This window comes from Mesorhizobium sp. P2_A12, from assembly GCF_056405075.1.
In genome coordinates this window covers 55,611-111,831 of the sequence record NZ_JBFUCU010000013.1, presented here as the reverse complement: position 1 = coordinate 111,831, position 56,221 = coordinate 55,611, and the positions used below count along the sequence as shown (strand labels likewise).

Below are 56,221 nucleotides of genomic sequence, written 5' to 3'. Positions count from 1 at the left end.
CGGCAGCCTGGCGCGGGTGACCCCATGCGAAACCATCTCGGCGTCGCAGAAGATTGGCGCCCCAGCCGAAAGTGCCGTGCGCGCGGCGGCAACGAAATCCGTCGAAAAAACAAAATGGCTGGCAGCTTCGACCTGGCCGCAGGCATGGATCATTCGGATGGCGACATCGGCCTCTGCTTCGGAGAAGCGCGACAGGTCGGCCTCGGCGCGAATGATGGCGAAGGAGCGCTCGTAGATCGCCGTGCCGTCGTGGATGTAGTCGTAGGCGGCCATGCTCATTCCTGTCGGTAAGCCTCGGCGATGCCGGCCGCGCCTAGCCTTGTCAGGCAAGCGGCGGCTGTTTCGCCGGGAAGTCGTGCGCTGCGGATCGCCGCCGCGACGCGGCTGATGCCGCGCGCGGCGTCATAGCCCGGCCTGTAGCCGGCAGGAAGGCCCTTTGCCGTCGCGTTCACGACAAGTCCGGCTCCGTTTTCGCCGCCGACCAGGGTAAGCGCTGCTTTGCCCGGATGGGCGCAGCCCTTGGCGCAGCCGGAAATGTGCAAGGTGAAGTCGAGGATGTCGGCATTTTCAGCGGCAATCGCCTCGGCAATGTCGCGCGTGGCGATCCGGCCGGAAGCGCAGGCCGGTGTACCGGGGCAAGCGGCGATGCGTGTGCGCGGATCGGCGGCGTCGATGACGAATCCGAGGGTGGCGGCGTTGTCTTGAAGGGGCTTGTTGGCGGCCGCCGGCTGACCGAGGAACAGCAAGGCGCGGCCGGGCGCCAGGCGGATTTCGGTTGCGCCGAGGGCGAGGGCGCTCTGGGCGAGGCCGATGATCTTGTCCGCCGGCATGCTGCCATAGGGCAGGCCGATGCCGAGGGCGACGCCAGAGGCGGCGAGGTCGAAAGTTCCGATGGGAGAGCGAGTCGATGGCGCAGGATAGCGATCCTGCCCACCCCTCTCTGTCCTGCCGGACATCTCCCCCGCAAGGAGGGAGATCGGCAGTTCTGCCGCCGGCTCTCCTTTTGGACGCTGAGTGATTGCTGCAACGCCTACGACTAGCGAAAGCGGAGATGAGAGCGCAATCTCCCCCCTACCGGAGGAGATGTCCGGCAGGACAGAGGGGGGTGGGACGGAGTGCCAACTTGCAAGAGAAGCCAGCTGCCTCTCGATCAAATCCCTTGCATGGGCTTCGCGACCCTTCTCGGCAATCATCCTGAGCACGGCAACGGCAATATCGCGTGCAGCATTGTCTTCCACCGTAGCCAGCGGTCTCGCATTCGGCCCATCACCCGCGACAGAAACCAGCCACCGAACTCCCGTACCGGTTCGCGTTGCGGCAAGCCGCACATCGGCCGTCACCGGATCCAGTCGAAGCTGCCCGCCGCCGTCGACAACTACCGAAACCTTCGGGCCAAGCCGTTGAACGAGCCCGGCTTCTTCGACCGCTGCCCTGATCCGTTCAGCCAGCGGCCGGGGATCGGCGACTTCCAGCGGATCGATGCCGGCCAGCGGCCCGGTCTCGACCGGCACGCCGGTGCGCACCGCGATATCAAGCGCATCGACCTCTGTCGCCAGCAGCGGCGCGCTTTCCGGTGTCAGGCCGCGTATCTGCAAACTGCCGCGCGCGGTGACTTCCATGATGCCGTTGCCGTGCCGCAGGGCGGATTCGGCGAGTGCGATCAAAAGCTTTGGCGACAATCCTCCAGAAGATGGGCCTCCAGCAACCGGGTTGAGCCGCACCAACAGGCCGTCGCCGGTCTGCATGGGGGCTGCCAGGGCCGGGCAGGCGCCGCGACGCGAGAAGGCGTTCATGCCGCAACTCCAAGCGCTTCAGCCTCGGCAATCAGCGCGGTGAGATCATCGTCGATGGAGTTGCGCAAGGGATGCCAGAGCCCGCGCCGCCGCGCCGACAGGAAGCGTTCGGCGATGACTTTGGCGGCGGCAGGGTTCTCGCGCAGGATGAAGGCGCGCACCAGGGGATCGCCGAGATAGGCATCGTGCACGGTCTCGATCAGCGTGCCTGATATTGCGAGGGTGGTTTCGGCAAAGCCGACCAGCCGGTCAACGGTTTCGGCGAATTCGGAGGCGCCGCGCGGGCCGTGGCGCATCTGCCCTGATATGAAGCGGGCATTGACGGCGCGGGCCCGTACGACGCGGGCCACCGCCTCGCCCACCGAACGCGGCTTCGGCTTTTGCGGATCGGTAGTGTCGAGCACGATGACATCGGCATTCCTGCCAAGCGCCGCAAGCGCTGCCGAAAATCCGCCGATGAAGGCAACGTCGGCGGAGCCTTCGAGGATATCGCGGCCGGGATCGTCGCCGGTGTGGACGAGAAGATCGGCTTCGGCGATGCGGCCCTCGAAGGCGCCGGGTGCCAAGACGCCTTCGCCCCCGGCGCCGCCATACGCATGCGAGGTGGCGTCGAGATAGGCGCGGCCGATCTCTTCGCGCGCCGCCCAGTCGCCGCTCGACAGCAAGTCCTCGACGCCGGCGCCGTAGGTACCGGGCGAAGTGCCGAAGATGCGCGGGCTGATCTTGCCATCCGCGCGGGTCTTGGCCGCCAGCGGGTTTTCCGAATCCTCCTCGTCGCGGGCGGCAACGGCGTTGGCCGCGGCATCGATCAGCGCGATCTGGGTTGGGAACATGTCTCGAAACAGGCCGGAAATGCGCCAGGTGATGTCGACGCGTGGTCGGCCGACGGTTGCCGGCGGCAGCACCTCGATGCCGGTGATGCGGCCGGTCGCGGCATCCCATTGCGGCCGGCAGCCCATCAGCGCCAGGCCTTGTGCAATCTCCTCGCCGCCGGTGCGCAGCGAGGCCGAGCCCCAGAGATCGATGACCAGCGAACGCGGCCAGTCGCCATGCGACTGCATATAGCCACGCACCACTTCTTCCGCCGCCGCCTTGCCGAGGTCATAGGCGGTCGGCGTCGGCATGGTGCGCGGATCCGACGTGAACAGGTTGCGGCCGGTGGGCAAAACGTCGGAGCGGCCGCGCGCCGGCGCTCCTGCCGGGCCGGCCTTGACGTGACGGCCATCGAGCGCTGCGAGCAGCGCCGCCTTCTCGGCTGCCGCGCTTTGACGTCGCATAGTGTCAGGCTCGTCCTCGGAGGCGCGGCCGTAGATATGCAACCCATCCTTGATGGCGAAATCCTTGAGGTCGCAAAGCCACGCGTCGATGCGGCGCAACGCCTCGTCGGGCGCGTCGGTATTGGCGACGCCCGCTTCGGAGGCGAGGCCGGTCTTCTGCGCGGTGTCGACGATCAGCTTTGCCAGACGGTCGCGGCGGCGGCGGTCGAGCCCATCGGCCTGGGCATATTCGTCGACCAGCCGTTCGAGCTTGTGCTGGTCCTCATCGAGGCCAGCGCCGGTCAGCGGCGGCGGCAGATGGCCCAGGGTGACGGCGGCGATGCGCCGCTTGGCCTGTGCCGCCTCACCGGGATTGGAGACGATAAAGGGATAGACGACGGGCAAGGGGCCGGCGACGATCTCGGGAAAGCAGTTTTGGCTGAGCGCAACGGTCTTGCCGGGCAGCCATTCCAGCGTGCCGTGGGCGCCGACATGGACAAGCGCATGAACGCCAAGCGACTTGCGCAGCCACAGGCCGAAGGCGATCAGCGCATGGCGCGGCGGCAGCGTCGGGTCGTGATAATCGGCGCGCCGATCCACTGACCGGCCGCGGTCGGGAGCAAGCGCCACGGTGACGTTGCCGAACGTGGCGGCGCGGAAGGGGAATTTTGCGGAGGTTAGCGCCTCGCGCAAACCTGTTTCATCTTTCGCCTTACCCCAGGCGCCTTCTACGGCAGCTATCGCCGCCCTCGGCAGTTCGGTTGAGAAGGACAGATAGTCGTCAAGCTTCAGCCCGTGGTTTGAACTTTCCAGCAAATCCAGCAACTCACGCGGCGTTTGCGGAATCCCGTCAACGGCATAGCCCTGTCCCTTGAGGTCATGCAGCATCGCCAGCACGCTGGACGGCACGTCGAGGCCGACGGCATAGCCGGTGCGGCCGGGAGCACTTGGGTAGTCGGGGATCAGGATGGCCAGCTTGCGTTGGGCGCGCGGCGTTTCTTGCAACCTGATGAAGGCTGCGACACGGTCCGCGACTTGCGCCACACGATCGGGCTCCGGCCGGTTGGCGAAGGCGCGGTGACCAAGTGCTGGATCGACCTCGCTTTCGCCCTTGAAGGAAATGGCGCCGGCCAGGATGCGGCCGTCGAGTTCGGGCAGCACGACATGTATTGCGAGGTCGGCGGGCGCCAGCCCACGCTGGTTGTTTTCCCAGATGTCGCGGCGGGTGGTGGCGACGATGACCTGGAAGACCGGCACGCCGGCACGATCGAACAGGGTTTCGACGCCGGGTTCGGCGCCGGACGCGAAGGCGGTCGCGGTGACGATGGCGGCAGGTTTCAACGAGGCCAGCGCGGTTTCGACGAACGCCAGCGATACCGGGTCCTTGAGGCTGGAGACGAAGATGGGGACCGGCGTCATACGGCGCTGCCGCAGCGCTTCAAAAAGGGCGTCGATCGGTGCGACATCGGCGGCCAGCAGCATCGAGCGGTAGAACAGGATGGGGATCACAGCGTTTACCTGCCCCTCGAGGGGGAAGGGGACGACGCCGCGGCCCGGCTCAAAGTAGCCAGCCTTCGGTACGGCGAACGGCATCGAAATTGTTGCTTCAGACCCTGCCAGCCGTGCCAGATTCTGCACCAGTGCGCTCATATTGGCCGGACCGCCCTCGCGAAAATAGTCGAGCAGGCCGTCGAGTTCCTCACGCGGTAGCGTCGAGGCTTCGATCAGGCGCAGATCCTCCTCGCGGCATTCGCCGGGCAGCAGCGCCAGTTTTATGCCGCGTGCGCGGGCGGTCGAGGCAAGCTGGTCGCAGCCGTAGCGCCACCAGTCATAGCCGCCGAGAATGCGCACGAGAATGACCTTGGCGTGGCGGGCGACGCTGTCGACCCAGAGGTCGACGGACATGGGATGGCGCAGGTCACGCAGGGCCGCCAGCCGCATCGAGGGTAGGCGGCTGGCATCGGCCTTCCACGCCGCCGCCAGTCCGGCAAGATCGCTGTCGGTGAAGGACAGGGCCACGATATCCGCCGGCGTCTGCCGCAGATCGACCGGCTCGGCGAGATCGTCGAGCGAGGCGGAGGTCGTGGTGAGGATGTGCATCGCGGCCCGTGGTTTGCGTCAGCCGGCGAGTATACGCTCGATCGCCGGGCGGTTCAGCCCCTTGAGGCCGATGACGACGAGACGCGAGCGGCGGTCATCGCCGGCCGTCCAGGCGCGGTCATAGTAGTGATTGACGCGCGGTCCCACGGCTTGCAGCAAGAGCCGCATCGGCTTGCCGCCGACCTCGACGAAGCCTTTCACGCGCAGCACGTTTTCTTCCTCGGCGGCGGTGGCGACGCGCTTTGCCAGCTCGTCCGGATTGGCGATCGAGGCAATGTCGATGACGAAAGAGTCGAAGTCGTCGTGCTCGTGGTCGAGTTCGTCGTCGTGGTGGGTCTTGCGGTTCTCGATATCGTCCTCAACGGCAAGGCCAAGACCGAGCAGCACCGAGGGATCGACCTTGCCCTGTGACGTCGGCACGATCTTCACAGCGCGAGCGATGTGCTCGTTGATGATGGCGTTGGCGCGGGCGGAGCCGGCGGCGTCCATCAGGTCGCTCTTCGACAGGATGATCAGGTCGGCGCAAGCGATCTGATCCTCGAACACTTCCTCGACCGGATCGTCGTGATCGAGCGTCTGGTCCTGCGCGCGCTGTGCCTGAAGGGCGTCCATGTCGTCGGCGACGCGGCCCTCGGCGAGTGCGGGACCGTCGACCACGGCGATGACGCCATCGACCGTTACGCGGCTCTTCACCGTCGGCCACTGAAAAGCCTGGACCAGCGGCTTGGGCAGAGCAAGGCCGGAGGTCTCGATCAGGATATGGTCGACCTTCGGCGACAGCGATAGGATCTGGTCGAGCGCCGGCACGAAATCGTCGGCAACGGTGCAGCAGATGCAGCCATTGGCCAGTTCGACGATGTTTTCCTCAGGGCACGTGTCGATGCCGCAGCCCTTCAGGATCTCGCCGTCGATGCCAATGTCGCCGAACTCATTGACGATGATGGCGATCCGCTTGCCACCGGCGTTTTCCAGGAGATGGCGGATCAGCGTCGTCTTACCGGCGCCGAGGAAGCCGGTGACGACGGTGCAGGGGACGCGGGAGACGGAAGCAGTCATGATCAGTCCTTCAGCAGGTCGAGGGGAGGGATGCGGGCCACGAGGCCGCGCTTGAGGCTGTCGGGACGGCCGCGCCATGGGATCAGGCCGTCCACCGAGGTGGCGAAGAGTTTTGCGCCGGTGACGAGGTCGGCACCGCTGGTTGCGGTCAAGTCGCCGAAGACGTAGCTCCAGCAGCCATCGCGCAGGATGGCGGCACTGAGCCGGCGCTTGCAATTGCCGAGGCATTCGACGCTGCGGACGCGGATGTCTTCGCCAGAGGCGGCGCGGCGCGTGTCGTCCGCCAGAAGTTCGCCGGCGCGGGGATGGGCATCGGAACCGGTTTCATCACGACAGGAGGCACAGACGATGACGGTCACGCCGGCAAGGGCATCACTCTCGCCGGACGAATTGTCCGCTGTGCCAGCGGAATAACTGCTGTCGTGGTCCAAAAATCGGGCTCCTTGCCCGGAAACCCGCCGGGCGATCGGATTCTATAGTCGCAGACGGCAGGTCTCCTGGCTCGCGGGTCATCGCCTTGGGTAGCCGCCTTCCCGGGATCATCCCAGTGGCTTTCGGCCTCGGCTCTTCGCTTACAGTTGCGGGGACAGCCGCGGATTTGAAATCGGAATTTCGCACCGCATTCCCTCTTGGCTCCTCTCGTTGAAGAGAGGAGACCGTCTGGAGCGGATTTAGGCTTTTGCGGACGGCGGTGTCAACGTGGGCTTACGACACGGTCAAGTCGGCCAGCGCCGGACCCAAATCACCGGCCGATGTCACTTCTATATGTTCGAGGCCTAGCCAGCCCTGCATCTGCTTCAGTTCCTCGAAGAGTTCTGCGGCGGTTTCAGGCGGCGCGCCCGGCTCGGCATAGGCCGCATGGACGCGCAAGACACCGGCCGGCCGGTCGGCCTTGAGGTCGACGCGCGCCACGATCCGGTCGCCGAGCAGGAACGGCAGGACGTAGTAGCCGTATTGGCGCTTTTCGGCCGGGGTGTAGATCTCGATGCGGTAGTGGAAATCGAACAGCCGCTCGGTGCGCGACCGTTCGAAGACGACTGGATCGAACGGCGCCAGCAGGGCGCGGGCCTCGATCTTGCGTGGCAGACGGGCGTCCTTGTGAAGATAAGCCGGCTTGTCCCAACCTTCGACACGCACTGGCAACAGCTCGCCGAGTTCGACCAGTTCCTCCAGCCGGCCCTTCATGTCGGCCGGGGACAGGCGAAAATAGTCGCGCAGGTCGCCTGATGTCGCGATGCCGTGGGCGCGGGCCGAGATGCGCAGCAATTCGCGGTGCGCGTCCTCGGCCGCCGGGACTGGCAGGTCGAGGATCGCCTGCGGCAGCACGCGCTCCGGCAGATCGTAGAACCGCTCGAAACCGCGACGGTGGGCCGTGGTGATGCGTCCAGCCCAGAACAGCCATTCGAAGGCGTGCTTGGCATGGCTCCAGCCCCACCAGCCGCCCGAGCCTTTCTGGCCCTGGAGCGCGGAAGCGGCGATCGGACCGCGATCGGCGACTTCCCTATAGATTTCCTCGATGTAGCCAGCGTGTTCGCGGCCCCATTTGGCCAGGCCGAGATACATTTCATCGCCGCGCTCGGCCCGCTGCATGCGCCAGCGCATCAGCGGATATGTCTCGACCGGCAGGAAGGAGGCCTCGTGCGCCCAGTATTCGAACACCGTGCGCTTGCGCGTCACGGCCGCGTTGTCGAGCAAGGCGAGCGGGTAGGGGCCAAGGCGCGAATAGAGCGGCATATAGTGGGCGCGGACCACCGCACTGACGGAATCGATCTGCAGCAGGCCGGTCCGGGCCAGCACGCGAGCGAAATGGCGGCGGTCGGGGGTACCTGCGGGGCGGGGATCGAGAAACCCCTGGGCGGCGAGCGCGATGCGCCGGGCCATGGCGAGCGAGATCTTTTCCTTCATTCGGATGGGACTCTAAGGGTGTTAGCTGACGTTTTGGCTGGTGATTCCGGCCATGCTAGCAGGGTTTTGGCGGCAACCATGTCAGGAGACAAAAGTGGAGTAAAAAACGAAGGAAATCAAACAGGAGCGGATCGGACCAGTTTCCTCGGATATGCCGTCCAGCACCGCGTTTTGAACAAGGTTTGACTTGCTTCGCTGGAAGTGCTGCGCTAACCCTCGCCGCGTTGCAGCATAGGCCCTTAAAACGGTTCAGCGGTTAAACTGTCACGCTTCCGCATTAGGGTCCGGTGCTGTAATCAACGTGGATTGGCGCCAACGGAAAGCCGAGCATGAACGCACTTCTAGGTTCATACCTGCCCATCGTCCTGTTTATCGGCGTGGCACTGGTCGTCGGGCTGGCGCTGCTGGCCGCCCCCTTCCTGGTCGCCTACCGCAATCCCGATCCCGAAAAGCTTTCCGCCTACGAGTGCGGTTTCAACTCGTTCGACGACGCCCGCATGAAATTCGACATCCGTTTCTACCTGGTGTCGATCCTGTTCATCATCTTCGATCTGGAAGTGGCTTTCCTGTTTCCGTGGGCGGTGTCCTTTTCGAAGATCGGCATGCTCGGCTTCTGGTCGATGATGGTCTTTTTGGCGGTGCTGACCATCGGCTTTGCCTATGAATGGAAAAAAGGAGCGCTGGAATGGGATTGAACGACAGTTCCGGCACGCTCGTCGCGCCGAAGCCCAAGGGCCTGATCGATCCCAACACCGGCAAACCGGTGGGGTCCGACGATCCGTTCTTCCTCGAGATCAACAACGAATTGGCCGACAAGGGCTTTCTCGTCACCTCGACTGAGGCGCTGATCACCTGGGCGCGCAGCGGTTCGCTGATGTTCATGACGTTCGGCCTCGCCTGCTGCGCGGTCGAGATGATCCACACTTCGATGCCGCGCTACGATTCGGAGCGGTTCGGCGTTGCTCCTCGCGCGTCTCCGCGCCAGTCCGACATCATGATCGTTGCCGGCACGCTGACCAACAAAATGGCGCCGGCGCTGCGCAAGGTCTACGACCAGATGCCGGAGCCGCGCTACGTCATCTCGATGGGCTCCTGCGCCAATGGCGGCGGCTACTACCACTATTCCTATTCGGTGGTGCGTGGCTGCGACCGCATCGTGCCGGTCGACATCTATGTGCCTGGCTGCCCGCCGAGCGCCGAGGCGCTGCTTTACGGCATTCTTCTCTTGCAGAAGAAAATCCGCCGCACCGGCACGATCGAACGGTAAATCCATGACCGCATCCCTGAGCGAACTGTCGACCTATCTCGGCGAGAAGCTGATCGGCCGCGTGAATGACGCGGCGATCGCTTACGGCGAACTCACCGTCCATGTCGAGCCGCGCAATCTGGTCGAGGTGATGACCTTCCTGCGCGATGATGCGCGCTGCCTGTTCATCTCGATCATCGACGTCTGCGGCGCCGATTATCCGTCGCGGGCCAAGCGCTTCGACGTCGTCTATCACCTGCTGTCGCCGAAGCAGAACGTGCGCATCCGCGTCAAGGTCCAGGCCGACGAGGAAACGATGGTGCCGTCGATCACCGGCGTCTATCCCGGCGCCGACTGGTTCGAGCGCGAGACCTACGATCTTTATGGGGTGCTGTTCTCGGGCCATCCCGACCTGCGGCGCCTGTTGACCGATTACGGTTTCGAAGGCCATCCACTGCGCAAGGATTTCCCGCTGACCGGCTTCGTCGAGGTGCGCTACGACGACGAGGCCAAGCGCGTCATCTATGAGCCGGTCGAGCTCAAGCAGGAATTCCGCAATTTCGATTTTCTCTCGCCATGGGAAGGGACGGATTACGTCCTGCCAGGCGATGAAAAAGCCAAGACGAATTGAGGCGCCAGAATGGCTGAAACCTCCGTCCGCAACTTCAACATCAATTTCGGCCCGCAACACCCTGCGGCGCATGGTGTTTTGAGGTTGGTTCTCGAGCTCGATGGCGAAGTCGTCGATCGCGTCGATCCGCATATCGGGCTGCTGCATCGCGGCACCGAAAAGCTGATGGAGGCCAAGACCTATCTGCAGGCGATCCCCTATCTCGACCGGCTCGACTATTGCGCGCCGATGAACCAGGAGCACGCATTTGCGCTGGCTGCCGAGCGCCTGCTCGGCATCGACGTGCCGAAGCGCGGCCAGTTGATCCGCGTGCTCTACTGCGAGATTGGTCGCATCATGTCGCACATCCTCAATGTGACGACGCAAGCGATGGACGTCGGCGCGCTGACGCCGCCACTTTGGGGCTTCGTCGAGCGCGAAAAGCTGATGGTGTTCTATGAGCGCGCCTCCGGCTCGCGCATGCATGCGGCCTATTTCCGCCCCGGCGGCGTCCACCAGGACCTGCCGCAGAAGCTGGTCGAGGATATCGGCAAGTGGATCGATCCATTCCTGAAGTCGATCGACGACCTCGATCAGTTGCTCACCGGCAACCGCATCTTCAAGCAGCGCAATGTCGACATCGGCGTCGTCTCCCTGGCCGATGCCTGGGCCTGGGGCTTTTCGGGCGTGATGATACGTGGTTCGGGCGCACCGTGGGACCTGCGCAAGTCGCAGCCCTATGAATGCTATTCGGAAATGGATTTCGACATTCCGATCGGCAAGAACGGCGACTGTTTCGACCGCTACCTCGTGCGCATGGAAGAAATGCGCCAGTCGGCAAAGATCATGCGCCAGTGCGTCGACCTTTTGCTCGGCAAGGAAAGCACCGGCCCGGTGTCGAACCTCGACGGCAAGGTGGTGCCACCGAAGCGCCAGGCGATGAAGCGCTCGATGGAAGCGCTGATCCATCACTTCAAGCTCTACACCGAGGGCTACCGCGTGCCGGCCGGCGAGGTCTATGCGGCGGTCGAAGCGCCAAAGGGCGAGTTCGGCGTCTATCTCGTGTCCGACGGCTCCAACAAACCCTACCGCTGCAAGCTGCGCGCGCCCGGTTTCGCGCATCTGCAGGCGATGGATTTCCTCTGCCGCGGCCACATGCTGGCCGACGTCACCGCCGTTCTCGGCTCCCTCGACATCGTGTTTGGTGAGGTCGATCGCTAAATGTCAGTCCGCCGTCTCGCAGAAGCCAGCGTCCAGCCAGCATCCTTCGCCTTCAACCGGGCGAACGCGGCGGCGGCGAAGCAATGGCTCAAGAAATACCCCAAGGGCCGCGAGCAGTCGGCCATCATTCCGCTTTTGATGCTGGCGCAGGAGCAGGAAGGCTGGGTGACGAAGGCGGCGATCGAGACGATTTCGGACATGCTCGGCATGCCCCGTATCAGGGGGCTGGAAGTAGCCACCTTCTATACGCAATACCAGCTGAGCCCAGTCGGCACCCGCGCCCATATCCAGGTCTGCGGCACCACGCCCTGCATGCTGCGCGGCTCGGAAGCACTGATGGATGTGTGCCGCTCCAGGATCCATCACGACCAGTTCCACACCAACGACAAGGGCACCTTGTCGTGGGAAGAGGTCGAGTGCCTTGGCGCGTGCGTCAACGCGCCGATGGTGATGATCTTCAAGGATACGTTTGAGGATTTGACGCCCGAGCGGCTGGCCGAAATCATCGATCTCTATGACGCCGGCAAGGGCGCCTCGGTGACGCCAGGGCCGCAGGACGGCCGCACCGGTTCGGAGCCAGCCTCCGGCCTCACGACCCTGAAGAGCGAAAAGGCGATCCTCAAGTCGACCCGCGACAGGGAAGCCAGGGAGGCGGCCAAGGCCGCGAAGGCGGTGCCCGACGCGATAATCGCCACGGTCGCGCCCGCTGCCGCCCCTGTCGCGCCATCCAACGCCAGCAAGCCGAAGACCGATGCCCCTGAAACCAGCCCGGCATTGAAGACGCCTTCAAAGACCAAGGTCGCGCCGGCAGCTGAAAAGGCGGCAAGCGTTTCGGCCCCATTGCATTCGGCCGCCAATGCCAACAAGGCGGCCCCCGAAGTCGAGCAGGTTTCCAAGCAGCGCAATGGTCCGAGGACCAAGGCCGAGCCGGCAGCCGCCTTCAAGGCGCCGGAGGTCAAGGTGCCAGCCGCGAAGGCTGACAAGCCGGCCAAGCCGTCGCTCGAGGACAAGAACCGTCCGGCCGGCATCGACAGGCCGGCGCTGGTCGACGACCTCAAGCTGATTTCCGGCGTCGGCCCGAAGATCGAAGGCGTCCTGCATTCGCTGGGGATCTTCACCTTTGCCCAGGTTGCCTCCTGGAAGAAGGCCGAGCGCGAGTGGGTGGACGGTTATCTCGCTTTCCACGGCCGCATCGATCGCGACGACTGGGTCAAGCAGGCCAAGGCGCTCGCCAAGGGTGGCGTCGCCGAATACATCCGCGTCTTCGGCAAGAAGCCGGTCTGAGGGACGAAAAATGCTTCAGGACAAAGACCGCATCTTCAACAACATCTACGGCCTCTTCGACAAGTCACTGGCCGGCGCGATGGCGCGCGGCGCCTGGGACAACACGCCCGGCATCGTCGCCAAGGGGCGCGAGTGGATCGTCAACGAGATGAAGGCATCCGGCCTGCGCGGGCGCGGCGGCGCCGGCTTCCCGACCGGCCTGAAATGGTCGTTCATGCCCAAGCAGAGCGACGGCCGGCCGAGCTACCTTGTCATCAATGCCGACGAATCCGAGCCCGGCACCTGCAAGGATCGCGACATCCTGCGCAATGACCCGCACACGCTGGTCGAAGGCGCGCTGCTCGCCGGCTTCGCCATGGGTGCGATTGCCGCCTACATCTATGTTCGCGGCGAGTTCATCCGCGAGCGCGAGGCGCTGCAGCGGGCCATCGACGAGGCCTACGAAGCCAAGCTGATCGGCAAGAACAACACGTCCGGCTACGACTTCGACATCTACATGCACCATGGCGCCGGCGCCTATATCTGCGGCGAGGAGACGGCGCTGCTCGAAAGCCTCGAAGGCAAGAAGGGCCAGCCGCGGCTGAAGCCGCCATTTCCGGCCAATGTCGGCTTGTATGGTTGCCCGACAACCGTGAACAATGTCGAATCCATCGCTGTTGCGCCGACCATCCTGCGCCGCGGTGCGGCCTGGTTCTCGTCCTTCGGCCGGCCCAACAATGTCGGCACCAAGCTTTTTTGCGTCTCAGGCCACGTCAACAACCCGTGCACGGTCGAAGAGGCGATGTCGATCCCGTTCCGCGAGCTGATCGAGACGCATTGCGGCGGCATTCGCGGCGGCTGGGACAATCTCCTGGCGGTCATACCGGGCGGCGCCTCGGTGCCGCTGGTGCCGGCAGAGCAGATCATCGACACGCCGATGGATTTCGACGCGTTGCGCGACCTCAAATCCGGCCTCGGCACGGCGGCTGTCATCGTCATGGACAAGTCGACCGATATCGTGAAGGCGATCGCGCGGCTTTCCTACTTCTACAAGCACGAGAGCTGCGGCCAGTGCACGCCGTGCCGTGAAGGCACCGGCTGGATGTGGCGGGTGATGGAGCGGCTGGTGCGCGGCGAAGCGCAGAAGCGCGAGATCGACATGCTGCTCGACGTCACCAAGCAGGTCGAGGGCCACACGATCTGCGCGCTGGGCGATGCGGCGGCATGGCCGATCCAGGGCCTGATGCGGCATTTCCGCGGCGAGGTGGAACGCCGCATCGACGAGTTTTCGCGCAATGCGCACCGGGCCGAGCCGGTGATGGTGGCGGCGGAATAGAGACTTTGTGAATTCGGGCGAAAGCCCGGAGCGGAATGCGGGCAAGTGCCCGATTTGAGACAACCGGGGCGGGCGAACGAAGAAACGACCAGGAGATATCTATGGCGCCGTATTCGACACCCTACTCATTGATGCCCAATTTGGACCAGTTCGAGAAGATGAACCAGGATCTGACCAGGATGATGCCGAAGGAGATGGCGAGCGCCGTCAACCTTCTCGCGCATCCTGTTGCTGGTGCCGCGGCGATGTCGGCGCTCGGTATCGGGCTGGCGAACCACGCCTTCGGCGTCTGGCTGGGCGCACTCTCGGGGGCTGCCGAAGCCTCGCAACGACTGCTGCAGCCGATCGTCGATGATTTCGAGGCGCGCACCGAGCGCTTCGTGGAGACGGAAAAGAGCGCTTCCAAGGCCGCCCGCGCGGCGACCAAGACCTTGATCGCCGAGGCGCAATCCTTCGCACAGGACGTGACTGACATGGTTGCGAGGGAGGCGGCCGACGCAGTCCCGGTCGCCGATGCCGGCCCGGCCGCAGGCCCGGCTCCGGCCGGGTTGATGCCGGAGGATTTCAGGCAGCCGAAGGCTATGGACAGGCCGGAGCAGCCTTCGGACCTCAAGGCGATATCGGGCATCGGTCCGAAGCTGGAGAAGGTTCTCAACGGCTTGGGCATCTGGACATATGACCAGATCGCGGCCTGGGCGCCGGAAGAGGTTGCCTGGGTCGAGGACTATTTGTCGCTCGCCGGCCGCATCGTCCGTGACGATTGGACTGCCCAGGCGGCGGCACTCGCCGTCGGGAAATGATTGAAATGCCGGGTACGGTTTCGACCGTGCCCGGGACAAGAGATTGCGGGAAATCCGCAGGGGTTTGAGGCGAATGGCAAAGCTCAAGGTCGACGGGAAAGAGATCACTGTACCCGACCACTACACACTGCTGCAGGCGGCGGAAGACGCTGGCGCGGAAGTGCCGCGTTTCTGCTTCCATGAGCGGCTGTCGATCGCCGGCAATTGCCGCATGTGCCTGATCGAGGTGAAGGGCGGGCCGCCCAAGCCGCAGGCCTCCTGCGCCATGGGCGTGCGCGACCTGCGCCCCGGCCCGAATGGCGAGGCGCCGGAAATCTTCACCAACACGCCGATGGTCAAGAAGGCCCGCGAGGGCGTGATGGAATTCCTGCTGATCAACCATCCGCTGGATTGCCCGATCTGCGACCAGGGCGGCGAATGCGACCTGCAGGACCAGGCGATGGCCTTTGGTGTCGATTCCTCGCGCTATCACGAGAACAAGCGCGCAGTCGAAGACAAGTATATCGGCCCGCTGGTCAAGACGGTGATGAACCGCTGCATCCATTGCACGCGCTGCGTCCGCTTCACCACCGAAGTCGCCGGCATTTCCGAACTCGGCCTGATCGGCCGTGGCGAGGACGCCGAGATCACCACCTATCTCGAACAGGCGATGACCTCGGAGCTGCAGGGCAATGTCATCGACCTTTGCCCGGTCGGCGCGCTGACCTCGAAGCCGTTCGCCTTCCAGGCGCGGCCGTGGGAACTGACCAAAACCGAATCCATCGATGTGATGGACGCCGTCGGCTCGGCGATCCGCGTCGATAGCCGCGGCCGCGAAGTGATGCGCATCCTGCCGCGCGTCAACGAGCAGGTGAACGAGGAGTGGATCTCCGACAAGACCCGCTTCATCTGGGACGGTCTGCGCACGCAGCGCCTCGACCGCCCCTATGTGCGCAAGGATGGCAGACTGGCACCGGCCAGCTGGGCCGAGGCCTTTGCCGCCATCAAGGATGCGGTGTCGAAGGCGGCACCCGAAAAGATCGGCGCCATTGCAGGCGATCTGGCCGCGGTCGAGGAAATCTACGCGCTGAAGCTGCTGATGGCTTCGCTCGGCTCGAAGAACACCGATTGCCGTCAGGACGGCGCGGCACTCGATCCGGCGCTCGGCCGGGCGAGCTATATCTTCAACCCGACCATCGAGGGCATCGAGCAGGCCGACGCGGTGCTGATCATCGGCGCCAACCCGCGCTATGAAGCCTCGGTGCTCAACGCCCGCATCCGCAAGCGCTGGCGGATCGGCAATCTGCCGGTCGGCGTCATCGGCGATGTCGGTGACACACGCTACGACTATGAACAACTGGGCGCCGGACCGGATTCACTGAAGGATCTGGCCGACGGCAACGGCAAGTTCTTCCAGACGCTGAAGAAGGCGACGCATCCGCTGATCATCGTCGGCCAGGGCGCGCTGGCGCGCGCCGATGGTGCGGCCGTGCTCGGCCAGGCGGCAAAGCTCGCCGCCGCCGTCAACGCCGCTAGGGCGGACTGGAACGGCTTTGCAGTGCTGCACAATGCGGCCGGTCGCGTCGGCGGCCTCGATCTCGGCTTCGTGCCGGACGAGGGCGGCAAGAACGTCGCCGGGATGCTGGGTGAGATGGAACTGCTGTTCCTGCTTGGCGCCGACGAGATCGAGATGGCCAAGACCGGCGGCGCCTTCGTCGTCTATATCGGCACGCATGGCGACCAGGGTGCGCACCGCGCCAATGTCATCCTGCCGGCGGCAGCCTACACCGAAAAGTCGGCCACCTATGTCAACACCGAAGGCCGCGTGCAGCAGACCAACCGCGCCGGCTTCGCGCCGGGCGATGCGCGTGAAGACTGGGCGATCCTGCGGGCGCTGTCGGACGTGCTGGGCAAGAAGCTGCCGTTCGATTCGCTGCAGCAGCTGCGTGCGAAGCTCTATGGCGAATTCCCGCATCTGGCCCGCATCGATCAGGTCGCGGCCGGCAATGCCGAGGACATCGCCAAGGTGGCGAAGCTCGGCGGGCGGCTGAACAAGGGCACCTTCACCTCGCCGGTCACGGACTTCTACCTGACCAACCCGATCGCGCGGGCATCGGCAGTGATGGCGGAATGCTCGGCACTGGCCAAGAGCGGCTTCAAGCAGGCGGCGGAATAAGCATGGACACTTTCTTCTCCTTCTACGTGCTGCCGGCGCTGCTGATCCTTCTCAAGTCGGTCGTGCTGATCGTCGTGCTTTTGATCTTCGTCGCCTACATCCTCTACGCCGACCGCAAGATCTGGGCGGCGGTGCAGCTGCGCCGCGGCCCGAACGTGGTCGGCCCGTGGGGCACGCTGCAGGCCTTCGCCGATCTTTTGAAGTTCGTCTTCAAGGAACCGGTCATCCCGTCCGGCGCCAACAAGGGCGTTTTTCTCCTGGCGCCGCTGGTTTCTGCCGTGCTGGCGATCTCGGCCTGGGCGGTCATTCCGGTCAACCAGGGCTGGGCGATCGCCAACGTCAATGTCGGCATCCTCTATGTCTTCGCCATCTCCTCGCTCGAGGTCTATGGCGTGATCATGGGCGGCTGGGCGTCCAACTCGAAATATCCGTTCCTCGGCGCGCTGCGTTCGGCCGCACAGATGGTGTCCTATGAAGTCTCGATCGGCTTCGTCATCGTCACCGTGCTTTTGTGCGCCGGTTCGCTCAACCTATCCGACATCGTCCTGTCGCAGCAGGATGGGCTGGGCACCAAGCTCGGCCTGCCCAACACCTTCCTTGACTGGCACTGGCTGTCGCTGTTCCCGATGTTCGTCATCTTCTTCATCTCGGCGCTGGCCGAGACGAACCGGCCACCCTTCGACCTGGTGGAAGCCGAATCGGAACTGGTCGCCGGCCACATGGTCGAATATTCGTCGACGCCGTTCCTGCTGTTCTTCCTCGGTGAGTATGTCGCCATCGTGCTGATGTGCGCGCTGGCCACCATCCTGTTCCTCGGCGGCTGGCTGCCGCCCTTCGACTTCGCGCCGTTCACCTGGGTGCCGGGGGTCATCTGGTTCGTGCTGAAGGTCTGCTTCGTGTTCTTCGGCATCTCCATGGTGAAGGCCTTCGTGCCGCGCTACCGCTACGACCAGCTGATGCGGCTCGGCTGGAAGGTGTTCCTGCCGATCTCGCTGTTCATGGTGGTCGCCACCGCCGCCTTCCTCAAGATCACGGGGTTTGCGTGATGTCCGCTCTGTCCCAAGCCGCAAAATCGCTGCTGCTGCAAGATTTCGTCAGCGCCTTCTTCCTGTCGATGCGCCAGTTCTTCGCACCGAAGGAGACGATCAACTATCCGCACGAGAAGGGGCCGACCAGCCCGCGCTTCCGTGGCGAGCATGCGCTGCGTCGCTATCCCAACGGCGAGGAACGCTGCATCGCCTGCAAGCTGTGCGAGGCGATCTGCCCGGCGCAGGCGATCACCATCGAGGCCGGTCCGCGCCGCAATGACGGCACGCGCCGCACGGTGCGTTACGACATCGACATGGTGAAGTGCATCTATTGCGGCTTCTGCCAGGAAGCCTGCCCGGTCGACGCCATCGTCGAGGGGCCGAATTTCGAATTCGCGACGGAGACGCGTGAAGAGCTCTACTACGACAAGGACAAGCTTTTGGCGAATGGCGACCGGTGGGAGCGCGAACTGGCGCGCAACATCTCGCTGGACTCGCCGTATCGCTGATATTTGACGCATGGACGGGGCGAGGGGCCTCGTCTAAGGAACACGAAACTTGCTTACCGGAGGCGGTGGCAAAAATCGAACCTGACGCAAGCGTCATGTTCGAACAGGAACCCGGGGGAACCCCATGCTGAGTGGACTAGAGGCGGCCTTTTTCTACCTCTTCGCCTTTGTCGCGGTGGCGTCGGCGTTCATGGTCATTTCGTCGCGCAACCCCGTGCATTCGGTGCTGTTCCTGATCTTAACCTTCTTCAACGCGGCCGGCCTGTTCATGCTGACCGGGGCCGAGTTCCTGGCGATGATCCTGCTCGTCGTCTATGTCGGCGCGGTCATGGTGCTGTTCCTGTTCGTCGTCATGATGCTCGACGTCGATTTCGCAGAGATGAAGGAAGGCGCGCTGCAGTATGCGCCGATCGGCGCGCTGGTCGGGCTGATCCTGGCGGCGGAGCTGATCGTCGTGCTGGGCGGCTACACATTCGCACCGCAGCTCGCCTCGACGGTCTCCAAGCCCATTCCGGACCTCGCCACGCGCTCGAATACGGCCGCACTCGGCGACATCCTCTATACGGACTACCTCTACTACTTCCAGATTGCCGGCCTCGTGCTCTTGGTCGCCATGATCGGCGCCATCGTCTTGACGCTGCGCCACAAGGAAGGGGTCAAGCGGCAGTCGATCGCAGCCCAGGTCGGCCGCACCGCGGCGACCGGCATGGAAATCCGCAAGGTCAAGTCGGGCGAAGGAGTCTGAGATGGTCGTCGGCATCGCACATTATCTGACCGTATCGGCGATCCTGTTCACGCTCGGCGTGTTTGGCATCTTTTTGAACCGCCGGAACGTCATCGTCATCCTGATGTCGATCGAGCTGATCCTGCTCGCGGTCAACATCAACTTCGTCGCTTTCTCGGCGGCACTTGGCGATCTGGTCGGCCAGGTGTTCGCGCTGTTCGTGCTGACGGTCGCGGCGGCCGAGGCTGCCATCGGACTTGCCATTCTCGTCGTCTTCTTCCGCAACCGCGGCTCGATCGCGGTCGAAGACGTGAACATGATGAAGGGTTGACGGAACCACCATGTACCAGGCCATCGTCTTCCTTCCCCTGCTCGGCTTCCTGATCGTCGGCCTGTTCGGCACGTCGCTCGGCGCCAAGGCATCCGAATACATCACCTCAGGCTTCCTGGTGATCGCGGCGGTGCTGTCGTGGGTTGCGTTCTTCACCGTCGGCTTCGGCCATGGCGAGGTGTTCACCGTGCCGGTGCTGCGCTGGATCCAGTCAGGCGGATTGGAAGCGTCCTGGGCACTCCGGATCGACACGCTGACGGTGGTGATGTTGGTGGTGGTCAACACTGTGTCGGCGCTGGTCCACATCTATTCGATCGGCTACATGCACCACGATCCGAACCGGCCGCGCTTCTTCGCCTATCTGTCGCTGTTCACCTTCGCCATGCTGATGCTGGTGACCGCCGACAATCTGGTGCAGATGTTCTTCGGCTGGGAAGGGGTGGGCCTCGCGTCCTACCTGCTGATCGGCTTCTGGTACAAGAAGCCGTCGGCCAACGCCGCCGCCATCAAGGCCTTCGTCGTCAACCGCGTCGGCGATTTCGGCTTCGCGCTCGGCATTTTCGGTCTGTTCGTGCTGTTCGGTTCGGTCAATCTGGGCACCATCTTCGCCAATGCGGCGACGTTCATTCCCGCTGAAGGCGCGCCGCAAGGTGCCGCCGTGCTGACCTTCCTCGGGCACGCGCTCGACAAGCAGTCGGCAATGACGATCGTCTGCCTGCTGCTGTTCATGGGCGCCATGGGCAAGTCGGCGCAGGTGCCGCTGCACACCTGGCTGCCGGACGCCATGGAAGGCCCGACGCCGGTCTCGGCACTCATCCACGCCGCGACCATGGTGACGGCCGGCGTGTTCATGCTGGCGCGGTTGTCGCCGCTGTTCGAACTGTCGCATTCGGCGCTGACGGTCGTGACCTTCATCGGCGCCTTCACCGCCTTCTTCGCGGCAACCGTCGGCCTCGTCCAGAACGACATCAAGCGCGTCATCGCCTATTCGACCTGTTCGCAGCTCGGCTACATGTTCGTGGCGCTCGGCGTCGGCGCCTACGGTGCCGCGATCTTCCACCTGTTCACACATGCCTTCTTCAAGGCGCTGCTATTCCTCGGCTCGGGCTCGGTCATCCACGCCGTCTCCGACGAGCAGGACATGCGCAACATGGGCGGCCTGCGCAAGCTGATCCCAACCACCTACTGGATGATGGTGATCGGCACGCTGGCGCTGACCGGTGTAGGCATTCCGGTGACGGTCATCGGCACCGCCGGCTTCTTCTCCAAGGACGCCATCATCGAAAGCGCCTTTGCCGGCCACAATTCAGTTGCCGGCCTCGCCTTCGTGCTTTTGGTCATCGCCGCCTGCTTCACCTCCTTCTATTCGTGGCGGCTGATCTTCATGACCTTCCATGGCGAGCCGCGGGCGAGCCATGAGGTGATGCACCACGTTCATGAATCGCCGCCGGTGATGCTGGTGCCGCTGTTCATCCTGGCCGCGGGCGCACTGTTCGCCGGCATCATCTTCCACGGCGCCTTCATCGGCGAGGGCTATGCCGAGTTCTGGAAGGCATCGCTGTTCACACTGCCGGACAACCACATCCTGCACGAGATCCACGAACTGCCGCTGTGGGTCGAGCTCTCGCCCTTCATCGCTATGCTGATCGGCTTCGCGCTGGCCTGGAAGTTCTACATCCGCTCGCCGGAATTGCCGCGAAGCGTCGCCGCCAACCACCGCTTGCTCTACGCCTTCCTGCTCAACAAGTGGTATTTCGACGAGCTGTACGACTTCCTGTTCGTGCGGCCAGCCAAGCGGCTCGGTCGTTTCCTGTGGAAGACCGGCGACGGCACCATCATAGACGGTCTTGGTCCTGACGGCATCTCGGCGCGCGTCATCGATGTCACCGACCGCGTCGTCAAGCTGCAGACCGGCTACCTCTACCACTATGCCTTCGCCATGCTGATCGGCGTTGCCGCACTCGTCACCTGGATGATGCTCTGATGACCGCCTGGCCAATCCTCTCGCTGGTCACCTTCCTGCCGCTGGTTGGTGTGCTGCTCATCCTGTTCATCAATGATGACAGTGAAAACGCGCGCCGCAACATCCGCGCCATCGCGCTGTTGACGACGACGTTCACGTTCATCATCTCGCTGTTCATCTGGACCGGCTTCGACAATTCGCAAGCGGGGTTCCAGTTCGTCGAGAAGGTTGCCTGGCTCGACTCCGGCATCTCCTACCATATGGGCGTCGACGGCATTTCAATGCTGTTCGTCATCCTGACGACGTTCCTGATGCCGCTCTGCATCCTGGCCTCGTGGGAAGCTATCGAGAAGCGCGTCAAGGCCTACATGATCGCGTTCCTGCTGCTCGAAACGCTGATGATCGGCGTGTTCTGCGCGCTGGACATCGTGCTGTTCTACGTCTTCTTCGAGGCCGGCCTGATCCCGATGTTCATCATCATCGGCGTCTGGGGCGGCAAGCGGCGCGTCTATGCCTCGTTCAAGTTCTTCCTCTACACGCTGGCCGGCTCGGTGCTGATGCTGCTCGCCATCATGGCGATGTTCTATCAGTCCGGCACGACCGACATCCCGACGCTTTTGACGCACAATTTCCCGGCCAACATGCAGACTTGGCTGTGGCTCGCCTTCTTCGCCTCCTTCGCGGTGAAGATGCCGATGTGGCCGGTGCACACCTGGCTGCCTGACGCGCATGTCGAAGCGCCGACGGCGGGCTCGGTGATCCTAGCCGCAATCCTGCTCAAGATGGGCGGGTACGGCTTCCTGCGCTTCTCGCTGCCGATGTTCCCGCTGGCGTCGGAAATGTTCGCGCCGCTGGTGTTCACACTGTCGGTCGTCGCCATCATCTACACCTCGCTGGTGGCGCTGATGCAGGAGGACATGAAGAAGCTGATCGCCTATTCCTCGGTCGCCCATATGGGCTTCGTGACCATGGGCATCTTTGCCATGAACCAGGAAGGCGTGCAGGGCGCGATCTTCCAGATGCTCAGCCACGGCCTTGTCTCGGGCGCGCTGTTCCTGTGCGTCGGCGTTATCTACGACCGCATGCACACGCGCGAGATCGACGCCTATGGCGGGCTGGTCAACAACATGCCGAAATACGCCACCGTGTTCATGATCTTCACCATGGCCAATGTCGGCCTGCCCGGCACCAGCGGCTTCGTCGGCGAGTTCCTGACGATGCTCGGCGTGTTCCGGGTCAACACCTGGGTGGCGTTCTTCGCAGCCACGGGCGTCATCCTGTCGGCAGCCTATGCGCTGTGGCTCTATCGCAGGGTGATCTTCGGCGCGCTGACCAAGGACAGCCTGAAGGGCCTGCTCGATCTGTCGCCGCGCGAGAAGGTGATCATCTACCCGCTGGTCGTACTGGTCATATTCTTCGGCGTCTATCCGGCGCCCGTCTTCGACGCGACGGCCCAATCGGTCAAGTCGCTCGTCACCAATGTCACTGCATCCATCGGCGCCGCGCAGACCGCGGCGGCGAATTAACCCAAGGGTTTTGCGAACCATGACGCCGGACCTTCTCTCCAGCCTGTCGCTCTCGACGCCAGAGCTGATCCTCGCCATCGGCGCGCTGGCGCTGCTGATGGTCGGCGCCTATTCGCGCGCCAACACCGCCAACACGGTGACCGGCCTCGCCGTCGCCGTGCTGGTGATATCAGGCGCCTGGCTGGTCTTCCGCACGGGGCAAGGCAGCGCCTATGGCAATGCCTTCATCCAGGATTCCTTCGCCCATTTCATGAAGGTGCTGGCGCTGATCGGCTCGGCGGTGACGCTGGTGATGTCGATGCGCTTTGCCAAGGCGGAGCATTTCGACAAGTTCGAGTATCCGGTGCTGATCCTGCTTTGCACGCTCGGCATGATGCTGATGATCTCGGCCAACAGCATGATCGGGCTCTATCTCGGTCTTGAGCTGCAGTCGCTGGCGATCTATGTGCTGGCGGCGATCAACCGCGACAATCTGCGTTCCACCGAGGCCGGCCTGAAGTACTTCGTCCTCGGCGCACTGTCGTCGGGCATGCTGCTCTATGGCATCAGCCTGGTCTACGGCTACACCGGCAACACCGGCTTCCAGGAGATCGCCACGGCGCTGGGCAGCGGCGAGCGCCAGCTTGGCCTGGTTTTCGGGCTGGTCTTCGTGCTGGCCGGCCTTGCCTTCAAGATCTCGGCGGTGCCGTTCCACATGTGGACGCCCGACGTCTATGAAGGCGCGCCGACGCCGGTGACGGCCTTCCTGGCGGCTGCTCCCAAGATGGCAGCAATGGCGCTGATGGTGCGCGTCACCATGGGCGCGTTCAAGCCGATCGCCTCGGACTGGCAGCAGATCATCGTCTTCATCTCGATCGCCTCGATGGCGCTCGGTGCCTTCGCTGCAATCGGCCAGACCAACATCAAACGACTGATGGCCTATTCCTCGATCGGCCACATGGGCTACGCGCTGGTCGGCCTTGCCGCCAACAGCCAGGCGGGCGTGCGTGGCGTCGCCATCTACATGCTGATCTACCTGGTGATGACGCTCGGCACGTTCGCCTTCATCCTCGCCATGCGGCGCAAGGAAGGCAATGTCGAGCAGATCAGCGACCTGGCCGGCCTGTCGTCGACCAACCCGATCATGGCGACGATCCTGACCATCCTGATGTTCTCGCTGGCCGGCATTCCGCCGCTCGCCGGTTTCTGGGGGAAATGGTACGTCTTCCTCGCCGCCATCAACGCCAACCTCTACGCGCTCGCGATCATCGGCGTGCTGGCCTCGGTGGTGGGTGCCTATTACTATCTGCGCATCATCAAGATCATGTGGTTTGACGAGCCGGTTGGCGGCTTTGTGCCGATGGCCAGTGAACTGCGCCTCGTGCTCGGCGTCAGTGGCGCCTTCGTGCTGTTCTACGTGCTGATCGGCGGGCCGATCGGTACCTATGCCGAAGCCGCCGCCAAGACATTTTTCTAAACGGCATGTCATTTCGGCTGGCTCCTACCTCGGCGTCGGAAGGGTTCCGGCTCGAGGCACATGACAGCGTCGGCTCCACCAATGCCCTGGCGCTGGACCATGCCCGGGCCGGCGACCCCGGCAGATTGTGGGTCGTTTCCAAGAAGCAGGAAAGCGGGCGCGGGCGGCGCGGCCGTGTCTGGGCGACACCGGAAGGCAACCTCGCGGCGACGCTGCTTGTCATCACCACTGCCGAACTTCGCCTTGCCGCGACGCTTGGCTTCGTGGCCGGGCTGGCGCTCGCCGATGCACTCGACGCGGTGGTGCCGAAGGGCCGGATCGCCATAGGCCTCGACGGCGCAAGTGCGGGCAAAAACCGTTTCGAGCTGAAATGGCCGAACGACGTGCTTGCCGCCGGCGCCAAGCTGGCCGGCATCCTGCTGGAATCGGCGATCCTGGACGGCGGCCGTTTCGCGGTGGCGGTCGGCATCGGCGTCAATGTTGTGGCTTATCCCGAGGATTTGCCTTATCCGGCAACTTCATTGCGCGCGCTGGGCGCGGCTTGCGACGCGGAAACCTTGTTTCTGGCGCTGTCGGATGCCTGGAGCGAGAATGCCCGGTTGTGGGATGAGGGGCGCGGACTTGCCGCGGTCAGGCGACGCTGGCTGGCACGGGCGGCGGGGCTTGGCGGCGAGGTTGCTGTCAGAATTGACGGTAATGTGGTGCGCGGCGTGTTTGAAACCATTGACGAGGACTGCCGTTTCGTGATCCGCGACGATGAAGGTTCTATTCTGACGATCGCCGCCGGCGACGTGCATTTCGGCGCGGTCGCGTCTGCCAGCGTCTAACGGGCTTGGCCTGAGGGTCAGGAAGGAAAAAATCATGGCGAAAGCGGAAAACGCCGAACTCGTCTTCGTGCCGCTCGGCGGCGTCGGCGAGATCGGCATGAACTTCGCCCTCTACGGCTACGGCCCGCCGAGCGCGCGCGAGTGGATCGTCATCGATGTCGGCGTCACTTTCCCCGATGCCAGCCTGCCCGGTGTTGACCTGGTGCTGCCCGACACGCGCTTCATCGAGGAGAACCTCGCCAATCTGCGCGGTATCATCATCACGCATGCGCATGAAGACCATTACGGCGCGCTGCTCGACACCTGGCCGAAGCTGAAGGCCCCCGTCTGGATGACACCGTTCAGCGCCGGCCTGCTCGAAGCCAAGCGGCAGGGCGAGCAGGGCGCACCGAAGATCCCGCTGACCATTTACCGGGCGGGCGAGAAATTCACCGTCGGCCCGTTCGAGATCGAAGCCATTCCCGTGGCGCACTCTATTCCCGAGCCGATGTCGCTGGCGATCACGTCGCCGGCCGGCACCGTCATCCACACCGGCGACTGGAAGATCGATCCGGAGCCGACGATCGGCCCAAAGACCGACGAGGCGCGGTTCCGCGCCTATGGCGACAAGGGTGTTCTGGCGCTGATCTGCGATTCGACCAATGCGCTGCGGGAAGGCGAGTCGCCTTCGGAAGTCGCCGTGGGCGAGGGCCTCAAGGGCGTCATCCAGGCAGCCAAGGGCCGCGTCGCCGTCACCACTTTCTCCTCCAATGTCGGCCGCATCGTCTCCATTGCCAAGGCGGCGCGGGATGCCGGCCGCCAGTGCCTGGTGCTCGGACGTTCGCTGAAGCGGGTGATCGATGTGGCTGATGAACTCGGCTACATGGACGGGCTGCCCGAGTTCATCGCCGAAGAGGATTTTGGCTTCATCCCGCGCGAAAACCTGGTGATCATCTGCACCGGCAGCCAGGGCGAGCCTTTGGCGGCGCTGGCCAAGCTGTCGCGCGAAGAAATGAAATCGGTGTCGCTGACGGCCGGCGATACGGTGGTGTTTTCCTCGCGCACCATCCCCGGCAATGAAAAGGCGATCCTTGAGATCAAGAACCGCCTGATCGACCTCGGCATCAAGATCATCGAGGACGGCGATGCGTTGGTTCATGTTTCCGGCCACCCGCGGCGCAGCGAGTTGCGCAAGATGTACGAATGGGTGCGGCCGCAGATCGGCGTTCCTGTGCATGGCGAGGCGGCGCATCTGGTGGCGCAGGGGTCGCTGATGTCGACATCCGGCATCGGCCAGGTGGCGCAGGTGCGAGACGGCGACATGCTCAGGCTCGCTCCCGGCCCCGCCACCATCATCGACCAGGTGCCGTTCGGGCGCATCTACAAGGACGGCAGTCTGATTGGCACTGATCAGGCGATGGGCATTCGCGACCGGCGCAAACTATCCTTCGCCGGCCATGTCGCGGTCAATGTCGTGCTCGACGACAAATATGAGCTTGCCGGCGATCCCGATCTGGTCGCCATCGGCGTCGCCGAGGCCGATGCAAGCGGTGAGGCGCTCGAAGACCTGATGATCGATGCGGCAGTCGGCGCGGTGGATTCGATCCCCCGCCAGCGCCGAAAGGACCTCGACCTGGTGCAAGAGGCGGTACGGCGCGCCGTGCGCGGCGCTGCCAACGAAGCCTGGGGCAAGAAACCGCTGGTGACGGTGTTTGTCACCCGGTGAGGGTGGCAGCGTTCGCTACACGTTCAGCTGATAGCTGACGGGAAGCCACCGAAAGGAACCGTTCACCGGCTCGACGTAGCCCAGACCTGGAAATGGCATGTGATGGCCCGCGATCAGCAGACGCTGTTCCGCGGCCATCTTCAGCAGTCGCTTGCGGGTCTCGACGGCTTGGTCTTTGTCATCATCCAGATCAGCACGCCACTCCGGTCGCTGGATGGACACGACATAGTGCAGAAAGGCGTCCGACCAGATGAGCAATTGCCGGCCGTCGCTATCGACGAGAAACGCCAGGAGCCCGGGGGAATGACCGGCAGCGTCGATGGCGGTAATGCCTGGCACAACCTGATCTCCGGGCGCTATGAATGTCACCTGATCAGTAAGGCTGCTGCAAATTCGCCTGAATAGATCACGGTTGGCCAACCTGGCCTCACGCACCGCATTTCCCCCGGTCCAGAAGCTGAATTCGGCCGCGCCGAATACATAGCGTGCTCGCCTGAAAACGGGTTCGCCATTCTTCACGAGCCCTCCGATGTGATCCGGGTGCCCGTGGGTGATAATCACCACATCGATGTCATCAGGCCCGAGCCCAAGGTCCTGCAGACATTCCAGGAGTGAACTGTCCTCATCTCCGCATCCGGTGTCGAACAGGATCCTTTCGGAACCGGTGTCGATCAACGTTGGGATGAAGCAGTGCTCGTAGCGATCGGGGTCGATGAAGTTCGAGACGGCGAGGTCGTGCACTGCGGTTGGCGACTGTCCAGGTGCCAGGGCCGATGCGAGGTTGTCGCGAACATCGACGGCATCGAGCAAAGCGGCAACTTTGAATGAGCCAAGGCTGAATGTGAAAACGCTTGGGCGGGCAGGGCAGGCGTCGAACATTGCCGTTTGTACTTCGCAGTTGCCGATTGGAACAGCCTGGGTCGTGATTTTGTATCTCTGCCCGTTCGAAGACGGTTCATCGAAGTGCGACAGTGCGCGCCTCGTGAAAGGCTGTTGATATCGGTCGATTTGACGTATGACGCCAGCCATTGGGACCCAGGAGGGAAAGCTCGGATATGCTCGGACGCCTGAACCATGTCGCGCTTGCCGTGCCGGATCTGGCGGCGGCCGTCGCCGCCTATCGCAACACGCTCGGCGCCGAAGTGACGGCGCCGCAGGCACTGCCGGAGCACGGTGTGACCGTGGTGTTCGTCAATGTCGGCAACACCAAGATCGAACTTCTGGAGCCGCTTGGCGAGGGGTCGCCGATCGCCGCCTTCCTCGAGAAGAACCCGTCCGGCGGCATGCACCATCTTTGCTACGAAGTCGACGACATCCTGGCCGCGCGCGACCAGCTCAAGGCTGCCGGCGCGCGCGTGCTGGGTGACGGCAATCCGAAGCTAGGTGCGCATGGCAAGCCGGTGCTGTTCCTGCCTCCGAAGGATTTCTTCGGTACGCTGATCGAACTGGAGCAATCATGAGCTGGGTATCGTTCACCGCCCTTTTCTTTGCCACCTGGTGGATCGTGCTCTTCGTCGTGCTGCCGTTCAGCATCAGGACACAGGACGACGATCACGACGTGACGCTGGGCACGGTTCCAAGTGCGCCACGCGGCCCGCATATGCTGCGCGCCGTCCTGCGAACCACCGTCGCCACGGCGGTACTCATGGGCATTTTCTATGGCCTCACGAAAGGGTTGGGATACAGCCTCGACGAGGTGCCGCACATCATTCCGGAATTCAGTCAGACGCCAACGAAATAGACCGTTTTCAGGTTCGCGCTTCAGCAGATTCGAGATCGAAACGATATCGCCTGAAGGCCATGGCGATTCTAGCCTTGTGCCGGTTGACGCGAGGTCATCCAGTTTATCAATCTCTGCTGCTAACCAGATGTTTGCACAAAAAAAATGCAAGGCACAAGGCCTTGCAATTTAAACGCGTCCGATCTGTTTCCGGTTTCCGGCGGCAGCGAGTAACCGCGCCTAGATCGCATCCTCCCAAGACTTTGACCGCGTAGGAGAGCAGATTTTTCTCTACCCTCTCGGTTATCGGGGCACATTAGCCCAACGCGAATGAAAATGTCACGAAGAATTTTGCCTTGAAACGGGCATTCTCGTGCTGCACTGCACAATAGTGTGGCAGGCTTTGCTTGGGAAACGACCAGTAAGACGCGCGCGGCACTGCCGTGCCCCTGGAGCGCTGCGTGTCCCCGGCTCGTGCAACGACGCTCTGACCTGTTCGATCCCACGTATCGTGCCTTTCCGAAAGCCGATTTCCGTTTTTCGGATCGATGGGTCCGGGTTTCCATTCCGCCATGAAATGGCTATGAAGCCGGGGCAAGCAAGCCCGTGTCGCGCCGATTCCCGCGCGGCCATCCTCACTCACGGACCAGTCCATGCGTTTGTCGCGCTATTTCCTGCCTATCCTCAAAGAAAATCCGCGCGAGGCCGAAATCGTCTCGCACCGGCTGATGCTGCGCGCCGGCATGATCCGCCAGCAGGGGCAGGGAAGTTTCTCGTGGCTGCCACTCGGCAAGCGGGTGCTGGACAAGGTCTGCAGGATCATCCGCGAGGAGCAGAATCGCGCCGGTGCGCTGGAAATCCTGATGCCGACCATCCAGTCGGCGGATCTGTGGCGCGAAAGCGGCCGCTATGACGATTACGGCAAGGAGATGCTGCGCATCAAGGACCGGCAGGACCGCGACATGCTCTACGGCCCGACCAATGAGGAAGTGGTCACCGAGATCGTCCGCGCCTACGTGAAGTCCTACAAGGACCTGCCGCTCAATCTCTACCACATCCAGTGGAAGTTCCGCGACGAAGTGCGGCCGCGCTTCGGCGTCATGCGCAGCAGGGAATTCCTGATGAAGGATGCCTATTCCTTCGACCTCGACTTCGAGGGCGCCAAGGCGGCCTACAACAGGATGTTCGTGTCCTATCTCAGGACGTTCACGCGCATGGGCCTGCAGGCGATTCCCATGCGGGCCGACACCGGACCGATCGGCGGCGATCTCAGCCATGAATTCATCATCCTCGCCGACACCGGCGAGAGCCAGGTTTTCTGCCATCGCGACTATCTTTCACTCGATGTGCCCGGAGAGAAGACCGACTTCGCCAACGACGCCGAGATCGGCGACATCGTCAAGACATGGACGACGCCCTACGCCGCCACCGACGAGATGCATGATGAGGCGGCCTGGGAAAAGATCGGCGACGGCGACAAGGTTTCGGCGCGCGGCATCGAGGTTGGCCATATCTTCCATTTCGGCGACAAATATTCCAAGCCGATGGGCGCCAAGGTGACCGGGCCCGACGGCAAGGATCATTTCGTCTCCGGCGGCTCCTACGGCATCGGTCCGTCGCGCCTGGTTGCGGCGATCATCGAAGCCAGCCATGACGACAACGGCATCATCTGGCCGGAAGCGGTGGCGCCATTCGACATCGGATTGATCAACATGAAGGCGGGCGATGCCGAGTGCGACCGCGTCTGCGACGAACTGCATGCCGCCTTCGTCGCCGCCGGCAAGGATGTGCTCTACGACGACACCGACCAGCGGCCGGGCGGCAAGTTCGCCACCGCCGACCTGATCGGCCTGCCGTGGCAAGTCATCGTCGGGCCGCGCGGCGTTGCCGCAGGCGAGATCGAGATCAAGAATCGCAGGACCGGCGAGCGCGAGACGCTGCCGATCGCCGACGCGAAAAAACGCTTTGGCATGGCCGCATGAGCGACGTGGCGGCGGCAAGATCGGCGGGCGCCGGACCGTTTTCCATGTTCGAGCGCATGGTTGCCTGGCGCTACTTGCGCTCGCGGCGCAAGGAGACGGTGATCTCGGTGATCGCCTCGATCTCCTTCCTCGGCATCATGCTGGGGGTCGCCACGCTGATCGTGGTGATGGCGGTGATGAACGGCTTCCGGGCGGAGCTGTTGACGCGCATCCTCGGCGTCAACGGCCATCTGATCGTGCAGCCACTCGATTCGCCGCTTGAGGACTACGCGCAGGTCGCCGGCCGCATCAACGGCGTGCCCGGTGTCAAATACGCCATCCCGCTGATCGACGGCCAGGTGCTGGCGCAGGGCAATGTCGGCGGCGGAACCGGCGCGCTGGTGCGCGGCATACGCGGCGAGGATCTGAGCAAGATCGCCATCGTGGCCGCCAACGTCAAGCAGGGTTCGATCGCCGGTTTCGACACCGGCGAAGGCGTCGCCATCGGCAAGCGCATGGCCGAGAATCTCGGCTTGGCCCTCGGCGACACCATCACCTTGATTTCGCCCGACGGCGACGTGACGCCGCTCGGCACGACGCCGCGCATGAAGGGCTATCCGATCACCGCGATCTTTGAAGTTGGCATGTCGGAATATGACAGTTCCATTGTCTACATGCCGTTCTCGGAAGCGCAGCTCTATTTCAACATGGACGGCCGGGCGCAGACGATCGAGATCTATGTCGACAATCCCGATGATGTCGACGCGCTGAAACCGAAGGTGGAGGAGGCGGCGCAGCGGCCGATCGACCTCGTCGATTGGCGCCAGCGCAACGAGACCTTCTTTTCCGCCCTGCAGGTCGAGCGCAACGTCATGTTCATGATCCTGACGCTGATCGTGCTGGTGGCGGCGCTCAACATCATTTCCGGCCTGATCATGCTGGTGAAGGACAAGGGGCATGACATCGCCATCCTGCGCACCATGGGGGCATCGCGCGGCGCCATCCTGCGCATCTTCCTGATGACGGGAGCGGCGATCGGCGTGACCGGCACGATCGCCGGCGTGCTGCTCGGCGTGCTGATCTGCACCAACATCGAATCCATCCGCCAGTTCTTCTCCTGGATGACCGGCAAGGTGCTGTTCAATCCGGAGCTCTATTTCCTCAGCCAGCTGCCGGCGAAAATGGATCCGCGCGAGACGACCTACGTCATCCTGATGGCGCTCGGGCTGTCCTTCCTGGCAACGGTGTTTCCGGCGTGGCGGGCTGCCCGGCTCGATCCCGTCGAAGCCTTGAGGTATGAATGATGGCCGAGGCCATTATCGAGCTGAAGAGCGTCGAGCGGCACTACGTCCAGGGGCCGCGCAAGCTCACCATTCTCAACGGCGCTGATTTCTCGCTGAAGCGCGGTGAGATGGTGGCGCTTGTGGCGCCGTCGGGCACCGGCAAGTCGACGCTGCTGCACACTGCCGGCCTGCTGGAGCGGCCTGATGCCGGCGACGTCATCCTGGCCGGGCGTGCCTGCGGACGGCTCTCCGATGACGAGCGCACGGCGATCCGCCGCAACGATGTCGGCTTCGTCTATCAGTTCCATCATCTGCTGCCGGAATTCTCGGCGCTGGAAAACATCATGATGCCGCAGCTGATCAAGGGGCTGAGCCGCAAGGAGGCGTCGGAGCGAGCGGCGCAACTGCTGGACTACATGCAGATCGGCAAGCGCGCGTCGCACCGTCCATCCGAGCTTTCCGGCGGCGAGCAGCAGCGCGTCGCCATTGCCCGCGCGGTTGCCAACGCACCGCTGGTGCTGCTGGCCGACGAGCCGACCGGCAACCTCGACCCGGTCACCGCTTCCTATGTGTTCGAGGCGCTGGCGGCGCTGGTCAAGCAATCGGGCCTCGCGGCGCTGATCGCCACCCACAATCACGAACTGGCCTCGCGCATGGACCGGCGCGTTACGCTGGCCGACGGGAAAGTGGTGCCGCTCGGCTCGGGCTGATCTCAGTTTCGACAGACCTGGCGAGCTCGTGGACAGTCCGCCCTCAGAGCGCGTTGCCGCTCCTCTGATGGCTGTCGCACGCCCGTCAACCTTTCCTTAACCCTGCCAGTTTGATCGCCCGGAAATTCGGAATGCGGCCGGATTCCGGTCGTTGACATTCGAACAAAATTAGAACAAATTACGAACATATCAACAACAGGAGAGAGTTATGACCGATCTGGTTCAGGATGTCATCTCACTGGTTTGCATGAGCACCTTTCTCATTTCCATGGCGATCTGGATCGGCGCCATGTGATCTGGAGTTGAGGACGCGGTGCGAACGCTAGCGTCCCTGCGCAGCATTGCTCCTCACACTTACCCTCTCCCCGTTAAGAACGGGGAGAGGGGGCATCAACGCTGGCGGCATGCCTTTCACTGAGACGCCGACGCGAATGGCATGTGACCGGGAACCGAGCTTTCCTGTTAAGCCTTTCTTGCCGCCGCGACGTTTAGGGTAATCCTCCAAGACAGGGAGCAACGTCGCGTGTCGCCCATCGTCACGGCCATCCTCGTGGCCAGCAATCTCGGGCTGATCTTTCTCTTGATGAGCGTGCCGCTTGGTTTGCGCACGATCAGGCTCAGCCGTGTCGTGGCAATGGACCGGCAGCGCCTCTGGCAGGCGCTGTGGCCGCTCGGCGGCGATGCCGGCTGGTCCTGCGAGATCCTTTCGGCCGAGCCGCTGGATGGCGAGGGCATGGCACGCATCATGCTGTCCTGGGAAGGCCGCGACGGCAAGCCGATCGAGCGCAAGTCGCGGTTTGAAGACGTGATCGAGGGCAGCCGCTTCTCGATGCGGGTCATCGAGGATACCGCGCTCGACACCTCGTTCTGGAAGGATTTTCGCGAGACCACCGAGCTCGTTTCCGAAGGCAGCGGCACGCGGGTCACGCTTGGCCAGACGGATCGCTATCGCGGCTTTGCCTTCCTGGTGTTCCGCTATTTCGCCATGCGCCGCGAACTGTCCAAGCTGCAGCGCTGGGCAAGAACGGGGCAGTATCGCAAGGGGGGCTGGTTCGAGCATCCGCTCAGCCAGGTCGGCTTCGCCGCCCTGTCGGCATTGATCCTGTGGCCGCTCTTCGGGCTTCATCTCGGGGGACTGGCGCTGGCAGCGATCCTTACGTCAGTGGTGGCCCTGCACGAGCTCGGCCACATGGTCGCGTTTCGCCTGATGGGTCACAACAAGGCGCGCATGATCTTCATTCCGCTGCTCGGCGGCATCGCCATTGGCGGGCGTCCATACGACAGCCGTTTCGAAGTCGCCTTCGTGGCGTTGATGGGCGCTGGCTTCTCCGCCTTCCTGGTGCCGGTCGTCATCGCCGCCAGCACCTTTGCCGGCGCAGAAGGATATCGACTGGCGGCAATGCTGCTGGCGACGCTGGCGGGCTTTGCTGCCCTGTTCAACATCGCCAATCTGGTGCCGGTGTGGAAGTTCGATGGCGGCCAGGTGCTGCGCCAGATCTGCCCGGGGCCGATCGTGCTGGCGCTGGCCTCGTTCTCCCTGCTTTCGGCCTTCCTGGCGCTTGGCCGACAGGCCGGCTTTTCCCCAGGCTTTCTGCTCGCCGCGGGCGCGGTCTTTTCAATCCTCAGCCTGTTGACGATGCGCAGCGGGGTCAAGCCGCGCCACGAGCTGAAACCGATCCGCACCGTCGACCGCTTCGTCATCGCCGGCGCGCTGCTGGCGGTGTTCGCCATTCATGGCTACGGCGTTCTGTGGGCGTCGGCGCAGCTCATCTGAGGTGTTGCTATTCAGATGAGCCGGCCTGAGATCTCAACACCACCTTGAGCCGTTTCCAGACCGGATGGGTCAGCTGGCCTTGCGGGCGGCTTCGACAGGCAAAGCCGTGGCAGGACCGAACACGTCCTCGAAGGCGGATTTCAGGGCCAGGTCGAGGTCCGCCATTGTTACAGGCAAGCCGAGGTCGACAAGGCTGGTAACGCCGTGGTCCTGCACGCCGCACGGCACGATGCCGCTGAAATCGTCTAGGTTCGGTTCGACATTGATGGCGATGCCGTGAAAGCTCACCCAACGCCGCAGCCTGATGCCGATGGCCGCGATCTTGTCCTCGGCCGGCGAGCCGTCCGGCAGGGCAGGGCGATCCGGCCGCACCACCCAGACGCCGACCCGGTCCTCGCGGCGCTCGCCGTGCACGTTGAAAGCGGCGAGCGTGCCGATGATCCACTGTTCAAGCGCGGCGACAAAAGCACGGACATCCTCGCGGCGCCGCTTCAGGTCGAGCATCACATAGGCGACCCGCTGGCCCGGCCCATGATAGGTGTACTCACCGCCGCGCCCAGCCGCGAACACCGGAAAACGCTTCGCGTCGATCAGGTCCTCGCTGCGGGCGCTGGTGCCGGCGGTGTAAAGCGGCGGATGTTCGACCAGCCAGACCATTTCGCCGGCGGCGCCGCTTCGGATCGCCTCGGCACGCTCCTCCATGAAGGCCAGCGCATCGGGATAGGCGGTGAGGCCAGGCTCGATGCGCCATTCGACCGGTGCTGAACCGGGGAGCGGCAGGAACGACGTGGCGATCTGGCTGCGTTCTGGCATGGCTTTTCGTTTTTCGTTTATGCATGCCATGATCCCAAAACCGACCTTGCGCTTTCGGGCGACATGCATTTGCCTTCCATATGGCGCTATCGGGCCGAAACGTCCAGTTTCGGCTACGCATTCCAATTCTGTGGAACGTTATGCCAATCGCTGGCGATTATTGCTTGCGGCGCACTTGTTTCGCCGGAAACGATTTGCTACACGCCGCGAGCCGGTCGGTTCCGGCTCCTACCACGTGCGGTCGTGGCGGAATTGGTAGACGCGCAGCGTTGAGGTCGCTGTGGGGCAACCCGTGGAAGTTCGAGTCTTCTCGACCGCACCAAATTTCCCTGACAGATTGCTTATGGCGAGCTCTGACGACAGGCGATGACACGTCGCGGCCACAGGGCTTTCCGGGGATCGAAACGGCAGCGGCGGCGCGTCCTTCAGACCACGCCGCCGCTTCGCTTTTTAGGACCTATCCCGTCCACCCAAGGCCAGCCGAGATACAATTGATCGATACAAGCAGAGCGTCGGTCGCCCGCTTTTGATCCGCCGTGCCGGTATTTGCCCGAACTTCACGCAGCAGATCGACCTGCAGTCGGTGAATGTCATCCATCTGTCGCCGCAGACTGTCGAAACGCCGCTTGAACATCGGAAAGCGCGCGGAAAGATCGCCTCCCGTGAGGTCGCCGATCAGGCGTCGCGTCAACTCGTATTCGGCGGCGATGCGGGCGTAGATTCGTCGGGCCGCATCGCTGTCGGACACCAGGCGGGCGTAGAGCCCCGCGATCTCCATGTCGGACTGGTAAAGCGTCTTCTCGGCCTCGTCGACGATCAAGCGGAAGAAGCGCGAGTGCTCGAACATGCGAGCCAGAAGTTCGCGCCCGGCCTCGCCGCGCACGGCGACGAAAGAGCTAAGCGCGCTGCCGATGCCATACCAGCCGGTCAGCAGATGACGGTTCTGGCTCCACGCGAACACCCATGGAATGGCGCGCAGGTCAGCAATGCCGCTGGCGCCGAAACGGCGCTCCGGCCGTGACCCCATTTTCAGGAGCGCCAGCTCCGCGACCGGGCTCGCCTGGTTGAAATAATCGAGGAAACCGGGCTCGGCCATCAACCCGGCGTAGGATGCCTGCGACATGCCTGCCAGCGCCTCCAGCGCTTCGTCGAACTCCGGCGTTTCCTTCGGCTCAACATCACCGGGCGATCCGACACCGTGGGCCAGCACGCCAGCGGCGAGAACCTCGAGCTGGTTGAGGCCGGTGCCGCGATTGGCGAATTTCGACGATACGACCTCGCCCTGCTCCGTCACCCGCATGGTTCCGGCGACCGTGCCTTCCGGTTGTGCCGCGATCGCTCGGCCAGTCGGCGCGCCGCCACGGCTGACAGAGCCGCCGCGACCGTGAAAGAAACTGATCCTGACGTTGTGCTTGCGCCCGACGGCGGCGAGGCGCTTTTGCGCTTTTGCCAGTTCCCAATTGGAAGCCAGAAAACCGCCGTCCTTGTTGGAATCTGAATAACCAAGCATGATTTCCTGGCGTGCGCCGAAATCTCGCACCGTCCGCCTAACCAGCGAAACGCCGAGCAGTCCATTGAGGATGCCCGGTGCCGCGTGTAGATCGGCAATAGTCTCGAACAATGGCACGATCCGCAGCCTGATTGTGCCGCCGCCACTGGGCGCGGTTGAAAGTCCGCAATATTGCGCCAGCAGATAGACCGCGAGCAGATCGTCGGCCGAGCGGGTCATGCTGAGAACGAAAGAGCCGACTGCGTCAGCATCCGAGCCGGAGATGTGATCGCGGATAACGGAGAATGTCGAAAGCAGTTCACCTGCTTCAGGCGAGAGCCGGCCGGCGTCGATCTCCAGCCGCTCGCCCTGGCTGATGGCTGTGCGAATGCGCGCCGACCATTGCGGTGAGCCGGCTGCGACCGGATCGGCGGGATTTGTAAGCGCAAACAGCTCGGCCAGCACCCGGTTGACGACCGTGGAATTCTGCCGGATGTCGAGCGAGACCGTGCGGAAGCCGAAGCTTCCGACTTGCCAAAGCAGAGGCTGGATGAAACGCCTGGCTACCGCGCGGCCGCCGATCGCTTCGAGAACGGAAGACAGCCCATTCAGATCAGCACGAAACGCCTCTGCCGAGAGATATGCCGCCGGACCGCCGTCTCGCGTGGCCTCCAGCCGGGCAAACAAGGCCGAAGCGAACTGGCGAAGCGGTTCGTCAGGGTTGCGGGCGGCGATCACGTGCGCCAGTCCGCTTTTATCAAGTGCCGTTTGCAGCACCGGCTTGAAGCTGGCCGGCATGTCGATGACGTTCGAGCTGGCACTGAGCACCGTCAGCAGCCGCTGCACCTGCGTCAGATACCAGCCTATGGCGGTGTTGCGGTATTCGGCCATGGCATGGGCGGTGACCGCGGCAGTCACATTTGGATTGCCATCGCGGTCGCCGCCGATCCACGAGGCATAGCGCATGAATGAGGGAATTCTGATCGGCTCTCCCGGATAGTGACGCTCGAAGGCGCCCTCAAGCTTGCCATAGAGCTGTGGCGTTGCCTCGAAGATGACTTCGCGAAAGAAATGCAGGCCCCAGGCGATTTCACGTTCGACCGTCGGGCGCTCCAGCCGCAGCTCACCCGTCATCCACAGAAGCTCGATCTCGCTTTCCAGATCGGCGACCAACAGCGAGCGTTCGCGCGGCGCCCAGCGCGGCTGGTCGAGTTCGGTCAGTTTGCGATAGATACGGCGGTGGATCTCCAGCACCGTGACGCGTTTGGCCTCCGTCGGGTGCGCGGTCATGGTCGGGCCGACGCGAAGCTCATCGAGCTTTGCCTGGACTTCCTGCGCCGAGTGGCCATTCGCTGCCATCTGCGCGATCACGCTGGCGAAGGAGCCGGGCACTTCGTCGACACCCGCGCCTTGTTCGAGTTCGCGGCGCGCCCGCATGGCAAGCAACTCGTCTGCTATCGCCAGCAACTGGAACCATACGCCGCTTGCCTGAAGCGCCGGGATGCGCTGCTCCGCGGCGAGGGAGACAAGCGACCGACGTCCGGCCAGAACGGCGGCGATCTCGGGCTCACGCGCGCTTGCGACCTGAAGCAGCAAGCGCAACAAAAGGCTGCGCTCGTCCTCACGAAAGTTGATGCGTCTGCTCTGTTCCAAGCCGGTTTCCTGCTTCGTCGCACCGATGCCACTGTAGCCGCGCTCTGAATCGAGGGCGGCGCCTGCTGTCAGGCGACCCGGTCTGGCACCGGGCGACCCTCGAAGAAGGCGGTCAGGTTCTCCACCACCTTCATGCCCATTGCGACCCGCGTTTCCTCGGTCGCACTTCCGAGATGGGGCAACAGCACTACGTTCTCCATATGCTTCAGCGCCTCCGGAACGGCCGGCTCGTCGGCAAAGACGTCGAGACCCGCCCCCGCGATCTCGCGCCTTTCCAGTGCACCGATCAGGGCATCCTGGTCGACGACGTCGCCGCGCGCCGTGTTGATCAGGAACGCGTCGCTTTTCATCGACCGCAAGCTTCGAGCATTGATGAGATGGCGGTTTTCCGCGCCGCCCGGACAGTGCAGCGACACGAAATCGGATGCTGTGAGCACATCTTCCAAAGTTGGCATCTGGACCGCGCCCATGGCGCGCGTCTCGTCGTCATCAATCGGGGACCGATTGAAGAACACGATCTTCATGCCGAAGCCGAAATGCGCGCGCCTGGCTGTCGCCTTGCCGATGCGCCCCATGCCGACAATACCCAAGGTTTTGCCCGACACCTTCGCGCCGGCCATATGGGTTGGCGACCAGCCCCGCCACTCTCCGGCCCGCAACTGCCGCTCGCCCTCACCAGTCCGGCGCGCGACAGCCAACAGCAAGCTGAGGGCGAGGTCGGCGGTGCAATCGGTCAGCACGCCCGGGGTGTTGGTCACCACGATGTCGCGGTCGCGGGCTGCCGCGACATCGATATGGCTGAAGCCGACGCCGAAATTGGCGATGATGCGGGTGCGGGCGGTGTTCTCGGGAAACACCGCAACAGGCAAGCGGTCGCTGACCGTTGCCAGGATCGCGTCAAAATGCGCGAACGCCGACGTCATTGCGGCAGGGCTCAGCGGCGTATCGCTGGCGTTGAGCGTCGTGTCGAAGCGCTCGGCGAGGATCGCTTCAACGGGGCCCGGCCATCTCCGGGTGACAATCAAACGCGGTTTCATCGAGTTTCCTGCCGATCGATGGGCCGCGATGCATCCGCAAACCCGAAACAGACTTCACATCTTGCGCCATGCGACCGTCAGGCCGCCTTCTTCATTCCGGCCAGTGTATTGGCAACGACCTCCCCGAAGGACGATGGCGTCGGCACGATGACGACGCCGGCCTCTTTGAGGATTTCGACCTTTTCCTGCGCCGACTCGCCGAAGGCCGAGATGATGGCGCCGGCATGCCCCATGCGCCGGCCCTTCGGCGCGGAAAGCCCGGCGATGTAGGCGATCAGCGGCTTGCGCATGTTGTCGCGTGCCCAGATCGCGGCTTCCGCTTCCTGCGGTCCGCCGATCTCGCCGATCATGACCACGGCATCGGTTTCGTCGTCCTGTTCGAACAGCTTCAGCATGTCTTTGAAGGACGAGCCGTTGATCGGATCGCCGCCGATGCCGACGCTGGTCGAGACACCGATGCCAAGCGCCTTCATCTGTGAGGCGGCCTCATAGCCGAGCGTGCCCGAGCGTCCGACGATGCCGACGCGGCCGGGAAGATAGATGCTGCCCGGCATGATGCCCATCAGTGCCTGTCCGGGCGTGATCACGCCGGCGCAGTTCGGCCCGATCAGCCGCATGCGGTCCTCGAAACGGTAGCGAAGCATGTAGCGCTTCACCTGCATCATGTCCTGCGAGGGGATGCCGTCGGTGATGCAGACGCATAGCTTTATGCCGGCATCGGCGGCTTCCATGATCGAGTCGGCGGCGAAAGGCGGCGGCACGAAGACGATGCTGGCTTCGGCGCGAGTTTCGCGAACGGCGCCCTTGACGGTGTTGAAGACCGGCAGGCCGAGATGCTTCTGACCGCCCTTGCCGGGCGTCACGCCGCCGACGAGCTTGGTGCCATAGCGCTTCATGTCTTCGGCATGGAAGCTGCCGATCTTGCCGGTGAAGCCCTGGACAATGACCCGCGTGCCGCGGTTGAGCAGGATTGCCATATTCTTAGCTCCCTCAGCTTGCTTTTTTGAGCGTTGCCGAACGCCAGGCGGCGACGGCTTTTTCGGCGGCTTCCGCCAGCGTTTCGGCGACGATCACCGCCTCGCCGGAATCGGCCAGGATGCGGCGCCCTTCCTCGACCTTGGTGCCGGCAAGCCGCACCACCAGGGGGACGTTGACGCCGACTTCGCGGATCGCCTTGACGACACCCTCGGCGACCCAGTCGCAACGGTTGATGCCGGCGAAGATGTTGACCAGGATGGTCTCGACATTCTTGTCGCCAAGCACGGCGCGGAACGATTTCGCGACCCGCTCCGGCGAGGCGCCACCACCGATGTCAAGGAAGTTGGCCGGCTCGCCGCCGGCGATCTTGATCATGTCCATCGTCGCCATGGCGAGGCCGGCGCCGTTGATGATGCAGCCGATATTGCCGTCGAGGCCGACATAGGAGAGGCCGCGGTCGCTGGCGAAGGTTTCGCGCGGGTCTTCCTGGCTCTTGTCGCGCAACTCGGAGATTTCCGGCCGACGGAACAACGCGTTCTCGTCGAACGACATCTTGGCGTCCAGCGCGACGAGGTTACCGTCGCGGGTCACCACCAGCGGATTGATCTCCAGCATCGAAGCATCGTAGTCGCGGAACACCTGGTAGCAGCTGAAGATGGTTTCAGTCGCCTTGCCGATCAGGTTCTGATCCAGGCCGAGCCCGAAGGCAATCTCGCGCGCCTGGAAGCGCTGCATGCCGACGCCCGGGTCGACCGTGGTCCGGATGATGGAATCCGGCGCCCTCTCGACGATATCCTCGATCTCCATGCCGCCGGCGGCCGACGCCACGATCATGACGCGCTCCTCCTTGCGGTCGAGAACGAAGCCGACATAGAGCTCCTGCGCGATGTCGACGGCCTCCTCGAGATAGAGCCGCGATATCAGCTTGCCCCGCGGGCCGGTCTGCTGGGTCACGAGCTTGCGGCCGAGCATTGCTTCGGCCGCATTAGAGATCTCCTCGTCATTGGCGCAGAGCTTGATACCGCCGGCCTTGCCGCGCGCACCGGAGTGAACCTGAGCCTTGAGAACCCATTTGCCGCCGCCGATCTCACGCGCCCGATAGGTTGCCTGCTCGGGGCTGTAGGCCAGGCCGCCGCGTGGAACGTGAATCCCGTGGCGGGCAAGCAGTTCCTTGGCCTGGTATTCGTGAATGTCCATTTTTTGTCCTCCCAAGAGCCTTCAGTGCGTGGCGGCGTGCGCCTGGCCGGCGCGTTCGATTGCTTCGTTGACCACCAGCACATTGCGGGCCATGCGTTCCGACGCCGCGTCGATCATTTTGCCGTCGAGCGCCGCCGCGCCCTTTCCGAGCGCCTCTGCTTCCTTGAGCACTTCCAGGATGCGCCGGGCGCGGACGACTTCCTTTTCCGGCGGCGAGAACACGCTGTTGGCAAGCGCGATCTGCGACGGGTGGATCGCCCATTTGCCTTCGATGCCAAGTGCCGCCGCGCGCCTTGCCGCCGCTGTGTAGCCCTCGGGGTCCGAGAAGTCGCCGAACGGCCCGTCGATGGCGCGCAAGCCGTAGGCCCTGCAGGCAACCGTCATCCGCGACAGGGCGAAATGCCACTGGTCGCCCGGATAATCGGGATTGAGGCCGCCGATGTTGACGGTGCGCGCCTTGTTGCTGGCGGCATAGTCGGCGACGCCGAAATGCATCGCCTCCAGGCGGCCGGGCGTGGCGGCGATAGCCTCGACATTGGCCATGCCGAGCGCCGTCTCGATGAGGGCCTCGAGGCCGACGCGGGTCTTGTAGCCCTTGGCCATCTCGATCTGGTTGACCATGGCCTCGACCATATAGAGGTCGGCCGGAACGCCAACCTTCGGCACCAGTATGGTGTCCAGCCGGTCGCCGGCCTGTTCCATCACGTCGACCACGTCGCGGTACATGTAGTGCGTGTCGAGGCCGTTGATGCGCACCGAAACGGTCTTGCCCTTGGCGCGCCAGTCGATGTCGTTGAGCGCCTGGATGATGTTCTTGCGGGCGCGTTCCTTGTCCGGCGGCGCCACCGCGTCCTCGATGTCCAGGAAGACAAAGTCGGCGGCGCTGTTGGCCGCCTTTTCGATCATCTCCGGGCTGGAGCCGGGAACCGCGAGTTCGCTGCGCTGCAGCCTGAGTTTTTTGAGATGGTTGATCGTGTGGCTCATGGTCGCGTTCCTCTCACGCCGCTTCGGCGACAGGTACCTCGGCCGAGGCACGGAAGTGCTGGATGGCGGCGCCGACGCCCGAGCCTGGCGCCAGCCGGACGCCGCAATCGAGCAGCGCCATTTCCGCCGCCGACAGCGAGGCCAGCACCATCACCTCGTTCAACCAGCCGAGATGGCCGATGCGGAAGACCTTGCCGAGCACCTTGTTGAGACCGCCTCCGAGCGAGGTTCGGTAGCTCTGGTAGGCGCGCTTGACGACGTCGCCGCTGTCGATGCCTTCCGGCACCAGGATGGCGCTGACGGTGTCGGAGTGCCATTTCGGCGCCTTCGCGCAAAGCTTCAGGCCCCAGGCGTCGACCGCCTTGCGCACGCCTTCGGCGAGGCGATGGTGACGGCCGAAGATGTTGTCGAGCCCTTCCTCGGCGATCAGGTCGAGCGAGGCGCGCAGTCCGCGCAGCAGCTGCGTCGCCGGCGTATAGGGGAAATAGCCGGCGTCGTTGGTGCGGATCATGTCCTCGAACGAGAAGAAGCAGCGGCGGTGGGTCGCGACCCTGGAAGCGGCCAGCGCTTTCTTGCTGACCGAGAGGAAGCCGAGGCCGGCGGGCAGCATGAAGCCTTTCTGCGAGCCGCTGACGGCGCAGTCGACACCCCATTCTTCCTGACGGAAGTCGATCGAGCCAATCGACGACACACCGTCGACGAAGAGCAGCGCTGGGTGGTTCGCCGCGTCGAGTATGGCTCGGCAGCCTGCGACATCGCTGGTGACGCCGGTGGCGGTCTCGTTCTGCGTGCAGAAGATTGCCCTGATGCGGTGTGCCTTGTCGGCCTTCAGCTTTTCTGCGTAGAGGTCGAGCGGCACGCCGGTTCCCCACTCGCAGTCGATCACGTCGACCTCAAGGCCGAGGCGCTCGGCCATGTCGACCCACAGATGCGAGAACTGTCCGAAGCGCGACATCAGCACGCGATCGCCGGGGCTGAGCACATTGGTCATCGCCGCCTCCCAGGCGCCGGTGCCCGACGACGGGTAGATGAAGGCGCGGCCGGTTTCGTTTTTGAAGACTTTTTTGATGTCCTCGAACAGCGGCAGCGTGAAATCAGGAAACGATCCGGCGCGCATGTCCTCCATCGGGAGGTTCATCGCTTGCCGGACCTGCTCCGGAATGTTGGTGGGTCCTGGAATAAAAAGGTGGGTGAACCCAGCCATGCGTGAACTCCTCCGAAGTTAGAGATTTGTGGAGGGAGTGTCGTTTGGAAGGCGAGGGGCAACAACACCTTGGTGGGTAAGTTCTCGCCGCGCGCGGGTGGGGCGAGACTACCCGCTTGGCCTACCCGGTCGTCCTATCCGACAGGCTGTTTGGGACTGCGACGCTTCTCGCTCGAATAGAGCGCGACCGCCATTGCCCGATTGCGGACGTCAAGCTTGTCATAGAGATTCTTGAGGTGATACTTCACCGTATTCTCGGAAATTCCCGTGCGCGTTGCGATCTGAAGGTTGGTCCAGCCGTCGGAAAGCACCGCCAGCAGTTCGCGCTCGCGAACCGTGAGCTGGGCCAAAGGCGTGTCGTTGACCTTGTTGATGTCGATGTAGGGGATGCAGATGCGGCCGTGCGCGACGGCCAGGATCGTCTCGAAGATGATATGCGGATCGTCGAACTGGAAGCAGTAGCCTTGAGCACCGAGTCGCACGCACTGCTTCAAGATGCCGATGTCGTGGTCGTTGGAGAACACCGTGATGCGCACATCGAGCTTGCTGCTCTGGACCTCGGCCAGGACATCCGCGCCGTCCATGTCGGCGAGCCTCCAGCCGATGACGGCGACATCGAACTTGGTCTTTCCTGCCAGGTCCAGGAGTTGCCTGCCGCTCTGCACGGCGCTCAGCAATTCGAAACGTCCGTCGCATTCCAGCATTTCGCGGAGCGCCGATATGACAAGCGGATTGCGCTCGGCGACAACGACGCGAACGCGTTGCTGTCCTGATGTGGCCTCGTTCGTTCTCGCCGACCTTGCGTTCAAGGGCTTCCGTTCTGGACCGGTTGCGGGCATGGGCGGATCCGGCCGATATCCGGACCCTGTGCCATGACAATCGCCGCAACCGCACCACCGTGCTCTTTCCCCAGCGACATGCGCTGTCGCGCCACCTGAACCGGTATCCTGTTGGTTTTGACGCGATCGGCATTGTCAGCCCAAGGTTTGGCGATGTCCGCCTCTCACGAAGTCAGGCCGGTAGGTGAGCGCGTATTTCGTTTGATATTCCGTGCGTTAGCACCATAGGTTCCCAAATCGAATCGTGCTGCCGCGCTATCCCTGGATTGAGCGGCGGATTCTCCCCAAAAGCGGTTTCCACTTTTGGGTCCGATGCTCTAGACCTGAGACGCACCTTTTCCGGGATTGCGATGGCGGGAGGCGCTGGTGGAAGGCCAGGACGAACGGACGACCGGCGCCAGGGCCGCTGAAGACGCCCACGCCGATATTTATGGCGAGGATGGCGCCGTCCTATCGTCCTTCCTTGCCCAGATCGGTGCGGCGATCGCCGACCGCGACACGCTCACGCTCAAGCATGAAGTCGACCACTTGCACCAGTCGGAGCTCGGCGACCTGCTCGAGGCGCTGCATCCCGAACAGCGCCGCGCGCTGGTCGACTTGTTGGGCGCCGATTTCGATTTTTCCGCGCTGACCGAGGTCGACGAGGCGATCCGTATGGAGATCGTCGACAATCTGCCCAATGCGCAGATCGCCCAGGCGGTGCAGGAGCTCGATTCCGACGACGCGGTCTACATTCTCGAAGATCTCGAAAAGGAAGACCAAGACGAGATCCTGTCGCAACTGCCGTTCACCGAACGGATCAGGCTGCGCCGTTCGCTCGACTATCCGGAAGAGACGGCCGGCCGCCGCATGCAGACCGAGTTCGTCGCGGTGCCGCCGTTCTGGACGATCGGCCAGACCATCGACTACATGCGCGAGGACAAGAACCTGCCTGAGCGCTTCAGCCAGATCTTCGTCATCGATCCGACCTTCAAGCTGCTCGGCGCCATCGACCTCGACCAGATCCTGCGCACCAAGCGCGCGGTCAAGGTCGAGGAGGTCATGCATGAGACGCGGCACGCCATTCCCGCCACCATGGACCAGGAAGAGGCTGCACGGGAATTCGAACAGTATGACCTTCTGTCTGCCGCCGTTGTCGACGAGAACGAGCGGCTGGTCGGCGTGCTGACCATCGACGACGTCGTCGACGTCATCCAGCAGGAAGCGGAAGAAGATCTCCTGCGCATGGGCGGTGTCGGCGACGAAGAGCTCTCCGACAGCATCCTTTCGACCTCGCGCTCGCGCGTTCCATGGCTGCTGGTCAACCTCTTGACTGCATTCCTGGCGGCTTCGGTGATCGGCCTGTTCGACCGCACGATCGAGCATATCGTGGCCCTGGCGGTGCTGATGCCGATCGTCGCCGGCATGGGCGGCAATGCCGGCTCGCAGACCATGACGGTCACCGTGCGCGCGCTGGCGACCAAGGATATCGACATCTACAATGCTGGCCGCATCATCCGCCGCGAGATGGGTGTCGGCTTCATCAACGGCATCGTCTTTGCCATCCTGATCGGCATTGTCGCCGCGACCTGGTTCCACGACAACAATCTGGGTGGCATCATCGCGGCGGCGATGATCATCAACATGTTCGCGGCCGCTTTGGCCGGCATCCTGATCCCGCTGCTGCTCGACCGTTTCAAGATCGATCCGGCGGTCGCTTCGGCGGTCTTCGTCACCACGGTCACCGATGTCGTCGGCTTCTTTGCCTTTCTCGGCATTGCCACGTGGTGGTTTGCGGTGCCTTGAAGGCGCATCGTGCCCTCAATTGACTTTTACGTAAATGCCGTGCGAGGCTTGCGCGGGGTGCAATGTCGATTCCGGCATGGCATGGGTTTGGTTCGGGACAGGAGGGGGTGCCGCATGGCGATCCCCGGGTTCCGGGGTGTGGGAGTGACAATGCGGGAATATTATTCGATCACCGAACTGACCCGCGAATTCGACGTGTCGACGCGGACGCTGCGCTTCTATGAGGACGAGGGGCTGGTGCAGCCGGTGCGGCGCGGCCGCACGCGGCTGTTTCGCCCGTCCGACCGCCACCTCATTCGCCAGATCATGCGGGGAAAACGGCTAGGCTTCTCGATCAATGAGATCCGCGAAATCATCCAGATGTACAAGGAGCCGCCCGGCGAGGTCGGTCAACTCAAGCTGATGATCAAGCGCATCGAGGAAAAGCGCGAGGACCTGCGACAGAAGCGCCGCGACCTCGAGGAGACGCTGGCCGAACTCGACCAGGCCGAGGAATCCTGTGTCGAGCGGCTGGTGGAACTCGGCGTCAACACGTAGCGCTGTTCAAATCCAGCGCCGCACTCTTTTGGAGTAGTCCCGGTATTTCTTGCCGAATTTCGCCGCAAGCACCTTTTCCTCGCCCTCGATCGCGACCTTTTGCGTGACAAAGGCAGCGATGAAGGCGAGCGGCAGGAACCAAACGATCCCCGAGACAAAGGCGACGCCGATCAACAGCAGCGTGTTGGCCAGATACATCGGATTGCGGGTGATGCCGAAGGGGCCCGTGGTAACGAGGTGATCGGGCACCGCGTTGGGATTGAGCGTGGTCTTGGCCCTGATCATGGTGCGGATCGCGGTGAACCAGAGTGCCGCGACGCCGAACAGGGCCACCCAGCCGGCGGCGAACAGGATATCGCCCAAAAGGTCGCCAATCCAGGGCAGGGGATAGAGCAGGCCGAGTGCGATGCTGATGGCGATGGCAGCAACGTAGATCACCGGCGGCCACGGTATGAGCCCTGCCTTCGGCTGGTTCTCGGTCATTTGACCCCTCCCTCCGTCATCTTGTCTTCGGTCTTGGCGGTGCACATACCGGCGAGATCGGATATATGCGTCTTCCATTCGGCAGTCTGGTCGTTGTTGTAGAGCCGATCAAGTGAGGCTTCGCCCTCGAGCGTGTCGAGCATGCAGACACAGTAGCTCGAACAGAACTCGGTGTCGCGCGACTGCTCGCAAGACAGCTGGCAGGTTTTCAGGAAGTTCACCTGCGGGGTTTCGACCTTGGCCGGCATGACTTGCGCGAACAGCCACACAGAGCCGATCAGCAGCGGCTGATGGATCAGGTAGAAGGCCAGGCTGTGGCGGCCGATGAAGACCAGCGGGTTGGCCCAGCGGCCGGGTGCCAATTCGGCAAGCCGGGCAAGCAGGCCCGAAGCGGAGGCGAGTTTCGTCACCGCGATGCCTGCAAGTACGGCGCCGAACCACGGAAACAGCGGAACGTAGTCGTTGGAACGCGGATTGATCGCCGACAGGCCGATCCACCACAGCCACGGATGGTCGAAGGCCTCGAAGCGCAGATAGATGGGCGCTGCGATGACCAGCGCTGCCACAAGCAACGTCAGCAGCGCCGGCAGCCGCAGGAAGGCGAGGCCGAGCAGGCTGGCCAGCGCAATCTCGTGCAGGATGCCGAAGAAGATAAAACCGTCCGGGGTGGCAATGCGGGTGACGACCGAAATGGCGATTGCCGCTCCGGCGACCATGGCGAAGCGCCTCCAGAAGCCGTTCCAGCGGATTTGCCGGCCATGGGCGAGGTACAGGCTGACGCCGACCAGGAACAGGAAGGTCGAGGCGATACAGCGCGCGTAGATCTTCCACCAGCCGAAAGCGGTAAGGCCCGGGTCGGTATAGCCGAAGAATTCCAGGTCCCAGGTGAAGTGGTAGCTCGCCATGGCGATGAGCGCGATGCCGCGCACGATGTCGATGGCGACGATGCGCTTCGGTCGATCCTGAACGGGTGCGGTTGGCGTGTGGATGCTCATGGTCTCGTATTCTGATTCAGCCCCGCAAGACGACTATCACGGTTGCCCCGGACAAAAGAAGGCCGGCAGCTTCGGCAGACGCTGGATCAGGCGCCGCTTTAGGCCAGCGTCGGAAAGCCTTTGGCCGACTTCGCTTTTGCCGGATAGGCGTCGGTTTCCTGTTACCCGCGCAGGAATCACCACGGCAGATTTGACCCGCTGATTCTGCTTTGGGGAAGCAATGTCCACCCATGTGCGCCACCCGGTCTGGCTGCCGGCCTTGCGGCCGGCCGACGCGCGCACCTTCGCCTCGCTCTATGCGGTCGAATCCTTCGCCCGCGCCACGGTGTCGAGCGTCATCCCGATCCAGGCCTACGAGATCCTGCATAACGAGCAGATCGTCTCGATCCTCTACACCATCGTGGCGATGCTCGGCCTGTCGGTAACGCTGTTCATGCCGATGCTGATCCGACGCTTTGCCCGGCGCTGGGTCTACACGGCAGGTGCCTGCCTGCTGGCCATCGGCTCACTGTTCTTCGTCACCCATACGCTTGCCGGACAATTGGCCGGCATGCTGTGCCGCGTGATGGGCGCCAGCGCGCTGTCGATCTCGCTCAACCTCTACATCATGGACCACATCCGCAAGACCGACTTCATGCAGGCCGAATCGCTGCGCATGGCGTGGTCGATGTTGGCCTGGACCGGCGGGCCGACGCTGGGCATCTTCCTCTCCACGCGCTTCGGAATCTATGCCGCGCATGGTGCGGTGGCGGTGTTCGCGCTGGCCTTGCTGGCGCTGTTCTGGACCTACCGCCTCGGCGACAACCCATCGATCCGCCCTGGCAAGACGCGGCCGGCCAATCCGCTCGCCAACATTGGCCGCTTCGTCGCCCAGCCCAGGTTGCGGCTGGCCTGGCTGATCGCCTTCGGCCGCTCCTGTTTCTGGACGACGTTCTTCGTCTATGGGCCGCTGTTCATGGTCATCACCGGCGAGGGCAAGCTGGCCGGCGGTCTTTTGGTTTCGGCCGGCAATGCGTTGTTGTTCATGGCCATCTTCTGGGGCAAGGCGGGAAAGCGCTTCGGTGGCCGCCGAACCATGACATTTGCCTATTTCGCCATGTCGGCCATGCTGCTGGCGGCGGGTGCTGTTGGCGAAACCGCGCCGCTGCTCACCGGCGCCTTGCTGCTCTGCGGCGCTTTCTTCACCATCGCGCTCGATGCACTGGGCTCGACTGCCTTCATGCGCTCGGTGCGATCCTATGAAAGATCGCAGATGGCGGCGGTCTACCGGACCTATCTCGACTTTTCCGAACTGACGCCGCCGCTAGTCTATTCGGTGGTGCTGGCGTTCTTCGGGCTCGGCTCGGTGTTCGTCACGCTCGGCCTGCTGGCGGCGGTCTGCGGCTTCGTGACCTGGCGATACCTGCCGAAATCGCTGTGATCTTCACGGCTTGGGGGTAGCTGCTGCGTGCCGTTCGCGGATCCAGTTGTGGAAGCGGTGCAGGTCGTACTCCTCGGGCATCAGCACGCCGGCCGCATGGCGCCTCGAGCGCAGACCTTTCTGATTGACCTCGCAGATCCCTGCATCCTCCTCCAGCACCTGTTTGCCGAAGGCGACGATGTTGTCGATATCGGTTGCATCAAGCGCCTCCGGCGCAAACAGCCATTCGGCGACAAGCTCGGTCTGCTCGGGGCCGAGCGGCACCAGCCGCACGGTCCTGATATAGTCGACGTGCCCGACGATGAACATCGACGGCAGGTTGGTGGCGTAGGTCTGGCCGGCGGCGCGTTCGGCTGATGTGAGGCCTGTGAAGACCGGTCCATGCGTCTGGCCATCGCGCGACCATGTCTGCGCGCCTGCACGCAGGCCGCCGGAAAACTCCGGCGCGTCATTGTCGGCGTGGCGGGACCATTCGGGATCGTCATGGCGACCCATCAGGCCGCGGCCATAGATCGGCACCAGCCGCGACAGGTCCTTGTGGACGCCCGGACAATGCAGGCACTCGTTGAAGTTTTCCCAAAAGATCTTCCAGTTGCAGTTCATCACCTTGCGCAGCACATGGCCGGTAACAAGCGTTTCCAGCGGCCAGTTGGCGAGACTGCCGGACGCTGGATCGAAGGATGTTTCCGCCGAGCCGGCGGCGTCCTCCTGCAGATTGACGAAGACAAAACCGCGCCACATCGAGAGCGCCACGCGATAGAGCGGATGATTTGCCTTGTCGAAGCCTTCCGGCAGCGACTTCGACGGCACGCGAACGAGGTCGCCGCGCAGCGAATAGGACCAGGCATGGTAGGGGCAGGTGATGAGCCGTGCCTTCAGCCGGCCTTCGCTTTCCTGGCAAAGCTGCGAGCCGCGATGGCGGCACGTGTTGTGGAAGGCGCGCAGTTCGCCGGTTTCGTCGCGGAGCATGACGATTTCCTGCGTGCCGACGCGGAAGGTGCGGAATGAAAGCGGCTGCGCAAGGTCGGCCTCGCGGCAGACGAGCAACCAGCTTTTGTACCAGATGACGTCGAGATCGCGCTGATAGCTGTCCGCATCCCAATAGGCCGACGATGGCAGCGTCGGTTCGGCCCGGGTCAGGCCGTTGTAAGGATCGCGCTCGCTGGCAATGGGCTGCATGGCTGGCTTCCTGTGGATTTGTCAGCCGACACCCGACCATGGGAATTGTCAATTGTTGTGCCGGAGACCCGATTTATCTGGATGGCGCAATCGCGCTGGTTGTCGGCGGAATTTGGTTTGCCGGTCGCGGCGATTTTCCCTATAGTCGCGTTGTCGTCGGTTCCGTTTGGAGCCAAGAGGGAATGCGGTGCGGGCGGACTTGTTGCCCAATGCCGTGGCTGCCCCCGCAACTGTGTGCGGTAGTCCTCTCCATATGCCACTGAAGGTTTCTCTTCGGGAAGGTGGGGAAGGGCGCTGATCCGCGAGCCAGGAGACCTGCCGGCGACAGGAAACTGACTTCGATGCCCTCGGGTGGAGGGCGAAAGGACAAGACATGACTACCGCTTCCGTCTCCCTCGGCGCCTCCGTCTCCTCGCAGTCGTGCTTCATGCAGCTTGCACTCGTGGCGCTGCTCGGCATCTTCGTCGTCGGCTTTGTCGGCTTCTCGCATATCGATGCGGTCCACAATGCGGCTCACGACTATCGCCATTCGATGGCGTTTCCCTGCCACTGACGAGGATTTGACATCATGAACCTGTTTCGCAACGTCGTGTTCATCGCGGCGATCGCAGGGCTCGTGGCCGGCGTCGTTCTCGCCTGCCTGCAGGCCTATGCCACCGTGCCGCTGATCCTCAAGGCGGAAGTCTACGAACAGGCCGGCGGCGGCCACCACCATGACCATGCCGCTCCGGCCGCAACCGATACCAATGCCATGAGCACGGCCGCTCCGGCGGGGAATGCCATGAGCTCCGCCCCGGCGCCGGCGGAAGCAGCCACTCCGGCCGCGGAAGACGAAGGCTGGGCGCCGGCCGACGGTTTCGAGCGTTTCGCCTTCAGCGTTGTCGCCAATATCGTCACCGGCATCGGTTTTGCGCTGATCCTGGTCGCGGTTTCCGAATACGCCGGCGGCATCGGCAATTGGCGCCAGGGCGTATTCTGGGGCCTGGCCGGCTTTGCCGTGTTCACGCTGGCACCTGGCCTCGGCCTGCCACCGGAATTGCCCGCGATGCCGGCGGCCGATCTCACGCAGCGCCAGATCTGGTGGTGGGCAACCGTAGTGGCGACCGCGGCGGGTCTCGGCCTGATTGCGTTCCGCAAGTCGCTGCCGCTCGCGATCCTTGCCGTCCTGCTGATCGTCGCGCCGCATATTGTCGGCGCACCGCAGCCCGACAGTTTCGAGACGCCGATCCCGGAAGGCCTGCACCACCAGTTCGTGGTGGCGGTTACGGTGACCAACCTGGTGTTCTGGCTGGTGCTCGGCGCCGTCGTCGGCGTGGTGCGCGGCCGCTTCACCGGCACCGCGACCAGCCTGCGCGACAGCTTTGCCTGATCGCAGCAAGCTGACCTTCATCATCGGCGGTGCGCGCTCCGGCAAGAGCGCGCATGCCGAAACCCTGGCGACGGTTCTACCCTCGCCATGGACCTATATCGCCACGGCGCAAGCCTATGATGACGAAATGCGTGAGCGTATCGCGTTGCACCGCTCGCGGCGCGGCCAGGGCTGGGCGACCATCGACGCACCGCTCGATCTCGCCGGCACGCTCGAGGCTTTGCCGGACGACCAGCCGGTGCTTGTCGACTGCCTGACACTATGGCTGACCAATCATATGCTGGCCGGACACGACCTCGACCTTGAATGCCGTCGGCTGGCGGACGTGCTGTCGCGGCCGCGCGGGCCCTGGTTCGTCGTGTCCAATGAAGTCGGCCAAGGCATCGTGCCGGACAACGCACTGGCGCGCCGTTTTCGCGATGCCGGCGGCCGGCTCAACCAGCAGGTGGCCGCTGTCGCCGATACGGTGCTGCTGATGGTGGCGGGGCTGCCGCTCAAGGTGAAATGAAATGACCGATATCGACAACAAGACCGACCGGGATGAAGAACGCCACCGCGCCAAGATGGCCAAGCGCAAGGCGGTGCAGGATGCCGAGGTGGCGGCCAAGACGATCGAGAAGGGGCTGCTGATCGTCAACACCGGGCCGGGCAAGGGCAAGACCACCGCTGCTTTTGGTCTGGCTTTGAGGATGCTTGGCTACGGCAAGCGTGTCGGCGTCGTCCAGTTCATCAAGGGCAAATGGCACACCGGCGAGAAGGATGCCTTCGCCGCCTTTGGCGACCGCGTCGTCTGGCACGCCATGGGCGAGGGGTTCACCTGGGAAACCCAGGATCTGAAGCGCGACATCGCGGCGGCCGAAGCCGCATGGGCCAAAGTGCTCGAACTGATGGCCGATCCATCGATCAGCCTGCTGGTGCTCGACGAACTGAACATCGCGCTGCGCTACGATTATCTCGATCTCGACAAAGTGGTTGCGGCGCTGAAGGTGCGGCGCGAGGGCCTGCACGTCGTCGTCACCGGCCGCAACGCCAAGCCGGCAATGGTCGAGGCGGCCGATCTCGTCACCGAAATGGGTGTAACCAAGCACCATTTCTCGGCGGGCGTGAAGGCGCAGCAAGGCATCGAGTTCTGATAGCCTTAACCAGCAGGCCCGATCACGCGACGATGACGATTGCCAAGACCAAACCGAACAGCGCGATCAGCAGATAATCGGCGACACGATAGAGTTTCAGCGCCTGCCTGATGTCGATGCTGTCGGCTTCGCGCCGACCGCCTTCGCCCATGAAGACGTCGTCGACCAGCACGCCGCCATAGCTGCGCGGTCCAGCAAGCGCCAGGCCGAGCGCGCCGGCCATTGCCGCTTCCGGCCAGCCGGCATTGGGCGAGCGGTGTTTTTTCGCGTCGCGCCACACAGCCTGCCAGGCATTTTTCGCATCAGCACCCCTGACGAGGAATGCGGCCAGCACGATCAACAGCGCCGTCAGCCGCGATGCCGGCAGGTTGATCCAATCGTCGAAGCGCGCCGCCGCCCAGCCGAACGCTTCGTGGCGCGGGGTGCGGTGGCCGATCATCGAATCGGCGGTGTTGGCGGCCTTGTAGGCAGCGCCCCCTGCCAGCCCGCCGACGCCGGTCCAGAAGGCGGGAGCAACGATGCCGTCGGAAAAATTCTCGGCCAGGCTCTCGATCGCCGCGCGGCTGACACCGGCCCGGTCGAGCGATTCGGGATCGCGGCCGACGATGCGCGAGACGGCGATGCGTCCAAGAGCAAGGCCACCGGTGTCGAGCGCGTCGGCCACGGCCTCGACATGCTCGTAGAGGCTCTTCTGCGACAGAAGCGATGTCGCCAGAAGAGCGGAAATGATCAATCCCAAGGGAACGAACCAGAGCAGGATCTGCACGGCGAGCCCGATCGCTGCCGGCACCAGCACGATGACCAGCAGCGCCTGGACACCACGCTTGCGACGCAGCGCGTCGGGATCAGTGGCGCGGTTGAGCCGGCCGTCGAGAAAGGATATCAGCCTGCCGAACCACGTCACCGGATGGCCGATGGCGCGAAACAGCCAGTCCGGGTAACCCAGGACGAATTCAGCGGCCAATGACAGGAAAGCGATCAGGATTGACATGAAGCTTCTTGATGGGGCGGTGGACCATGGTGGAAGTCTCGGCCGGGCGAGGGCGCTTTTCCCCAACGCGCCGCAGCCTTTCGTCGACCTCTCGACCGGTATCAATCCGCACTCCTACCCGCTTTTCGAGTTGCCCGCCACCACCCTGTCGCGGCTGCCGGAGGCAGCGCGTGCCAGCGAGCTGGTCGAGATCGCGGCGAGCGCCTATGGCGCGCCATCGCCAGCCAATGTGGCGGCGGCACCCGGCACGCAGATCCTGTTGCCGCGCGTCGCATCGCTGATCGCGCCCGGCAAGGCACTGGTGCTGGGTCCGACTTATGCCGAACATGCGCGGGCAGCGGCGATCGCCGGGCACGCGGTGACGGAGGTCGGCGATTTCGAAGTATTGGCGGAAGCCGACCTTGCCATCATCGTCAATCCCAACAATCCGGATGGGCGCATCATAGAGCGCGACAGGCTGCTGGCGCTGGCAGCAGGGCTGCGCGCCAAGGGCGGGCTGCTGGTGGTCGACGAGGCGTTCATGGATGTCGGCCCGCGCGAGCACAGCCTTGGCGGCGATGTCGGTCAGCGCGGCATCGTGGTGCTGCGCTCATTCGGCAAGTTCTTTGGCCTGGCCGGGCTGCGGCTCGGGTTTGCGCTTTCCGATGCGGTGACGGTCGGCCGGCTGGACACGCAATTCGGACCATGGGCCGTCGCCGGCCCGGCGCTGGAATACGGCATTCGCGCGCTTGCCGACCTTGAGTGGCAGGACGCGATGCGGGCATCCCTTGCGGAGGCATCGGCACGGCTTGATGTGCTGTTCGGCCGCTTCGGCGCTGCTGTCGCGGGCGGCACCACATTGTTCCGCTATCTCTGCTTGCACGACGCCGCCGATCTGTTTGCCAAACTTGGCGAGCGCGGCATCCTGCTGCGTCATTTCGCCGATCGTCCGGGTGTCTTGCGCGCCGGCCTGCCGGGGAGCGAGGTGGAATGGCAGCGGCTCGAATCCGCTCTTGCCGAATGGGCGTCACGGCGCGAGGATCGTTCGAAGGGTTCGAAACGATGATCCATGTCTGTTCGCTGGCAAAGGTCGAGGAAACGGTGGCAAGGACCGGCGCCGACCGCATGCTGTCGCTGCTCGCCGCCGGAACCGACGTTGTGCGCCCGGCCTCGATCGCCCGGGAAAACCATCTGCATCTGGTCATGCACGACATCGCGGTGGCGCAGGACGGCATGACCATGCCGGGCGAGGAGCATGTCCGCAACCTGCTTGATTTCGCGCGCCGATGGGACCGGGCAAAGCCGATGGTCGTGCATTGCTATGCCGGCATCAGCCGCTCGACCGCTTCCGCCTACATCATCGCCGCGGCATTGGCGCCGAAGCGCGACGAAGCCGAACTGGCGCAGACGCTGCGGGCGCTGTCTCCATCGGCGACGCCCAACCCGCGGCTGATTGCAGTGGCCGATGTGCTGCTCCACCGCAATGGCCGCATGATCGAGGCGATACAGGCGATCGGGCGCGGCGCCGACGCTTTTGAAGGAGCGCCCTTTGCGCTGAAGATCGACATCTAGGACATGTTGATATTCAGGTGACCTGCCCTGCGACTGAAGTGCTATCTCAGCCAGTCGGCAAGCTTCGCCTTACGCACATCGCGCAGCAGGCTGATGAAACCATCGGCCTGATGTTCTGATGTCAGCCGGCCTTTCTCGGCCGTGGCGATGCTGGCATCGCCGACCACGCCATTCGGGTTGAGATCGCTGGCGATCCAGGCAAAGGCATGGGTGCCGGTGTGGCGCAGCAGCGAAAATTCCTTTTCAGCCTTCGCGACATTGGAAACGAAATTGTCGGCCTTGCCCATGTCGACGAGATCAGGCCGGAAATGCAGCATCAGCGACGT

Annotated in this window: 52 protein-coding genes, 1 tRNA gene and 2 riboswitches (2 of these 55 only partly in view); of the genes, 33 read left to right on the top strand and 20 right to left on the bottom strand. The window is 63.6% G+C overall.

What is annotated here, in order from left to right:
• From AC1DZU_RS25380 to AC1DZU_RS25355, 6 genes are all read right to left on the bottom strand, one after another.
• On the bottom strand, nt 1–273 hold the 5' end (the start) of the coding sequence (locus tag AC1DZU_RS25380) for a precorrin-8X methylmutase (protein WP_477289413.1). 360 nt of this gene lie to the left of the window's left edge; only the first 273 of its 633 coding nucleotides appear in the window; its start codon is at nt 271–273; its stop codon lies beyond the left edge, outside the window.
• A gap of 2 nt (nt 274–275) precedes the next feature.
• Nucleotides 276–1,793 carry a precorrin-3B synthase gene (gene cobG, locus AC1DZU_RS25375; protein WP_477289411.1) on the bottom strand — a complete coding sequence of 506 codons (1,518 nt, stop codon included), beginning with the start codon at nt 1,791–1,793 and terminating at the stop codon, nt 276–278.
• Nucleotides 1,790–5,149, bottom strand: coding sequence for a cobaltochelatase subunit CobN (gene cobN, locus AC1DZU_RS25370; RefSeq protein WP_477289409.1), 3,360 nt, complete (start codon nt 5,147–5,149; stop codon nt 1,790–1,792). The genes cobG and cobN overlap by 4 nt, the downstream gene beginning before the upstream one ends.
• Before the next feature lie 18 nt (nt 5,150–5,167).
• Nucleotides 5,168–6,205, bottom strand: a complete 1,038-nt coding sequence (gene cobW / locus AC1DZU_RS25365) for a cobalamin biosynthesis protein CobW (protein WP_477289407.1) — start codon at nt 6,203–6,205, stop codon at nt 5,168–5,170.
• Between the two features lie 2 nt (nt 6,206–6,207).
• Complete coding sequence (locus AC1DZU_RS25360) at nt 6,208–6,636, bottom strand: DUF1636 family protein (protein WP_477289405.1); 429 nt, start codon at nt 6,634–6,636, stop codon at nt 6,208–6,210.
• Between the two features lie 39 nt (nt 6,637–6,675).
• Nucleotides 6,676–6,881, bottom strand: a riboswitch (cobalamin riboswitch).
• Between the two features lie 29 nt (nt 6,882–6,910).
• A complete protein-coding gene (locus AC1DZU_RS25355) occupies nt 6,911–8,110 on the bottom strand; it encodes a winged helix-turn-helix domain-containing protein (RefSeq protein WP_477289403.1) in 1,200 nt (399 codons plus the stop codon).
• A 329-nt stretch (nt 8,111–8,439) separates the two neighbouring features.
• Here AC1DZU_RS25355 and AC1DZU_RS25350 point away from each other — a divergent pair, with 329 nt between their 5' ends.
• From AC1DZU_RS25350 to AC1DZU_RS25270, 17 genes are all read left to right on the top strand, one after another.
• Nucleotides 8,440–8,805, top strand: coding sequence for an NADH-quinone oxidoreductase subunit A (locus AC1DZU_RS25350; protein WP_095087214.1), 366 nt, complete (start codon nt 8,440–8,442; stop codon nt 8,803–8,805).
• Nucleotides 8,796–9,377, top strand: coding sequence for a NuoB/complex I 20 kDa subunit family protein (locus AC1DZU_RS25345; protein WP_477289400.1), 582 nt, complete (start codon nt 8,796–8,798; stop codon nt 9,375–9,377). The genes AC1DZU_RS25350 and AC1DZU_RS25345 overlap by 10 nt, the downstream gene beginning before the upstream one ends.
• Before the next feature lie 4 nt (nt 9,378–9,381).
• Nucleotides 9,382–9,987 carry an NADH-quinone oxidoreductase subunit C gene (locus AC1DZU_RS25340; protein ID WP_477289398.1) on the top strand — a complete coding sequence of 202 codons (606 nt, stop codon included), beginning with the start codon at nt 9,382–9,384 and terminating at the stop codon, nt 9,985–9,987.
• 9 nt (nt 9,988–9,996) lie between these two features.
• Complete coding sequence (locus AC1DZU_RS25335) at nt 9,997–11,187, top strand: NADH-quinone oxidoreductase subunit D (RefSeq protein WP_477289396.1); 1,191 nt, start codon at nt 9,997–9,999, stop codon at nt 11,185–11,187.
• Nucleotides 11,188–12,471: an NADH-quinone oxidoreductase subunit E gene (locus AC1DZU_RS25330; protein WP_477289394.1), complete on the top strand. Its 1,284-nt coding sequence runs from the start codon at nt 11,188–11,190 to the stop codon at nt 12,469–12,471.
• A gap of 10 nt (nt 12,472–12,481) precedes the next feature.
• Nucleotides 12,482–13,786, top strand: a complete 1,305-nt coding sequence (gene nuoF, locus AC1DZU_RS25325) for an NADH-quinone oxidoreductase subunit NuoF (RefSeq protein WP_095087224.1) — start codon at nt 12,482–12,484, stop codon at nt 13,784–13,786.
• A 101-nt stretch (nt 13,787–13,887) separates the two neighbouring features.
• Nucleotides 13,888–14,586 (top strand): NADH-ubiquinone dehydrogenase, encoded by a 699-nt coding sequence (locus tag AC1DZU_RS25320; protein WP_477289392.1) that lies wholly within the window; start codon nt 13,888–13,890, stop codon nt 14,584–14,586.
• Nucleotides 14,587–14,659: 73 nt separating this feature from the next.
• Nucleotides 14,660–16,741 carry an NADH-quinone oxidoreductase subunit NuoG gene (gene nuoG / locus AC1DZU_RS25315; protein WP_477289390.1) on the top strand — a complete coding sequence of 694 codons (2,082 nt, stop codon included), beginning with the start codon at nt 14,660–14,662 and terminating at the stop codon, nt 16,739–16,741.
• A gap of 2 nt (nt 16,742–16,743) precedes the next feature.
• On the top strand, nt 16,744–17,787 hold the full coding sequence (nuoH, locus tag AC1DZU_RS25310) for an NADH-quinone oxidoreductase subunit NuoH (protein ID WP_095087231.1): 1,044 nt from the start codon (nt 16,744–16,746) through the stop codon (nt 17,785–17,787).
• The gene (gene nuoI / locus AC1DZU_RS25305; protein WP_023812382.1) at nt 17,787–18,278 is read left to right on the top strand and encodes an NADH-quinone oxidoreductase subunit NuoI; all 492 of its coding nucleotides are present in this window, start codon (nt 17,787–17,789) and stop codon (nt 18,276–18,278) included. Before nuoH ends, nuoI begins: the two co-directional genes overlap by 1 nt.
• A 124-nt stretch (nt 18,279–18,402) precedes the next feature.
• The gene (locus AC1DZU_RS25300; RefSeq protein WP_095087233.1) at nt 18,403–19,023 is read left to right on the top strand and encodes an NADH-quinone oxidoreductase subunit J; all 621 of its coding nucleotides are present in this window, start codon (nt 18,403–18,405) and stop codon (nt 19,021–19,023) included.
• Between the two features lies 1 nt (nt 19,024).
• A complete protein-coding gene (nuoK, locus tag AC1DZU_RS25295; RefSeq protein WP_023676620.1) occupies nt 19,025–19,333 on the top strand; it encodes an NADH-quinone oxidoreductase subunit NuoK in 309 nt (102 codons plus the stop codon).
• 10 nt (nt 19,334–19,343) lie between these two features.
• The gene (gene nuoL / locus AC1DZU_RS25290; protein WP_477289386.1) at nt 19,344–21,317 is read left to right on the top strand and encodes an NADH-quinone oxidoreductase subunit L; all 1,974 of its coding nucleotides are present in this window, start codon (nt 19,344–19,346) and stop codon (nt 21,315–21,317) included.
• Complete coding sequence (locus AC1DZU_RS25285) at nt 21,317–22,822, top strand: NADH-quinone oxidoreductase subunit M (protein ID WP_477289384.1); 1,506 nt, start codon at nt 21,317–21,319, stop codon at nt 22,820–22,822. The genes nuoL and AC1DZU_RS25285 overlap by 1 nt, the downstream gene beginning before the upstream one ends.
• Nucleotides 22,823–22,841: 19 nt before the next feature.
• A complete protein-coding gene (gene nuoN, locus AC1DZU_RS25280; protein ID WP_477289382.1) occupies nt 22,842–24,278 on the top strand; it encodes an NADH-quinone oxidoreductase subunit NuoN in 1,437 nt (478 codons plus the stop codon).
• Nucleotides 24,279–24,283: 5 nt separating this feature from the next.
• A complete protein-coding gene (locus tag AC1DZU_RS25275) occupies nt 24,284–25,105 on the top strand; it encodes a biotin--[acetyl-CoA-carboxylase] ligase (protein ID WP_477289380.1) in 822 nt (273 codons plus the stop codon).
• A gap of 34 nt (nt 25,106–25,139) precedes the next feature.
• Nucleotides 25,140–26,810, top strand: coding sequence for a ribonuclease J (locus tag AC1DZU_RS25270; RefSeq protein ID WP_184873469.1), 1,671 nt, complete (start codon nt 25,140–25,142; stop codon nt 26,808–26,810).
• Nucleotides 26,811–26,825: 15 nt separating this feature from the next.
• On the opposite strand, the gene AC1DZU_RS25265 is transcribed toward AC1DZU_RS25270, so the two are convergent.
• Entirely contained in the window at nt 26,826–27,689 is an 864-nt protein-coding gene (locus tag AC1DZU_RS25265) for an MBL fold metallo-hydrolase (protein WP_477289377.1), read from the bottom strand.
• 176 nt (nt 27,690–27,865) lie between these two features.
• Here AC1DZU_RS25265 and mce point away from each other — a divergent pair, with 176 nt between their 5' ends.
• The 6 genes from mce (at nt 27,866) to AC1DZU_RS25235 (ending at nt 34,258) form a co-directional block, all read left to right on the top strand.
• On the top strand, nt 27,866–28,270 hold the full coding sequence (gene mce / locus AC1DZU_RS25260) for a methylmalonyl-CoA epimerase (RefSeq protein WP_477289375.1): 405 nt from the start codon (nt 27,866–27,868) through the stop codon (nt 28,268–28,270).
• A complete protein-coding gene (locus AC1DZU_RS25255; protein WP_111547551.1) occupies nt 28,267–28,551 on the top strand; it encodes a DUF1467 family protein in 285 nt (94 codons plus the stop codon). The genes mce and AC1DZU_RS25255 overlap by 4 nt, the downstream gene beginning before the upstream one ends.
• A gap of 632 nt (nt 28,552–29,183) precedes the next feature.
• Nucleotides 29,184–30,512, top strand: a complete 1,329-nt coding sequence (gene proS, locus AC1DZU_RS25250; RefSeq protein WP_477289372.1) for a proline--tRNA ligase — start codon at nt 29,184–29,186, stop codon at nt 30,510–30,512.
• Nucleotides 30,509–31,795, top strand: a complete 1,287-nt coding sequence (locus AC1DZU_RS25245; protein WP_477289370.1) for a lipoprotein-releasing ABC transporter permease subunit — start codon at nt 30,509–30,511, stop codon at nt 31,793–31,795. Before proS ends, AC1DZU_RS25245 begins: the two co-directional genes overlap by 4 nt.
• Entirely contained in the window at nt 31,792–32,484 is a 693-nt protein-coding gene (locus AC1DZU_RS25240; RefSeq protein WP_184873474.1) for an ABC transporter ATP-binding protein, read from the top strand. The genes AC1DZU_RS25245 and AC1DZU_RS25240 overlap by 4 nt, the downstream gene beginning before the upstream one ends.
• Nucleotides 32,485–33,007: 523 nt before the next feature.
• Nucleotides 33,008–34,258, top strand: coding sequence for a site-2 protease family protein (locus AC1DZU_RS25235; protein WP_477289368.1), 1,251 nt, complete (start codon nt 33,008–33,010; stop codon nt 34,256–34,258).
• A gap of 69 nt (nt 34,259–34,327) precedes the next feature.
• Here the strand turns inward: AC1DZU_RS25235 and lipB are convergent, their stop codons facing one another.
• Nucleotides 34,328–35,071, bottom strand: coding sequence for a lipoyl(octanoyl) transferase LipB (lipB, locus tag AC1DZU_RS25230; RefSeq protein ID WP_477289366.1), 744 nt, complete (start codon nt 35,069–35,071; stop codon nt 34,328–34,330).
• Between the two features lie 237 nt (nt 35,072–35,308).
• On the opposite strand from lipB, the gene AC1DZU_RS25225 reads away from it, so the two are divergent.
• Nucleotides 35,309–35,393 (top strand) — tRNA-Leu (locus tag AC1DZU_RS25225).
• Nucleotides 35,394–35,528: 135 nt separating this feature from the next.
• Here AC1DZU_RS25225 and AC1DZU_RS25220 read toward each other — a convergent pair.
• The 7 genes from AC1DZU_RS25220 to AC1DZU_RS25190 all read right to left on the bottom strand — a co-directional run bounded on the left by AC1DZU_RS25220 (nt 35,529) and on the right by AC1DZU_RS25190 (nt 44,422).
• Nucleotides 35,529–38,213 (bottom strand): phosphoenolpyruvate carboxylase, encoded by a 2,685-nt coding sequence (locus AC1DZU_RS25220; protein WP_477289364.1) that lies wholly within the window; start codon nt 38,211–38,213, stop codon nt 35,529–35,531.
• Nucleotides 38,214–38,281: 68 nt separating this feature from the next.
• On the bottom strand, nt 38,282–39,250 hold the full coding sequence (locus tag AC1DZU_RS25215) for a 2-hydroxyacid dehydrogenase (protein ID WP_477289362.1): 969 nt from the start codon (nt 39,248–39,250) through the stop codon (nt 38,282–38,284).
• A gap of 77 nt (nt 39,251–39,327) precedes the next feature.
• Nucleotides 39,328–40,227 (bottom strand): succinate--CoA ligase subunit alpha, encoded by a 900-nt coding sequence (gene sucD / locus AC1DZU_RS25210; protein ID WP_477289360.1) that lies wholly within the window; start codon nt 40,225–40,227, stop codon nt 39,328–39,330.
• A 13-nt stretch (nt 40,228–40,240) separates the two neighbouring features.
• The gene (locus tag AC1DZU_RS25205; RefSeq protein WP_184873480.1) at nt 40,241–41,425 is read right to left on the bottom strand and encodes a malate--CoA ligase subunit beta; all 1,185 of its coding nucleotides are present in this window, start codon (nt 41,423–41,425) and stop codon (nt 40,241–40,243) included.
• Nucleotides 41,426–41,446: 21 nt separating this feature from the next.
• Nucleotides 41,447–42,409, bottom strand: coding sequence for an HpcH/HpaI aldolase/citrate lyase family protein (locus AC1DZU_RS25200; RefSeq protein ID WP_477228747.1), 963 nt, complete (start codon nt 42,407–42,409; stop codon nt 41,447–41,449).
• 13 nt (nt 42,410–42,422) lie between these two features.
• A complete protein-coding gene (locus tag AC1DZU_RS25195; protein ID WP_477289357.1) occupies nt 42,423–43,613 on the bottom strand; it encodes an aminotransferase class V-fold PLP-dependent enzyme in 1,191 nt (396 codons plus the stop codon).
• Nucleotides 43,614–43,747: 134 nt separating this feature from the next.
• Nucleotides 43,748–44,422 carry a response regulator transcription factor gene (locus tag AC1DZU_RS25190; RefSeq protein ID WP_477289355.1) on the bottom strand — a complete coding sequence of 225 codons (675 nt, stop codon included), beginning with the start codon at nt 44,420–44,422 and terminating at the stop codon, nt 43,748–43,750.
• A 396-nt stretch (nt 44,423–44,818) separates the two neighbouring features.
• Here AC1DZU_RS25190 and mgtE point away from each other — a divergent pair, with 396 nt between their 5' ends.
• A complete protein-coding gene (gene mgtE / locus AC1DZU_RS25185) occupies nt 44,819–46,237 on the top strand; it encodes a magnesium transporter (RefSeq protein WP_477289354.1) in 1,419 nt (472 codons plus the stop codon).
• Nucleotides 46,238–46,387: 150 nt separating this feature from the next.
• On the top strand, nt 46,388–46,774 hold the full coding sequence (locus AC1DZU_RS25180) for a MerR family transcriptional regulator (RefSeq protein ID WP_006203215.1): 387 nt from the start codon (nt 46,388–46,390) through the stop codon (nt 46,772–46,774).
• Nucleotides 46,775–46,780: 6 nt separating this feature from the next.
• Here AC1DZU_RS25180 and AC1DZU_RS25175 read toward each other — a convergent pair whose 3' ends face one another.
• Nucleotides 46,781–47,257, bottom strand: a complete 477-nt coding sequence (locus tag AC1DZU_RS25175; protein ID WP_477289351.1) for a methyltransferase family protein — start codon at nt 47,255–47,257, stop codon at nt 46,781–46,783.
• Nucleotides 47,254–48,252: a heparan-alpha-glucosaminide N-acetyltransferase gene (locus AC1DZU_RS25170; RefSeq protein WP_477289349.1), complete on the bottom strand. Its 999-nt coding sequence runs from the start codon at nt 48,250–48,252 to the stop codon at nt 47,254–47,256. Before AC1DZU_RS25170 ends, AC1DZU_RS25175 begins: the two co-directional genes overlap by 4 nt.
• A gap of 220 nt (nt 48,253–48,472) precedes the next feature.
• Between AC1DZU_RS25170 and AC1DZU_RS25165 the strand changes: the two genes are divergently transcribed.
• Nucleotides 48,473–49,672, top strand: a complete 1,200-nt coding sequence (locus AC1DZU_RS25165) for an MFS transporter (RefSeq protein WP_477289347.1) — start codon at nt 48,473–48,475, stop codon at nt 49,670–49,672.
• A gap of 3 nt (nt 49,673–49,675) precedes the next feature.
• Here AC1DZU_RS25165 and AC1DZU_RS25160 read toward each other — a convergent pair whose 3' ends face one another.
• Nucleotides 49,676–50,851 (bottom strand): aromatic ring-hydroxylating oxygenase subunit alpha, encoded by a 1,176-nt coding sequence (locus AC1DZU_RS25160; RefSeq protein WP_477289345.1) that lies wholly within the window; start codon nt 50,849–50,851, stop codon nt 49,676–49,678.
• Nucleotides 50,852–50,991: 140 nt separating this feature from the next.
• Nucleotides 50,992–51,188: riboswitch (cobalamin riboswitch) on the top strand.
• Between the two features lie 36 nt (nt 51,189–51,224).
• On the opposite strand from AC1DZU_RS25160, the gene AC1DZU_RS25155 reads away from it, so the two are divergent.
• The 4 genes from AC1DZU_RS25155 to cobO are packed head-to-tail and all read left to right on the top strand — an operon-like array spanning nt 51,225 to nt 53,353.
• Nucleotides 51,225–51,404, top strand: a complete 180-nt coding sequence (locus tag AC1DZU_RS25155; protein ID WP_477289343.1) for a CbtB domain-containing protein — start codon at nt 51,225–51,227, stop codon at nt 51,402–51,404.
• A gap of 15 nt (nt 51,405–51,419) precedes the next feature.
• Nucleotides 51,420–52,220, top strand: coding sequence for a CbtA family protein (locus AC1DZU_RS25150; RefSeq protein ID WP_477289341.1), 801 nt, complete (start codon nt 51,420–51,422; stop codon nt 52,218–52,220).
• On the top strand, nt 52,213–52,728 hold the full coding sequence (cobU, locus tag AC1DZU_RS25145; protein WP_477289339.1) for a bifunctional adenosylcobinamide kinase/adenosylcobinamide-phosphate guanylyltransferase: 516 nt from the start codon (nt 52,213–52,215) through the stop codon (nt 52,726–52,728). The genes AC1DZU_RS25150 and cobU overlap by 8 nt, the downstream gene beginning before the upstream one ends.
• A 1-nt stretch (nt 52,729) precedes the next feature.
• Nucleotides 52,730–53,353: a cob(I)yrinic acid a,c-diamide adenosyltransferase gene (gene cobO, locus AC1DZU_RS25140; protein WP_477289334.1), complete on the top strand. Its 624-nt coding sequence runs from the start codon at nt 52,730–52,732 to the stop codon at nt 53,351–53,353.
• A gap of 22 nt (nt 53,354–53,375) precedes the next feature.
• Here cobO and cbiB read toward each other — a convergent pair whose 3' ends face one another.
• Nucleotides 53,376–54,344, bottom strand: a complete 969-nt coding sequence (gene cbiB, locus AC1DZU_RS25135) for an adenosylcobinamide-phosphate synthase CbiB (protein ID WP_477289332.1) — start codon at nt 54,342–54,344, stop codon at nt 53,376–53,378.
• Here cbiB and cobD point away from each other — a divergent pair.
• Nucleotides 54,343–55,389 carry a threonine-phosphate decarboxylase CobD gene (gene cobD, locus AC1DZU_RS25130; RefSeq protein ID WP_477289330.1) on the top strand — a complete coding sequence of 349 codons (1,047 nt, stop codon included), beginning with the start codon at nt 54,343–54,345 and terminating at the stop codon, nt 55,387–55,389. The two genes, cbiB and cobD, sit on opposite strands and share 2 nt — an antisense overlap.
• Nucleotides 55,386–55,895, top strand: coding sequence for a tyrosine phosphatase family protein (locus AC1DZU_RS25125; RefSeq protein ID WP_477289328.1), 510 nt, complete (start codon nt 55,386–55,388; stop codon nt 55,893–55,895). Before cobD ends, AC1DZU_RS25125 begins: the two co-directional genes overlap by 4 nt.
• A gap of 41 nt (nt 55,896–55,936) precedes the next feature.
• Here AC1DZU_RS25125 and AC1DZU_RS25120 read toward each other — a convergent pair whose 3' ends face one another.
• Nucleotides 55,937–56,221, bottom strand: partial view of a creatininase family protein gene (locus AC1DZU_RS25120; protein WP_477289326.1) — the 3' portion only. The gene runs 519 nt beyond the window's last position; only the last 285 of its 804 coding nucleotides appear in the window; its start codon lies beyond the right edge, outside the window; its stop codon occupies nt 55,937–55,939.

Excerpts from the sequence above, each read along its gene's own strand:
- cobG (WP_477289411.1), bottom strand. The coding sequence starts at position 1,793 with ATGAACGCCTTCTCGCGTCGCGGCGCCTGCCCGGCCCTGGCAGCCCCC.
- cobN (WP_477289409.1), bottom strand. The coding sequence starts at position 5,149 with ATGCACATCCTCACCACGACCTCCGCCTCGCTCGACGATCTCGCCGAG.
- cobW (WP_477289407.1), bottom strand. The coding sequence starts at position 6,205 with ATGACTGCTTCCGTCTCCCGCGTCCCCTGCACCGTCGTCACCGGCTTC.
- AC1DZU_RS25355 (WP_477289403.1), bottom strand. The coding sequence starts at position 8,110 with ATGAAGGAAAAGATCTCGCTCGCCATGGCCCGGCGCATCGCGCTCGCC.
- AC1DZU_RS25350 (WP_095087214.1), top strand. The coding sequence starts at position 8,440 with ATGAACGCACTTCTAGGTTCATACCTGCCCATCGTCCTGTTTATCGGC.
- AC1DZU_RS25345 (WP_477289400.1), top strand. The coding sequence starts at position 8,796 with ATGGGATTGAACGACAGTTCCGGCACGCTCGTCGCGCCGAAGCCCAAG.
- AC1DZU_RS25340 (WP_477289398.1), top strand. The coding sequence starts at position 9,382 with ATGACCGCATCCCTGAGCGAACTGTCGACCTATCTCGGCGAGAAGCTG.
- AC1DZU_RS25335 (WP_477289396.1), top strand. The coding sequence starts at position 9,997 with ATGGCTGAAACCTCCGTCCGCAACTTCAACATCAATTTCGGCCCGCAA.
- AC1DZU_RS25330 (WP_477289394.1), top strand. The coding sequence starts at position 11,188 with ATGTCAGTCCGCCGTCTCGCAGAAGCCAGCGTCCAGCCAGCATCCTTC.
- nuoF (WP_095087224.1), top strand. The coding sequence starts at position 12,482 with ATGCTTCAGGACAAAGACCGCATCTTCAACAACATCTACGGCCTCTTC.
- AC1DZU_RS25320 (WP_477289392.1), top strand. The coding sequence starts at position 13,888 with ATGGCGCCGTATTCGACACCCTACTCATTGATGCCCAATTTGGACCAG.
- nuoG (WP_477289390.1), top strand. The coding sequence starts at position 14,660 with ATGGCAAAGCTCAAGGTCGACGGGAAAGAGATCACTGTACCCGACCAC.
- nuoH (WP_095087231.1), top strand. The coding sequence starts at position 16,744 with ATGGACACTTTCTTCTCCTTCTACGTGCTGCCGGCGCTGCTGATCCTT.
- nuoI (WP_023812382.1), top strand. The coding sequence starts at position 17,787 with ATGTCCGCTCTGTCCCAAGCCGCAAAATCGCTGCTGCTGCAAGATTTC.
- AC1DZU_RS25300 (WP_095087233.1), top strand. The coding sequence starts at position 18,403 with ATGCTGAGTGGACTAGAGGCGGCCTTTTTCTACCTCTTCGCCTTTGTC.
- nuoK (WP_023676620.1), top strand. The coding sequence starts at position 19,025 with ATGGTCGTCGGCATCGCACATTATCTGACCGTATCGGCGATCCTGTTC.
- nuoL (WP_477289386.1), top strand. The coding sequence starts at position 19,344 with ATGTACCAGGCCATCGTCTTCCTTCCCCTGCTCGGCTTCCTGATCGTC.
- AC1DZU_RS25285 (WP_477289384.1), top strand. The coding sequence starts at position 21,317 with ATGACCGCCTGGCCAATCCTCTCGCTGGTCACCTTCCTGCCGCTGGTT.
- nuoN (WP_477289382.1), top strand. The coding sequence starts at position 22,842 with ATGACGCCGGACCTTCTCTCCAGCCTGTCGCTCTCGACGCCAGAGCTG.
- AC1DZU_RS25275 (WP_477289380.1), top strand. The coding sequence starts at position 24,284 with ATGTCATTTCGGCTGGCTCCTACCTCGGCGTCGGAAGGGTTCCGGCTC.
- AC1DZU_RS25270 (WP_184873469.1), top strand. The coding sequence starts at position 25,140 with ATGGCGAAAGCGGAAAACGCCGAACTCGTCTTCGTGCCGCTCGGCGGC.
- AC1DZU_RS25265 (WP_477289377.1), bottom strand. The coding sequence starts at position 27,689 with ATGTTCGACGCCTGCCCTGCCCGCCCAAGCGTTTTCACATTCAGCCTT.
- mce (WP_477289375.1), top strand. The coding sequence starts at position 27,866 with ATGCTCGGACGCCTGAACCATGTCGCGCTTGCCGTGCCGGATCTGGCG.
- AC1DZU_RS25255 (WP_111547551.1), top strand. The coding sequence starts at position 28,267 with ATGAGCTGGGTATCGTTCACCGCCCTTTTCTTTGCCACCTGGTGGATC.
- proS (WP_477289372.1), top strand. The coding sequence starts at position 29,184 with ATGCGTTTGTCGCGCTATTTCCTGCCTATCCTCAAAGAAAATCCGCGC.
- AC1DZU_RS25245 (WP_477289370.1), top strand. The coding sequence starts at position 30,509 with ATGAGCGACGTGGCGGCGGCAAGATCGGCGGGCGCCGGACCGTTTTCC.
- AC1DZU_RS25240 (WP_184873474.1), top strand. The coding sequence starts at position 31,792 with ATGATGGCCGAGGCCATTATCGAGCTGAAGAGCGTCGAGCGGCACTAC.
- lipB (WP_477289366.1), bottom strand. The coding sequence starts at position 35,071 with ATGCCAGAACGCAGCCAGATCGCCACGTCGTTCCTGCCGCTCCCCGGT.
- AC1DZU_RS25215 (WP_477289362.1), bottom strand. The coding sequence starts at position 39,250 with ATGAAACCGCGTTTGATTGTCACCCGGAGATGGCCGGGCCCCGTTGAA.
- sucD (WP_477289360.1), bottom strand. The coding sequence starts at position 40,227 with ATGGCAATCCTGCTCAACCGCGGCACGCGGGTCATTGTCCAGGGCTTC.
- AC1DZU_RS25205 (WP_184873480.1), bottom strand. The coding sequence starts at position 41,425 with ATGGACATTCACGAATACCAGGCCAAGGAACTGCTTGCCCGCCACGGG.
- AC1DZU_RS25200 (WP_477228747.1), bottom strand. The coding sequence starts at position 42,409 with ATGAGCCACACGATCAACCATCTCAAAAAACTCAGGCTGCAGCGCAGC.
- AC1DZU_RS25195 (WP_477289357.1), bottom strand. The coding sequence starts at position 43,613 with ATGGCTGGGTTCACCCACCTTTTTATTCCAGGACCCACCAACATTCCG.
- AC1DZU_RS25180 (WP_006203215.1), top strand. The coding sequence starts at position 46,388 with ATGCGGGAATATTATTCGATCACCGAACTGACCCGCGAATTCGACGTG.
- AC1DZU_RS25175 (WP_477289351.1), bottom strand. The coding sequence starts at position 47,257 with ATGACCGAGAACCAGCCGAAGGCAGGGCTCATACCGTGGCCGCCGGTG.
- AC1DZU_RS25170 (WP_477289349.1), bottom strand. The coding sequence starts at position 48,252 with ATGAGCATCCACACGCCAACCGCACCCGTTCAGGATCGACCGAAGCGC.
- AC1DZU_RS25165 (WP_477289347.1), top strand. The coding sequence starts at position 48,473 with ATGTCCACCCATGTGCGCCACCCGGTCTGGCTGCCGGCCTTGCGGCCG.
- AC1DZU_RS25160 (WP_477289345.1), bottom strand. The coding sequence starts at position 50,851 with ATGCAGCCCATTGCCAGCGAGCGCGATCCTTACAACGGCCTGACCCGG.
- AC1DZU_RS25155 (WP_477289343.1), top strand. The coding sequence starts at position 51,225 with ATGACTACCGCTTCCGTCTCCCTCGGCGCCTCCGTCTCCTCGCAGTCG.
- AC1DZU_RS25150 (WP_477289341.1), top strand. The coding sequence starts at position 51,420 with ATGAACCTGTTTCGCAACGTCGTGTTCATCGCGGCGATCGCAGGGCTC.
- cobO (WP_477289334.1), top strand. The coding sequence starts at position 52,730 with ATGACCGATATCGACAACAAGACCGACCGGGATGAAGAACGCCACCGC.
- cobD (WP_477289330.1), top strand. The coding sequence starts at position 54,343 with ATGAAGCTTCTTGATGGGGCGGTGGACCATGGTGGAAGTCTCGGCCGG.
- cbiB (WP_477289332.1), bottom strand. The coding sequence starts at position 54,344 with ATGTCAATCCTGATCGCTTTCCTGTCATTGGCCGCTGAATTCGTCCTG.
- AC1DZU_RS25125 (WP_477289328.1), top strand. The coding sequence starts at position 55,386 with ATGATCCATGTCTGTTCGCTGGCAAAGGTCGAGGAAACGGTGGCAAGG.